The 54,756-nt window shown below is 69.5% G+C and carries 60 protein-coding genes and 1 pseudogene (1 of these 61 only partly in view); 49 read left to right on the top strand and 12 right to left on the bottom strand.

All coding sequences use genetic code 11. From position 1 onward, the window contains the following. The 13 genes from rplP to rplO all read left to right on the top strand — a co-directional run. Positions 1 to 233 carry the 3' portion of a 50S ribosomal protein L16 gene (gene rplP, locus IPZ69_RS23775; RefSeq protein ID WP_004927269.1) on the top strand. Its footprint begins 187 nt before the window's first position, so the window shows 233 of its 420 coding nt (coding positions 188-420); the start codon falls outside the window, past its left edge; it ends in the stop codon at positions 231 to 233. After that, on the top strand, positions 233 to 457 hold the full coding sequence (gene rpmC / locus IPZ69_RS23770; protein ID WP_030174543.1) for a 50S ribosomal protein L29: 225 nt from the start codon (positions 233 to 235) through the stop codon (positions 455 to 457). Before rplP ends, rpmC begins: the two co-directional genes overlap by 1 nt. Continuing rightward, entirely contained in the window at positions 457 to 738 is a 282-nt protein-coding gene (gene rpsQ, locus IPZ69_RS23765; protein WP_235456330.1) for a 30S ribosomal protein S17, read from the top strand. Before rpmC ends, rpsQ begins: the two co-directional genes overlap by 1 nt. Positions 739 to 837: 99 nt before the next feature. Beyond that, positions 838 to 1,206 carry a 50S ribosomal protein L14 gene (gene rplN, locus IPZ69_RS23760; RefSeq protein WP_003998823.1) on the top strand — a complete coding sequence of 123 codons (369 nt, stop codon included), beginning with the start codon at positions 838 to 840 and terminating at the stop codon, positions 1,204 to 1,206. A 2-nt stretch (positions 1,207 to 1,208) separates the two neighbouring features. Then, on the top strand, positions 1,209 to 1,532 hold the full coding sequence (rplX, locus tag IPZ69_RS23755; protein ID WP_003992365.1) for a 50S ribosomal protein L24: 324 nt from the start codon (positions 1,209 to 1,211) through the stop codon (positions 1,530 to 1,532). Continuing rightward, positions 1,532 to 2,089 (top strand): 50S ribosomal protein L5, encoded by a 558-nt coding sequence (rplE, locus tag IPZ69_RS23750; RefSeq protein ID WP_235456329.1) that lies wholly within the window; start codon positions 1,532 to 1,534, stop codon positions 2,087 to 2,089. Before rplX ends, rplE begins: the two co-directional genes overlap by 1 nt. A 5-nt stretch (positions 2,090 to 2,094) precedes the next feature. Beyond that, positions 2,095 to 2,280 (top strand): type Z 30S ribosomal protein S14, encoded by a 186-nt coding sequence (locus tag IPZ69_RS23745; RefSeq protein ID WP_003948630.1) that lies wholly within the window; start codon positions 2,095 to 2,097, stop codon positions 2,278 to 2,280. Positions 2,281 to 2,494: 214 nt separating this feature from the next. Then, positions 2,495 to 2,893, top strand: a complete 399-nt coding sequence (rpsH, locus tag IPZ69_RS23740) for a 30S ribosomal protein S8 (RefSeq protein WP_235456328.1) — start codon at positions 2,495 to 2,497, stop codon at positions 2,891 to 2,893. A gap of 24 nt (positions 2,894 to 2,917) precedes the next feature. Next, positions 2,918 to 3,457, top strand: a complete 540-nt coding sequence (rplF, locus tag IPZ69_RS23735) for a 50S ribosomal protein L6 (protein ID WP_235456326.1) — start codon at positions 2,918 to 2,920, stop codon at positions 3,455 to 3,457. A gap of 3 nt (positions 3,458 to 3,460) precedes the next feature. Then, positions 3,461 to 3,844, top strand: a complete 384-nt coding sequence (rplR, locus tag IPZ69_RS23730) for a 50S ribosomal protein L18 (RefSeq protein WP_073901437.1) — start codon at positions 3,461 to 3,463, stop codon at positions 3,842 to 3,844. A 39-nt stretch (positions 3,845 to 3,883) separates the two neighbouring features. After that, entirely contained in the window at positions 3,884 to 4,489 is a 606-nt protein-coding gene (rpsE, locus tag IPZ69_RS23725; RefSeq protein WP_009190144.1) for a 30S ribosomal protein S5, read from the top strand. After that, a complete protein-coding gene (rpmD, locus tag IPZ69_RS23720) occupies positions 4,489 to 4,671 on the top strand; it encodes a 50S ribosomal protein L30 (protein WP_003974250.1) in 183 nt (60 codons plus the stop codon). Before rpsE ends, rpmD begins: the two co-directional genes overlap by 1 nt. A gap of 2 nt (positions 4,672 to 4,673) precedes the next feature. Continuing rightward, positions 4,674 to 5,129 carry a 50S ribosomal protein L15 gene (rplO, locus tag IPZ69_RS23715; protein ID WP_023547373.1) on the top strand — a complete coding sequence of 152 codons (456 nt, stop codon included), beginning with the start codon at positions 4,674 to 4,676 and terminating at the stop codon, positions 5,127 to 5,129. A gap of 171 nt (positions 5,130 to 5,300) precedes the next feature. Here the strand turns inward: rplO and IPZ69_RS23710 are convergent, their stop codons facing one another. Further along, positions 5,301 to 5,576, bottom strand: a complete 276-nt coding sequence (locus IPZ69_RS23710; RefSeq protein WP_235456325.1) for a hypothetical protein — start codon at positions 5,574 to 5,576, stop codon at positions 5,301 to 5,303. A 353-nt stretch (positions 5,577 to 5,929) separates the two neighbouring features. Here IPZ69_RS23710 and secY point away from each other — a divergent pair, with 353 nt between their 5' ends. The 15 genes from secY (at position 5,930) to IPZ69_RS23635 (ending at position 20,101) form a co-directional block, all read left to right on the top strand. Beyond that, positions 5,930 to 7,243 (top strand): preprotein translocase subunit SecY, encoded by a 1,314-nt coding sequence (gene secY / locus IPZ69_RS23705; RefSeq protein WP_235456324.1) that lies wholly within the window; start codon positions 5,930 to 5,932, stop codon positions 7,241 to 7,243. Continuing rightward, positions 7,243 to 7,908 (top strand): adenylate kinase, encoded by a 666-nt coding sequence (locus IPZ69_RS23700; protein WP_235456323.1) that lies wholly within the window; start codon positions 7,243 to 7,245, stop codon positions 7,906 to 7,908. Before secY ends, IPZ69_RS23700 begins: the two co-directional genes overlap by 1 nt. 125 nt (positions 7,909 to 8,033) lie before the next feature. After that, positions 8,034 to 8,870, top strand: coding sequence for a type I methionyl aminopeptidase (map, locus tag IPZ69_RS23695; protein WP_235456322.1), 837 nt, complete (start codon positions 8,034 to 8,036; stop codon positions 8,868 to 8,870). Between the two features lie 213 nt (positions 8,871 to 9,083). Further along, positions 9,084 to 9,305 (top strand): translation initiation factor IF-1, encoded by a 222-nt coding sequence (gene infA / locus IPZ69_RS23690; protein WP_003948620.1) that lies wholly within the window; start codon positions 9,084 to 9,086, stop codon positions 9,303 to 9,305. Positions 9,306 to 9,366: 61 nt separating this feature from the next. Continuing rightward, positions 9,367 to 9,480: a 50S ribosomal protein L36 gene (gene rpmJ / locus IPZ69_RS23685; RefSeq protein WP_003998809.1), complete on the top strand. Its 114-nt coding sequence runs from the start codon at positions 9,367 to 9,369 to the stop codon at positions 9,478 to 9,480. Positions 9,481 to 9,669: 189 nt separating this feature from the next. Continuing rightward, positions 9,670 to 10,050 (top strand): 30S ribosomal protein S13, encoded by a 381-nt coding sequence (gene rpsM / locus IPZ69_RS23680; RefSeq protein WP_116148529.1) that lies wholly within the window; start codon positions 9,670 to 9,672, stop codon positions 10,048 to 10,050. A gap of 65 nt (positions 10,051 to 10,115) precedes the next feature. Continuing rightward, complete coding sequence (rpsK, locus tag IPZ69_RS23675; protein ID WP_003956432.1) at positions 10,116 to 10,520, top strand: 30S ribosomal protein S11; 405 nt, start codon at positions 10,116 to 10,118, stop codon at positions 10,518 to 10,520. 151 nt (positions 10,521 to 10,671) lie between these two features. Further along, on the top strand, positions 10,672 to 11,694 hold the full coding sequence (locus IPZ69_RS23670) for a DNA-directed RNA polymerase subunit alpha (protein WP_235456321.1): 1,023 nt from the start codon (positions 10,672 to 10,674) through the stop codon (positions 11,692 to 11,694). A gap of 125 nt (positions 11,695 to 11,819) precedes the next feature. Further along, complete coding sequence (gene rplQ / locus IPZ69_RS23665) at positions 11,820 to 12,311, top strand: 50S ribosomal protein L17 (protein WP_235456320.1); 492 nt, start codon at positions 11,820 to 11,822, stop codon at positions 12,309 to 12,311. Positions 12,312 to 12,402: 91 nt separating this feature from the next. Then, positions 12,403 to 13,266 (top strand): tRNA pseudouridine(38-40) synthase TruA, encoded by an 864-nt coding sequence (gene truA, locus IPZ69_RS23660; RefSeq protein ID WP_235456319.1) that lies wholly within the window; start codon positions 12,403 to 12,405, stop codon positions 13,264 to 13,266. 382 nt (positions 13,267 to 13,648) lie between these two features. Next, positions 13,649 to 15,064 (top strand): glycosyltransferase family 2 protein, encoded by a 1,416-nt coding sequence (locus IPZ69_RS23655; RefSeq protein ID WP_235456349.1) that lies wholly within the window; start codon positions 13,649 to 13,651, stop codon positions 15,062 to 15,064. Between the two features lie 2 nt (positions 15,065 to 15,066). Further along, positions 15,067 to 16,089 (top strand): glycoside hydrolase family 26 protein, encoded by a 1,023-nt coding sequence (locus tag IPZ69_RS23650; protein ID WP_235456348.1) that lies wholly within the window; start codon positions 15,067 to 15,069, stop codon positions 16,087 to 16,089. Then, entirely contained in the window at positions 16,086 to 17,924 is a 1,839-nt protein-coding gene (locus IPZ69_RS23645) for an ArnT family glycosyltransferase (protein ID WP_235456318.1), read from the top strand. The genes IPZ69_RS23650 and IPZ69_RS23645 overlap by 4 nt, the downstream gene beginning before the upstream one ends. 119 nt (positions 17,925 to 18,043) lie before the next feature. After that, positions 18,044 to 19,345 carry a UDP-glucose dehydrogenase family protein gene (locus IPZ69_RS23640; protein ID WP_235456317.1) on the top strand — a complete coding sequence of 434 codons (1,302 nt, stop codon included), beginning with the start codon at positions 18,044 to 18,046 and terminating at the stop codon, positions 19,343 to 19,345. A 3-nt stretch (positions 19,346 to 19,348) separates the two neighbouring features. Then, entirely contained in the window at positions 19,349 to 20,101 is a 753-nt protein-coding gene (locus tag IPZ69_RS23635) for a polyprenol monophosphomannose synthase (RefSeq protein ID WP_235456316.1), read from the top strand. An 81-nt stretch (positions 20,102 to 20,182) separates the two neighbouring features. Here the strand turns inward: IPZ69_RS23635 and IPZ69_RS23630 are convergent, their stop codons facing one another. After that, positions 20,183 to 21,067: a hypothetical protein gene (locus IPZ69_RS23630; RefSeq protein ID WP_235456315.1), complete on the bottom strand. Its 885-nt coding sequence runs from the start codon at positions 21,065 to 21,067 to the stop codon at positions 20,183 to 20,185. A 423-nt stretch (positions 21,068 to 21,490) separates the two neighbouring features. Here IPZ69_RS23630 and rplM point away from each other — a divergent pair, with 423 nt between their 5' ends. The 3 genes from rplM (at position 21,491) to glmM (ending at position 24,080) form a co-directional block, all read left to right on the top strand. Beyond that, entirely contained in the window at positions 21,491 to 21,934 is a 444-nt protein-coding gene (rplM, locus tag IPZ69_RS23625; RefSeq protein ID WP_235456314.1) for a 50S ribosomal protein L13, read from the top strand. 42 nt (positions 21,935 to 21,976) lie between these two features. Beyond that, positions 21,977 to 22,498: a 30S ribosomal protein S9 gene (rpsI, locus tag IPZ69_RS23620; RefSeq protein WP_235456313.1), complete on the top strand. Its 522-nt coding sequence runs from the start codon at positions 21,977 to 21,979 to the stop codon at positions 22,496 to 22,498. 223 nt (positions 22,499 to 22,721) lie between these two features. Next, complete coding sequence (gene glmM, locus IPZ69_RS23615) at positions 22,722 to 24,080, top strand: phosphoglucosamine mutase (protein WP_235456312.1); 1,359 nt, start codon at positions 22,722 to 22,724, stop codon at positions 24,078 to 24,080. A gap of 53 nt (positions 24,081 to 24,133) precedes the next feature. Here the strand turns inward: glmM and coaA are convergent, their stop codons facing one another. The 3 genes from coaA to IPZ69_RS23600 all read right to left on the bottom strand — a co-directional run bounded on the left by coaA (position 24,134) and on the right by IPZ69_RS23600 (position 31,619). Further along, positions 24,134 to 25,123, bottom strand: coding sequence for a type I pantothenate kinase (coaA, locus tag IPZ69_RS23610; RefSeq protein WP_235456311.1), 990 nt, complete (start codon positions 25,121 to 25,123; stop codon positions 24,134 to 24,136). Positions 25,124 to 25,195: 72 nt separating this feature from the next. Next, on the bottom strand, positions 25,196 to 26,530 hold the full coding sequence (locus tag IPZ69_RS23605) for a hypothetical protein (protein ID WP_235456310.1): 1,335 nt from the start codon (positions 26,528 to 26,530) through the stop codon (positions 25,196 to 25,198). A 121-nt stretch (positions 26,531 to 26,651) separates the two neighbouring features. After that, entirely contained in the window at positions 26,652 to 31,619 is a 4,968-nt protein-coding gene (locus tag IPZ69_RS23600; RefSeq protein WP_235456308.1) for an RICIN domain-containing protein, read from the bottom strand. A gap of 573 nt (positions 31,620 to 32,192) precedes the next feature. On the opposite strand from IPZ69_RS23600, the gene glmS reads away from it, so the two are divergent. Beyond that, on the top strand, positions 32,193 to 34,040 hold the full coding sequence (gene glmS / locus IPZ69_RS23595; RefSeq protein WP_235456306.1) for a glutamine--fructose-6-phosphate transaminase (isomerizing): 1,848 nt from the start codon (positions 32,193 to 32,195) through the stop codon (positions 34,038 to 34,040). Positions 34,041 to 34,075: 35 nt separating this feature from the next. On the opposite strand, the gene IPZ69_RS23590 is transcribed toward glmS, so the two are convergent. The 4 genes from IPZ69_RS23590 to IPZ69_RS23575 form a co-directional block, all read right to left on the bottom strand. Continuing rightward, a complete protein-coding gene (locus IPZ69_RS23590) occupies positions 34,076 to 35,848 on the bottom strand; it encodes a M16 family metallopeptidase (protein WP_235456304.1) in 1,773 nt (590 codons plus the stop codon). Further along, positions 35,845 to 36,858, bottom strand: a complete 1,014-nt coding sequence (locus IPZ69_RS23585) for a hypothetical protein (protein ID WP_235456303.1) — start codon at positions 36,856 to 36,858, stop codon at positions 35,845 to 35,847. The genes IPZ69_RS23590 and IPZ69_RS23585 overlap by 4 nt, the downstream gene beginning before the upstream one ends. A gap of 147 nt (positions 36,859 to 37,005) precedes the next feature. After that, positions 37,006 to 37,191, bottom strand: coding sequence for a DUF397 domain-containing protein (locus IPZ69_RS23580; RefSeq protein ID WP_235456302.1), 186 nt, complete (start codon positions 37,189 to 37,191; stop codon positions 37,006 to 37,008). Positions 37,192 to 37,199: 8 nt separating this feature from the next. Continuing rightward, positions 37,200 to 38,036 (bottom strand): helix-turn-helix domain-containing protein, encoded by an 837-nt coding sequence (locus tag IPZ69_RS23575; protein WP_235456301.1) that lies wholly within the window; start codon positions 38,034 to 38,036, stop codon positions 37,200 to 37,202. 207 nt (positions 38,037 to 38,243) lie between these two features. Between IPZ69_RS23575 and IPZ69_RS23570 the strand changes: the two genes are divergently transcribed. From IPZ69_RS23570 to IPZ69_RS23530, 9 genes are all read left to right on the top strand, one after another. Beyond that, positions 38,244 to 38,663 (top strand): ATP-binding protein, encoded by a 420-nt coding sequence (locus IPZ69_RS23570; protein ID WP_235456300.1) that lies wholly within the window; start codon positions 38,244 to 38,246, stop codon positions 38,661 to 38,663. A gap of 23 nt (positions 38,664 to 38,686) precedes the next feature. Beyond that, positions 38,687 to 39,160 (top strand): hypothetical protein, encoded by a 474-nt coding sequence (locus IPZ69_RS23565; RefSeq protein ID WP_235456299.1) that lies wholly within the window; start codon positions 38,687 to 38,689, stop codon positions 39,158 to 39,160. A gap of 47 nt (positions 39,161 to 39,207) precedes the next feature. Continuing rightward, positions 39,208 to 39,579: a holo-ACP synthase gene (locus tag IPZ69_RS23560; protein WP_235456298.1), complete on the top strand. Its 372-nt coding sequence runs from the start codon at positions 39,208 to 39,210 to the stop codon at positions 39,577 to 39,579. A 46-nt stretch (positions 39,580 to 39,625) separates the two neighbouring features. Beyond that, positions 39,626 to 41,056: an NAD(P)H-hydrate dehydratase gene (locus tag IPZ69_RS23555; protein ID WP_235456297.1), complete on the top strand. Its 1,431-nt coding sequence runs from the start codon at positions 39,626 to 39,628 to the stop codon at positions 41,054 to 41,056. Positions 41,057 to 41,209: 153 nt separating this feature from the next. Further along, on the top strand, positions 41,210 to 42,073 hold the full coding sequence (locus tag IPZ69_RS23550; RefSeq protein WP_374293762.1) for a L,D-transpeptidase family protein: 864 nt from the start codon (positions 41,210 to 41,212) through the stop codon (positions 42,071 to 42,073). A 48-nt stretch (positions 42,074 to 42,121) separates the two neighbouring features. Continuing rightward, positions 42,122 to 43,306 carry an alanine racemase gene (gene alr / locus IPZ69_RS23545; protein WP_235456294.1) on the top strand — a complete coding sequence of 395 codons (1,185 nt, stop codon included), beginning with the start codon at positions 42,122 to 42,124 and terminating at the stop codon, positions 43,304 to 43,306. Positions 43,307 to 43,412: 106 nt separating this feature from the next. Further along, on the top strand, positions 43,413 to 44,666 hold the full coding sequence (locus IPZ69_RS23540) for an alpha/beta fold hydrolase (RefSeq protein WP_235456293.1): 1,254 nt from the start codon (positions 43,413 to 43,415) through the stop codon (positions 44,664 to 44,666). Next, entirely contained in the window at positions 44,632 to 45,153 is a 522-nt protein-coding gene (tsaE, locus tag IPZ69_RS23535) for a tRNA (adenosine(37)-N6)-threonylcarbamoyltransferase complex ATPase subunit type 1 TsaE (protein ID WP_235456292.1), read from the top strand. Before IPZ69_RS23540 ends, tsaE begins: the two co-directional genes overlap by 35 nt. 131 nt (positions 45,154 to 45,284) lie before the next feature. Beyond that, positions 45,285 to 45,452: a hypothetical protein gene (locus IPZ69_RS23530; RefSeq protein ID WP_235456291.1), complete on the top strand. Its 168-nt coding sequence runs from the start codon at positions 45,285 to 45,287 to the stop codon at positions 45,450 to 45,452. A gap of 85 nt (positions 45,453 to 45,537) precedes the next feature. On the opposite strand, the gene IPZ69_RS23525 is transcribed toward IPZ69_RS23530, so the two are convergent. After that, complete coding sequence (locus tag IPZ69_RS23525; protein ID WP_235456290.1) at positions 45,538 to 46,095, bottom strand: hypothetical protein; 558 nt, start codon at positions 46,093 to 46,095, stop codon at positions 45,538 to 45,540. Between the two features lie 113 nt (positions 46,096 to 46,208). On the opposite strand from IPZ69_RS23525, the gene tsaB reads away from it, so the two are divergent. Genes tsaB through IPZ69_RS23505 form a run of 4 tightly spaced genes read left to right on the top strand, consistent with a single transcriptional unit; the run spans position 46,209 to position 48,721 of the window. Further along, positions 46,209 to 46,865, top strand: coding sequence for a tRNA (adenosine(37)-N6)-threonylcarbamoyltransferase complex dimerization subunit type 1 TsaB (tsaB, locus tag IPZ69_RS23520; RefSeq protein ID WP_235456289.1), 657 nt, complete (start codon positions 46,209 to 46,211; stop codon positions 46,863 to 46,865). After that, positions 46,862 to 47,374 (top strand): ribosomal protein S18-alanine N-acetyltransferase, encoded by a 513-nt coding sequence (rimI, locus tag IPZ69_RS23515; RefSeq protein ID WP_235456288.1) that lies wholly within the window; start codon positions 46,862 to 46,864, stop codon positions 47,372 to 47,374. Before tsaB ends, rimI begins: the two co-directional genes overlap by 4 nt. Beyond that, entirely contained in the window at positions 47,367 to 48,470 is a 1,104-nt protein-coding gene (gene tsaD / locus IPZ69_RS23510; protein WP_235456287.1) for a tRNA (adenosine(37)-N6)-threonylcarbamoyltransferase complex transferase subunit TsaD, read from the top strand. Before rimI ends, tsaD begins: the two co-directional genes overlap by 8 nt. After that, complete coding sequence (locus IPZ69_RS23505; protein WP_235456286.1) at positions 48,467 to 48,721, top strand: hypothetical protein; 255 nt, start codon at positions 48,467 to 48,469, stop codon at positions 48,719 to 48,721. The genes tsaD and IPZ69_RS23505 overlap by 4 nt, the downstream gene beginning before the upstream one ends. 29 nt (positions 48,722 to 48,750) lie before the next feature. On the opposite strand, the pseudogene IPZ69_RS23500 reads toward IPZ69_RS23505, so the two are convergent. Next, a pseudogene (locus IPZ69_RS23500) lies at positions 48,751 to 49,119 on the bottom strand (glycoside hydrolase family 3 N-terminal domain-containing protein); the annotation flags it as partial. A 200-nt stretch (positions 49,120 to 49,319) separates the two neighbouring features. On the opposite strand from IPZ69_RS23500, the gene IPZ69_RS23495 reads away from it, so the two are divergent. The 3 genes from IPZ69_RS23495 (at position 49,320) to IPZ69_RS23485 (ending at position 52,236) form a co-directional block, all read left to right on the top strand. After that, complete coding sequence (locus IPZ69_RS23495) at positions 49,320 to 50,381, top strand: LCP family protein (RefSeq protein WP_235456285.1); 1,062 nt, start codon at positions 49,320 to 49,322, stop codon at positions 50,379 to 50,381. 161 nt (positions 50,382 to 50,542) lie between these two features. After that, complete coding sequence (locus tag IPZ69_RS23490; RefSeq protein ID WP_235456284.1) at positions 50,543 to 50,899, top strand: YciI family protein; 357 nt, start codon at positions 50,543 to 50,545, stop codon at positions 50,897 to 50,899. 65 nt (positions 50,900 to 50,964) lie between these two features. Next, the gene (locus tag IPZ69_RS23485) at positions 50,965 to 52,236 is read left to right on the top strand and encodes an RNA polymerase sigma factor (protein ID WP_235456282.1); all 1,272 of its coding nucleotides are present in this window, start codon (positions 50,965 to 50,967) and stop codon (positions 52,234 to 52,236) included. Positions 52,237 to 52,293: 57 nt separating this feature from the next. Here the strand turns inward: IPZ69_RS23485 and IPZ69_RS23480 are convergent, their stop codons facing one another. Beyond that, positions 52,294 to 53,529 carry a class I SAM-dependent methyltransferase gene (locus IPZ69_RS23480; protein ID WP_235456280.1) on the bottom strand — a complete coding sequence of 412 codons (1,236 nt, stop codon included), beginning with the start codon at positions 53,527 to 53,529 and terminating at the stop codon, positions 52,294 to 52,296. Between the two features lie 111 nt (positions 53,530 to 53,640). On the opposite strand from IPZ69_RS23480, the gene IPZ69_RS23475 reads away from it, so the two are divergent. After that, on the top strand, positions 53,641 to 54,582 hold the full coding sequence (locus tag IPZ69_RS23475; RefSeq protein ID WP_235456278.1) for a polysaccharide deacetylase family protein: 942 nt from the start codon (positions 53,641 to 53,643) through the stop codon (positions 54,580 to 54,582). Positions 54,583 to 54,756: the final 174 nt, after the last annotated feature.

Below are 54,756 nucleotides of genomic sequence, written 5' to 3'. Positions count from 1 at the left end.
AGGTCTGGATCAACATCTACCCGGACCGTCCGCTGACCAAGAAGCCTGCCGAGACCCGCATGGGTTCCGGTAAGGGTTCGCCGGAGTGGTGGATCGCGAACGTTCACCCGGGTCGGGTGATGTTCGAGCTGTCCTACCCGAACGAGAAGATTGCGCGTGAAGCTCTGACTCGTGCGGCCCACAAGCTGCCGATGAAGTGCCGGATCGTCAAGCGCGAGGCAGGTGAAGCGTGATGTCGGCCGGTACCAAGGCGTCCGAGCTGCGCGAGCTGGGCAACGAGGAGCTTCTGGGCAAGCTCCGCGAGGCCAAGGAAGAGCTGTTCAACCTCCGCTTCCAGGCGGCGACGGGTCAGCTCGAGAACCACGGCCGTCTGAAGGCGGTCCGCAAGGACATCGCGCGGATCTACACCCTGATGCGCGAGCGTGAGCTGGGCATCGAAACGGTGGAGAGCGCCTGATGAGCGAGAAGAACGTGACTGAGCAGACCGAGCGGAACGCACGCAAGACCCGTGAGGGCCTGGTCGTCAGCGACAAGATGGACAAGACCGTCGTCGTCGCTGTCGAGGACCGCGTGAAGCACGCGCTGTACGGCAAGGTCATCCGCCGTACGAACAAGCTCAAGGCGCACGACGAGCAGAACGCTGCCGGCATCGGCGACCGCGTCCTCCTGATGGAGACCCGGAAGCTGTCGTCCAGCAAGCACTGGCGCGTCGTCGAGATCCTCGAGAAGGCCAAGTAATTCTCCTGCGGGGCATCCCTCGCAGGACAGTTCCGCCAGGCTCCGGGGGCCGCTCGCTGAGCGGCCCCCGGGGAACCGGCAGACAAACAGGAGATAGACGTGATCCAGCAGGAGTCGCGACTGCGCGTCGCCGACAACACTGGTGCGAAGGAAATCCTTTGCATCCGTGTGCTCGGTGGCTCCGGTCGCCGCTACGCGGGCATCGGTGACGTCATCGTCGCCACCGTCAAGGACGCGATCCCCGGTGGCAACGTGAAGAAGGGTGACGTCGTCAAGGCGGTCATCGTTCGCACCGTCAAGGAGCGCCGCCGTCCGGACGGCTCGTACATCCGCTTCGACGAGAACGCCGCCGTCATTCTGAAGAACGACGGCGACCCTCGCGGCACCCGTATCTTCGGCCCGGTCGGCCGTGAGCTGCGCGAGAAGAAGTTCATGAAGATCATCTCGCTCGCGCCGGAGGTGCTGTAAGCATGAAGATCAAGAAGGGCGACCTGGTCCAGGTCATCACCGGTAAGGACAAGGGCAAGCAGGGCAAGGTCATCGCGGCCTTCCCCCGCGAGGACCGCGTCCTGGTCGAGGGTGTCAACCGGGTCAAGAAGCACACCAAGGCCGGTCCGACCGCTCGCGGTTCGCAGGCCGGTGGCATCGTCACGACCGAGGCCCCGATTCACGTGAGCAACGTTCAGCTCGTCGTGGAGAAGGACGGCAACAAGGTCGTCACGCGTGTCGGTTACCGCTTCGACGACGAAGGCAACAAGATCCGCGTTGCCAAGCGGACGGGTGAGGACATCTGATGGCTACCACCACCACTCCGCGTCTGAAGCAGAAGTACCGCGAGGTGATCGCGGGCAAGCTGCGTGACGAGTTCAAGTACGAGAACGTCATGCAGGTTCCCGGCCTCGTCAAGATCGTGGTCAACATGGGTGTGGGCGACGCCGCCCGCGACTCCAAGCTGATCGATGGCGCCATCCGCGACCTCACCACGATCACCGGTCAGAAGCCGGCCGTCACCAAGGCCCGCAAGTCCATCGCGCAGTTCAAGCTGCGTGAGGGTCAGCCGATCGGTGCCCACGTCACGCTCCGTGGCGACCGCATGTGGGAGTTCCTGGACCGCACCCTGTCGCTCGCGCTGCCGCGCATCCGCGACTTCCGCGGCCTGTCCCCCAAGCAGTTCGACGGCCGTGGCAACTACACCTTCGGTCTCACGGAGCAGGTCATGTTCCACGAGATCGACCAGGACAAGATCGACCGTGTCCGGGGTATGGACATCACCGTGGTCACCACGGCGACCAACGACGCTGAGGGCCGCGCGCTCCTTCGTCACCTCGGCTTCCCGTTCAAGGAGGCGTGAGCGAGATGGCGAAGAAGGCTCTGATCGCTAAGGCTGCTCGCAAGCCCAAGTTCGGTGTGCGTGGCTACACCCGCTGCCAGCGCTGCGGCCGCCCGCACTCCGTGTACCGCAAGTTCGGCCTGTGCCGCGTGTGCCTTCGTGAGATGGCTCACCGTGGCGAGCTGCCGGGCGTGACCAAGAGCTCCTGGTAGTCCCCTCTTTTAGGGATTCCAGAGGCTCTCGGTAAGCAATGGGCGTGTCAGGTGCCCTCCTCTCCATGGCTTAGGCTTGGAGGGTTGGGCGCCTGACGGTCGCCCGTACGACTTACTACGCCGTAGGTCCACCGCACCGCACCCGTCCCGTCTCGGATCGGGGAGAGGGATGGCGCACCAGGAAACCCCGGCGAGAGAGGCCGAAGGCCAATTCATGACCATGACTGATCCGATCGCAGACATGCTTACGCGTCTGCGGAACGCGAACTCGGCATACCACGACTCCGTGACGATGCCGGCGTCCAAGATCAAGTCTCACATCGCGGAGATCCTCCAGCAGGAGGGCTTCATCACGGGCTGGAGCGTCGAGGACGCCGAGGTCGGCAAGAACCTCGTCCTCGAGCTGAAGTTCGGCCCGAACCGTGAGCGCTCCATCGCGGGCATCAAGCGGATCTCCAAGCCCGGTCTCCGGGTGTACGCGAAGTCCACCAACCTGCCGAAGGTGCTCGGCGGCCTGGGCGTGGCGATCATCTCCACGTCGCACGGGCTCCTCACCGACAAGCAGGCCGGCAAGAAGGGCGTGGGTGGGGAAGTCCTCGCCTACGTCTGGTAGCGGAAGGGAACGGAGGAAACAGCTATGTCGCGTATTGGCAAGCTCCCCATCACGGTTCCCGCCGGCGTGGACGTCACCATCGACGGCCGTACGGTCTCGGTCAAGGGCCCCAAGGGCACGCTGACCCACACCGTCGTCGCGCCGATCGACATCGTCAAGGGTGAGGACGGCGTGCTCAACGTCACCCGTCCGAACGACGAGCGTCAGAACAAGGCCCTCCACGGCCTGTCCCGCACGCTGGTGGCGAACATGATCACCGGCGTGACCCAGGGTTACGTGAAGAAGCTCGAAATCAGCGGTGTCGGTTACCGCGTGACGGCCAAGGGCTCGAACCTCGAGTTCGCGCTCGGCTACAGCCACCCGATCGTCGTCGAGGCGCCCGAGGGCATCACCTTCAAGGTGGAGAACCCGACCCGCTTCCAGGTCGAGGGCATCGACAAGCAGAAGGTCGGCGAGGTTGCGGCCAACATCCGCAAGCTGCGCAAGCCCGACCCGTACAAGGCCAAGGGCGTCAAGTACGAGGGCGAAGTCATCCGCCGCAAGGTCGGAAAGGCGGGTAAGTAAGCCATGGCATACGGGCAGAAGATCCTCAAGGGCGACGCCTACAAGCGCGCCGCGATCAAGCGCCGTCACATCCGGATCCGTAAGAACCTTTCCGGTACGGCGGAGCGTCCCCGTCTGGTCGTGACCCGCTCCAACCGCCACATCGTGGCGCAGGTGATCGACGACCTCAAGGGCCACACCCTGGCGTCCGCGTCCACCCTGGACGCGTCCGTCCGCGGTGGCGAGGGCGACAAGTCCTCGCAGGCCAAGCAGGTCGGCGCCCTGGTCGCCGAGCGTGCCAAGGCCGCCGGTGTCGAGGCTGTCGTGTTCGACCGTGGTGGCAACCAGTACGCCGGGCGCATCGCCGCCCTGGCGGACGCCGCCCGCGAAGCCGGGCTCAAGTTCTGAGCCTGCCGTAGCTAGCGGAAACAGAGAGAGGTAATTCCAATGGCTGGACCCCAGCGCCGCGGTGGCGGTGCCGGTGGCGGCGAGCGGCGGGACCGGAAGGGCCGTGACGGCGGCGCTGCTGCCGCCGAGAAGACCGCGTACGTTGAGCGCGTTGTCGCGATCAACCGCGTCGCCAAGGTTGTGAAGGGTGGTCGTCGCTTCAGCTTCACCGCGCTGGTCGTGGTGGGCGACGGTGACGGCACCGTGGGTGTCGGTTACGGCAAGGCCAAGGAGGTGCCGGCCGCCATCGCCAAGGGCGTTGAGGAGGCCAAGAAGCACTTCTTCAAGGTCCCCCGGATCCAGGGCACCATCCCGCACCCGATCCAGGGTGAGAAGGCTGCCGGCGTCGTGCTGCTCAAGCCCGCGTCCCCCGGTACCGGCGTTATCGCCGGTGGCCCGGTGCGCGCCGTGCTCGAGTGCGCCGGTATCCACGACGTGCTGTCGAAGTCGCTCGGCTCCGACAACGCGATCAACATCGTGCACGCGACCGTGGAGGCCCTGAAGGGTCTGCAGCGTCCCGAGGAGATCGCGGCCCGCCGTGGTCTGCCCCTGGAGGACGTCGCCCCCGCGGCCCTGCTGCGTGCGCGTGCCGGGGCGGGTGCGTGATGGCTCAGCTGAAGATCACGCAGGTCAAGTCCTACATCGGTAGCAAGCAGAACCACCGCGACACCCTGCGCTCCCTTGGTCTCAAGGGCATCAACACGCAGGTCGTCAAGGAGGACCGCCCCGAGTTCCGCGGCATGGTGCACACCGTCCGCCACCTCGTGACGGTCGAGGAGGTCGACTGATCATGGCGGAGCAGAACCCGCTCAAGATCCACAACCTCCGTCCCGCCCCGGGCGCCAAGACCGCCAAGACCCGTGTCGGTCGTGGTGAGGCGTCGAAGGGTAAGACGGCCGGTCGTGGTACCAAGGGCACGAAGGCCCGTTACCAGGTTCCGGAGCGCTTCGAGGGTGGCCAGATGCCCCTCCACATGCGCCTCCCGAAGCTGAAGGGCTTCAAGAACCCGTTCAAGACCGAGTTCCAGGTCGTGAACCTCGACAAGCTGGCCGCGCTCTACCCCGAGGGTGGCGAGGTCACCGTCGAGGGTCTGGTGGCCAAGGGTGCCGTTCGCAAGAACAGCCTCGTCAAGGTCCTCGGCCAGGGCGAGATCTCCGTGGCGCTGCAGGTGACGGTCGACGCCGTCTCCGGCTCCGCCAAGGAGAAGATCACCGCCGCCGGCGGTACGGTCACCGAGCTCGTCTGAGCCCGGGCGGCCCTGCCGCTCAAGCACCTGGGCCGGGCAGTTCCCTTCGGGGAGCTGCCCGGCCTTGCCGTTTGTCCGCCGGATGCCGGTGTGCGGCCGTACGGGCACACGAAAGCCGGTGTCCGACGCTGACCGCCCGGACACCGGCTTTCGGTGGTCAGATCTGCCCGCTCACGCCTTGGCGGTGGTGGACTTGCAGTACTTCAGCCGGCCGTGGGCGCCCTTCTGGAGGCACACGGTGAGCGTCACCTTCTTCTCCTCCGGGATGTTGACGTCGTCGCGCAGCTTGCACTCGCCGTCGTTCTCGCCCTTGTCGGTCACGCTGTGCTTGTGTCCGCCGTCCCAGGAGATCGTGGTCACGGTCCAGTAGCCGTCGTTGCGGTGGTCGCAGGCGTTCCAGCGCTCCTTGGAGCTGCTGGGGCTGGCGTCGCCCGCGAAGTTGCCCATGCCGGCCTTGTGGCCCTCGGTGGTGTAGACCGACGCGTTGGTCGCGGGAGATCCTCCCGCACAAGATCATTTTTTCGATCCCCGGGAAACTATTCGGGTCGTTCGAACGTTGTCGAAGGTGTTTGAGTGGCTTGAGGGAGGATCCAGCCATCCGTGAGCGCCGTCGACCGGCCTTACGGGCAGGCGAACTTCACCAGGCTGCGTACGCACTGTTAGAGTCCTTGGGGTCCACCTGTGTCCGCGCGTGATGCGTCGTAGGGCGACGGGGTGGTAGAAAACATCGTTCGGCCCGCTGGGCCATGTTGATACGACTAGTCCCTGTCGCGCGCGCCGCGGGGGTCGCAGGAGGAACCGTGCTCACCGCGTTCGCCCGGGCGTTCAGGACGCCCGACCTGCGTAAGAAGCTGCTCTTCACGCTCGGCATCATCGTGGTGTATCGGGTCGGCACCCACATTCCGATCCCGGGCGTCGACTACAAGAACGTGCAGACGTGCATCGAGCAGGCCAGTGGTAACCAGGGCCTGTTCGGTCTCGTCAACATGTTCAGTGGCGGGGCGCTGCTGCAGATCACGATCTTCGCGCTCGGCATCATGCCGTACATCACGGCGAGCATCATCCTGCAGCTGCTGACCGTGGTGATCCCGCGCCTGGAAGCCCTCAAGAAGGAGGGCCAGGCCGGCACCGCGAAGATCACGCAGTACACCCGCTATCTCACGGTGGCGCTGGCCATCCTGCAGGGCACGGGCCTGGTGGCCACCGCCCGCAGTGGTGCCCTGTTCTCCGGCTGCCCGACTGCGAGCCAGATCGTTCCGGACCAGTCGATCTTCACCACGATCACGATGGTCATCTGCATGACCGCCGGTACGGCCGTCGTCATGTGGCTCGGTGAGCTCATCACCGACCGCGGTATCGGCAACGGCATGTCGATCCTGATGTTCATCTCGATCGCCGCCACCTTCCCGACCGCGCTGTGGGCCATCAAGAAGCAGGGCACCCTGGCGGGAGGCTGGATCGAGTTCGGCTCCGTGATCGCGGTGGGCCTGGTCATGGTCGGCCTGGTGGTCTTCGTCGAGCAGGCTCAGCGCCGCATTCCGGTGCAGTACGCCAAGCGCATGATCGGCCGCCGGTCCTACGGCGGAACGTCCACGTACATCCCGCTCAAGGTGAACCAGGCGGGTGTGATTCCCGTCATCTTCGCCTCGTCGCTGCTCTACATTCCCGCACTGGTCGCCCAGTTCGCGGGGGGCAAGTCGGGCTGGAAGACCTGGGTCGAGCAGAATCTGACCAAGGGCGATCACCCGATTTACATCGCTTCGTACTTCTTGCTCATCGTTTTCTTCGCGTTCTTCTATGTGGCGATCTCCTTCAACCCCGAGGAAGTCGCCGACAACATGAAGAAGTATGGTGGCTTCATCCCGGGCATCCGGGCTGGCCGACCGACCGCTGAGTACCTGAGCTACGTGCTCAACCGGATCACCTGGCCGGGTTCGCTGTATCTGGGTCTGATTGCTCTCGTTCCAACAATGGCGTTGGTCGGGTTCGGGGCGACGAACAACTTCCCCTTCGGTGGCACCAGCATCCTCATCATCGTGGGTGTCGGTCTTGAGACGGTGAAGCAGATCGAGAGCCAGCTCCAGCAGCGCAATTACGAAGGGTTCCTCCGCTGATGCGTATCGTCCTCGTCGGGCCGCCGGGTGCCGGTAAGGGAACGCAAGCCGTTCGCCTCGCTGAGAAGCTGAAGATCCCGCACATCTCCACGGGCGACCTGTTCCGGGCCAACATCAGCCGGCAGACGGATCTCGGAAAGCTCGCGAAGTCCTACATGGACGCCGGAAACCTCGTCCCGGACGAGGTCACCATCGCCATGGCCAAGGACCGCATGGAGCAGCCGGACGCCGAGAACGGCTTCCTGCTCGACGGCTTCCCGCGCAACGTCTCGCAGGCGGAGGCGCTGGACGAGCTGCTCAGGACCGAGGGCATCAAGCTCGACGCGGTGCTCGACCTGGAGGTCCCCGAGGAAGAGGTGGTCAAGCGCATCGCCGGCCGCCGCATCTGCCGCAAGGACTCCAGCCACGTCTTCCACGTGACGTACAGCCCGGCCAAGAAGGAAGGCGTCTGCGACGTCTGCGGCGGCGAGCTGTACCAGCGCGACGACGACTCCGAGGAGACCGTCCGCAAGCGGCTGGAGGTCTACCACACGCAGACCGAGCCGATCATCGACTACTACAAGTCGCAGGGCCTGGTCGTCACCATCTCCTCGCTGGGTCCGGTGGACGAGATCACGCAGCGGGCGCTGGCGGCGCTCACGCGTGACGAGAACGACGAGAAGTAGATCTCGGGCCGTACCGGCCGCGGTGCCCTTCCCCCGGACCTGGTCCGGGGGGACCCCAGGGTGTCGCGGCCGTACTGTTGTGTAGGTAATCGGTTGACGTGAGTGACGGAGAGCGCAGGCCCCCCATGGTGCAGATCAAGACCCCCGAGCAGATCGCGAAGATGCGTGCGGCGGGACTGGTCGTCGCCGCGATCCACGCGGCCACCCGGGAGGCCGCGGTGCCCGGAGCCTCCACCAAGGACCTGGACGAGGTCGCCCGCAAGGTGATCGCGGAGCACGGCGCCAAGTCGAACTTCCTCGGCTACGGCGGTTTCCCCGCGACGATCTGCACCTCGGTGAACGACGTCGTGGTCCACGGCATCCCGTCCGACGACGTCGTCCTCAAGGACGGCGACGTCATCTCCATCGACGCCGGCGCGATCGTCGACGGCTGGCACGGCGACGCCGCCTTCACCGCCTTCGTGGGCTCCGGTCACGCTCCGGAGCTGGTCGAGCTCTCCCGGGTGACCGAGGAGTCGATGTGGGCCGGCATCGCGGCCATGAAGCAGGGCAACCGGCTCGTCGACGTCTCCCGGGCCATCGAGACGTACATCCGCCGCCAGCCGAAGCCCGGCGGCGGCCGCTACGGCATCATCGAGGACTACGGCGGCCACGGCATCGGCACCGAGATGCACATGGACCCGCACCTGCTGAACTACGTCGACCGCCGGCGCGGCAAGGGCCCCAAGCTGGTGCCCGGCATCTGCCTGGCGATCGAGCCGATGGTCTCCCTCGGCACCCCAAGGACCGAGGTCCTCGAAGACGACTGGACGGTCATCACCACCGACGGCACCTGGTCCTCCCACTGGGAGCACTCGGTGGCCCTCACCCCCGAGGGCCCGCTGGTCCTCACCGCCCCGGACTGCGGCAGGGCCAAGCTCGCCGAGTACGGCGTCACGGCGGCCCCCGACCCGCTCGCCTGACGAGGCCCCCGGGCCAAGGTTCGGGCCCGGCATCGCACCGGGCCCCTTTTCCCATGCATACCGATCTTGTACGCCGGGCAGACTTCCCCGATTCGTCTTTCAGGGTGCGCTGACGTAGACTGACTCGTCGGCTCTCGTGCATCCGCATGTCCGCATGCGCCCGCAAGGGAAAGCAGGAGAGTCGATCAAGGTAGTCGATTCGAAGGGCGAAGCGTGGCCAAGAAGCAAGGTGCCATCGAGATCGAGGGCACTGTCGTCGAGTCTCTTCCGAACGCCATGTTCAAGGTCGAGCTCCAGAACGGCCACCAGGTCCTGGCACACATCAGCGGCAAGATGCGTATGCACTACATCCGCATCCTCCCTGACGACCGGGTCGTGGTGGAGCTGTCTCCGTACGACCTGACGCGTGGCCGGATCGTCTACCGCTACAAGTAGATCTTGCCCACGTCCCGTGTGAGCGGGGCTGCTGGCAACTGACCCGGAGAACCTCAATCCCATGAAGGTCAAGCCGAGCGTCAAGAAGATCTGCGACAAGTGCAGGGTGATCCGCCGTCACGGTCGGGTCATGGTCATCTGCGAGAACCCGCGCCACAAGCAGCGCCAGGGCTGACGCACGACCGATCCCTCTGCATCCATCGCAGAGATTCGCGCGACGCAAGCTGAATTTGTTCATACGCAGGGCCCAAGCCGTCACGGCTTGACACCCCCGGTCCGGAGGCCGGGGACCCAGTTCGTACCTGGTACGGCGGCTGGGATCCGGCCCTGTGGAAGACCTCCGAAGATCACCAGGAGCCATTGAATGGCACGCGTTTCCGGTGTTGACATCCCGCGCGAAAAGCGCGTGGAGGTCGCCCTCACCTATGTGTTCGGCATCGGCCGGACGCTCTCGCAGGAGACGCTGGCTGCGACCGGCGTCGACCCGAACACCCGTGTTCGCGACCTGACCGAAGAGCAGCTGGTCGCCATCCGCGAGTACGTCGACAACAACATCAAGACCGAGGGTGACCTCCGTCGCGAGATCCAGGCCGACATCCGCCGCAAGGTCGAGATCGGTTGCTACCAGGGTCTGCGTCACCGTCGCGGTCTGCCCGTCCGCGGTCAGCGCACCAGCACCAACGCTCGTACCCGCAAGGGCCCGCGTCGCGCCATCGCCGGCAAGAAGAAGCCGGGCAAGAAGTAGTCCGCAGCGGACACCTGTCCACGGTCTTCGCTGTAGGACCGACCACCTCCCGTAGGAGTTAGTAGATGCCCCCCAAGGGACGTCAGGGCGCTGCCAAGAAGGTGCGCCGCAAGGAAAAGAAGAACGTCGCTCACGGCCACGCGCACATCAAGAGCACGTTCAACAACACGATCGTCTCGATCACGGACCCGTCCGGCAACGTGATCTCCTGGGCCTCCGCCGGCCACGTCGGCTTCAAGGGCTCCCGGAAGTCCACGCCGTTCGCCGCGCAGATGGCCGCCGAGTCGGCTGCCCGCCGCGCCCAGGAGCACGGCATGCGCAAGGTCGACGTGTTCGTCAAGGGCCCGGGCTCCGGTCGTGAGACCGCGATCCGCTCCCTGCAGGCCACGGGTCTTGAGGTCGGCTCCATCCAGGACGTCACCCCGACCCCGCACAACGGCTGCCGTCCGCCGAAGCGCCGCCGCGTCTGACGCACGGCCTTCGTCTGGCTCAGGGTACGGGCGGTACGGCTCCGTAAGGGCCGTGCCGCCCGTACCCTTGCAGTACCCGCACTTTTCACGGGTGCGATTTCCGTAGGGCGTCAAATAGCGGGCGTCCACGAAAGAAGGATCTGATCCACACATGCTGATCGCTCAGCGTCCCTCGTTGGCCGAAGAGGTCGTAGACGAGTTCCGCTCCCGGTTCGTGATCGAGCCGCTGGAGCCGGGCTTCGGCTACACCCTCGGCAACTCCCTTCGCCGTACCCTCCTGTCCTCGATCCCGGGTGCCGCTGTCACCAGCATCCGCATCGACGGTGTCCTGCACGAGTTCACCACCGTGCCGGGCGTCAAGGAGGACGTCACCGACCTGATCCTCAACATCAAGCAGCTGGTCGTCTCCTCGGAGCACGACGAGCCGGTCGTGATGTACCTGCGCAAGCAGGGCCCGGGTCTGGTCACCGCCGCCGACATCGCGCCCCCGGCCGGTGTCGAGGTGCACAACCCCGACCTGGTCCTCGCCACGCTCAACGGCAAGGGCAAGCTGGAGATGGAGCTGACCGTCGAGCGCGGTCGCGGCTACGTCTCCGCCGTGCAGAACAAGCAGCTGGGCCAGGAGATCGGCCGTATCCCGGTCGACTCCATCTACAGCCCGGTGCTCAAGGTCACGTACAAGGTCGAGGCCACGCGTGTCGAGCAGCGCACCGACTTCGACAAGCTGATCGTCGACGTCGAGACGAAGCAGGCCATGCGTCCGCGCGACGCCATGGCGTCGGCCGGTAAGACCCTGGTCGAGCTGTTCGGTCTCGCCCGCGAGCTGAACATCGACGCCGAGGGCATCGACATGGGTCCGTCCCCGACGGACGCCGCCCTGGCCGCCGACCTGGCGCTGCCGATCGAGGAGCTGGAGCTCACCGTTCGGTCGTACAACTGCCTCAAGCGTGAGGGCATCCACTCCGTGGGTGAGCTCGTCGCCCGCTCCGAGGCCGACCTCCTCGACATTCGTAACTTCGGTGCGAAGTCGATCGACGAGGTCAAGGCGAAGCTGGCCGGCATGGGCCTGGCCCTGAAGGACAGCCCGCCCGGATTCGACCCCACGGCCGCTGCCGACGCCTTCGGCGCCGACGACGACGCGGACGCGGGCTTCGTGGAGACCGAGCAGTACTGATCCGGTACTGAGCGTGTTCCACCTCCGGGGCCCGGAAGGGCCCCGGATCTCTGACAGACAACCGTCTGCTCAGATACTGACCCCGGTACCTGGTACGGCCGGGGCAGACACACAGGAGAAGAACAATGCCGAAGCCCACCAAGGGTGCCCGTCTGGGCGGCAGTGCCGCGCACGAGAAGCTGCTCCTCGCGAACCTGGCGAAGAGCCTCTTCGAGCACGGCCGTATCACCACCACCGAGGCGAAGGCCCGCCGCCTGCGCCCGTACGCCGAGCGTCTGATCACCAAGGCGAAGAAGGGTGACCTTCACAACCGCCGCCAGGTGCTCCAGGTCATCACGGACAAGGGCATCGTGCACACGCTCTTCACCGAGATCGGCCCGCGCTACGAGAACCGTCCCGGTGGTTACACCCGCATCACCAAGATCGGTAACCGTCGTGGCGACAACGCGCCCATGGCTGTCATCGAGCTGGTCGAGGCGCTGACGGTTGCCCAGCAGGCGACCGGTGAGGCCGAGGCCGCCACCAAGCGTGCGGTCAAGGAGGCCGAGGAGGCCAAGGCCGAGGAGACCCAGGTCGAGGAGACCGAGGCTCCGGCCGAGGAGTCCAAGGACGCCTGAGGCTCGGCCTGACGCGGGAAGCGGGTTCGCCCTTCGGGGCGGGCCCGCTTTCGCGTACCGGGGAGAGGCCAGAGCTTGAGAGGATCTGAAGGTGAGTGAAGTGAAGCCCGGCCACGTCCGCATCCGCCTCGACCTGTCGTACGACGGCGGCGGCTTCCACGGCTGGGCCAAGCAGGCCGGCGGCAAGCGGACCGTGCAGGGGGAGATCGAGGACGCCCTGCGTACGGTGACCCGTACCAAGGACACGACCTACGAGCTGACCGTGGCCGGACGCACCGACGCGGGTGTGCACGCCCGCGGCCAGGTCGCGCACGTCGACCTGCCCGCCGAACTGTGGGCGGAGCACCGCGAGAAGCTGCTGAAGCGGCTCGCCGGGCGGCTGTCCAAGGACGTACGGATCTGGCGCCTCAGCGAGGCCCCGGAGGGCTTCGACGCGCGCTTCTCGGCGATCTGGCGGCGCTACGCCTACCGCGTCACCGACAACCCGGGAGGCGTCGACCCCCTGCTGCGCAACCACGTCCTGTGGCACGACTGGCCGCTCGACGTGGACGCCATGAACGAGGCCGCCCGCGCCCTCCTCGGCGAGCACGACTTCGCCGCCTACTGCAAGAAGCGTGAGGGTGCCACCACCATCCGTACGCTCCAGGAGCTGAGCCTGGTGCGGGGTGAGGACGGGATCATCAGCGCGACCGTCCGGGCGGACGCCTTCTGCCACAACATGGTGCGGTCGCTGATCGGCGCGCTGCTGTTCGTGGGGGACGGGCACCGGGGACCGGAGTGGCCGGGCAAGGTGCTGGCGGCGGGCGTCCGGGACTCGGCCGTGCATGTCGTGCGACCGCACGGGCTGACGCTGGAGGAGGTCGGCTACCCGGCCGACGAGTTGCTGGCCGCGCGGAACAAGGAGGCGCGGAACAAGCGGACGCTGTCCCGTTCGTCAGGCTGCGAAACTTGTTAGTTACCCCGCATTTCGCGGCAGTTATGCCCCATGTCGGGACTTACCCGGCGTAACGGGGTCGTTGATCTCTTAACAGTTTCCTACCTCTCGGATAAAGTTGCGTGTCCTGGCCATCTGTTCGCATGGGGTGGCCGGCGTTGGCTGGGGGGTCAACGGGCCGCAACGGTCCGGGGTAGGGAAAACAATGAGTTCAGTGGGTCCCGTGGGGACCGGGGGTCGTCGTGCCGTGCGCCAGAACGGCGGGCGGCGACGAGCAGGACGCGGCCACAACGCCTCGCTGGGGCTGTTGCCGCTGCCGCCGACGGACAAGGAGAAGTACTCCTACGCGCGCCGGAATCTGTGGATCCTGACGATCAGCTCGCTCGTCAGTTTCTGCTGTCTGGTGGTGAGCCAGTTCAAGCTGGCGCAGTCCACGCCGGTGCTGTGGATCTACACGCCGCTCCTCGTCTTCACCGTCGTCTACTACCTGGTGTCGCTGCGGGTGAACGGCTTCACCCGGGACTTCGACATCGCGTACCACCGGCGGCTGGTCCAGAACTGGCGGCCCGAGGTCTACCCGACGGTCGACGTGTTCCTGCCGGTGTGCGGCGAGCCCATCGAGGTGCTGCACAACACCTGGCGGCATGTGCGGGCGATGGCCGACCGGTACCCCGGTGTCTGTGTGCCGTTCGTCCTCGACGACGGCGCCAGTCCCGAACTGGAGGCGATGGCCCGCGACTTCGGGTTCCGCTACGGCACCCGGGACAACCGCGGCTGGTTCAAGAAGGCCGGCAACCTGCACTTCGGCTTCGGCCAGTCCGACGGGGAGTTCATCCTCATCCTGGACGCCGACTTCACCCCGCGCGCCGACCTGCTCGAAGAACTCCTGCCGTACATGCAGGACGACCCGCGCATCGGCATCGTCCAGTCGCCGCAGTACTTCCGCGTGCTGGACTCGCAGAACTGGATCGAGCGCGGTGCGGGCGCGGTGCAGGAGCTGTTCTACCGGTCGGTGCAGGTCTCCCGGCAGGGCAGCGACGGCGCGATCTGCGTCGGCAGTTGCGCCATCTACCGCCGGGCGGCCCTGGAGACCAACGGCGGTACGACGCTGATCGAGCACTCCGAGGATGTGCACACCGGCTTCGACCTGCGCGGTCTCGGCTGGGACCTGCGCTATGTGCCGGTCGCCGTGTCCACCGGCGTGTGCCCGGACACCGCGGGCGCCTTCTTCAACCAGCAGTACCGCTGGTGCTCGGGTTCGATGAGCCTGCTCGGCAGCCGGAAGTTCTGGCAGCGCAAGATCAAGCTCTCCAGCCGTCTGTGCTACATGTCCGGGTTCTTCTACTACATCCACACGGCGCTGTTCACCTTCGCGGCGCCGGTGATCCCGATCGTGCTGCTGCTGATGATGCCGGAGAAGCTCAAGGTCGAGCATCTGCTCCTGGTGCTGCCCAGCATCCTCTACACCACGATCATCTTCCCGATGTGGCACAAGGCGCCGTACCGCTTGGAGGCCTGGGCGGCCCGCATGATGTACGGCTGGGCGCACGTCTTCGCCATCTGGGACATCCTGCGCAAGAACCGCATGGGCTGGCAGCCGACCGGCTCCTCCGGCGCCAAGAAGAACAAGACCCGGCGCTTCTGGCTCGGCATGTGGGTCTGGAGCGGCGGCACGGCCCTGATCTGGGTCACCGCGGCGGTGTACCGGACGTTCACCATGGACGCCCCGAACTTCGCCCTGATCCTGTCCTCCGGGCTCTTCTACGCCCTCGTCGTGGGCCGCGTCCTGGTCCAGCCCCGGTCCGAGGTGGCCGCTTGATGATGGTGAAACGTTTCTTCGGAATGCGGGCGCTGCTCGCTGTCTGCCTGCTCACCGTGCTCGCCCTCACCGGCTGCTCCCTGCTCGGCTCCGACGACGGCTCGTCCGGGACCGGGCACGGCACGTCCGGCGGGGCGCATCCCTCCGCGAGCGCGGACGCCGACCTCCCCTACGACGTCGTACCCCTGCTCAAGCCCGCCAAGAAGTACTTCGGGGCGGCCGTCGCCGGCGCGCCGACCTCCATGAAGTCCGTCGACGCGTACGCGGAGATGGTCGGCAAGCGGCCCAACCTGATCGAGTACTACGCGGGCTGGGGCGACGGCTTCGACGCCAGCGGGGTGCGCCGCGCCTGGGCCGAGGGCGCGCTGACGCTGATGTCCTGGGAGCCCTTCGACACCCCGATCGCCGACATCGCCGCCGGGAAGTCGGACGCGTACATCAAGAAGTACGCGACGGCGGTCCGGAAGCTGAACCTGCCCGTGGTGATCGACTTCGCGGACGAGTTCAACGGCCACTGGGAGAAGTGGGGGACGCAGAGCACGACCCCCGCGCAGTACGTGGCCGCCTGGCGGCACATCCACAAGACGTTCCTGGACGCCGGCGCCTCCAACGTCATCTGGGCCTGGGCGCCGAACATCGTCAACCCGGTGCCGGACGTGCGGCTGAAGCCGTACTACCCGGGCGACGCCTATGTCGACTGGATCGGTCTGGTCGGCTACTTCACGACGGGCGAGGACAACGCCTTTGACAGCGTGTTCGGGCCCACTCGGAAGCAGATCCGCACCTTCACCAAGAAGCCGATGCTCCTGCTGGAGACCGCCGCCATGCCCGGCGAGCGGCGCCGTGCCGACGTCCGCAACCTGTTCGCGGGCGTCGAGGACGACGACGACATGATCGGCTTCATCTGGTTCAACCACAGGAAGCGCGCCGACTGGCGGCTGGAGGCGAGCCCGCTGGCGCTGGAGGAGTTCAAGCGCCTGGCCGCCGACGACCGGTTCGGCTTCGACGTACGGAAGCCGGCATGAACTCGCGACCCGAGCACTACACGCCTCGGCCCTACGACCCCTACGCCGACGACGACAACGCGGCCGGCGGATGGTTCAACTCCGACGGGTACGTCCCGCGGCAGCAGCCGGGCCACGACGGTCAGGGCGTCCACGGCCACCAGGGCCATGACGTCCACCAGGGCTACCAGGGCCATGACGTGCCTGAGAGCTACGACTACGACCCCCGGGTCTACCCGTACCAGCAGCTGGACGACCAGCCGACCTTCGCGCTGAGCACGGTCGCGGAGCCGGAGCCGGAGTCGGCGGAACCGGGCTACCACATCCCCGAGACCCCGGACGCGGGCTGGGACGACACCCCGAGCCGGCGCCGGGCCTGGGTCAGCCGCGGGGTTCTGGGCATCCTCCTGATCATCCAGACACTCCTGTCGCTCAGGCTGTCCAACACGGCGTTCCAGGACGAGGCCCTGTACCTGGCGGCGGGCCACAACATCCTGGAGCACTGGTCGAGCGGCACCCCGCTGCACAGCGGCTACGAGTCGTACTTCTCCGGCTCGCCGATGCTCTACCCCGTGGCCGCGGCCTTCGTCGACGGCTGGTTCGGCCTGTCCGGGGCCCGGGCGCTCAGCCTGCTGTGCATGCTCGGCGCCACCGTGCTGCTGTACTCCTTCACCCGTCGCCTGTTCAACGAACGGGTCGCGCTGGTGGCCGCCGCGCTGTTCGCGGTCACCCAGCCGACGATCGTGCTCGGCTGGTTCGCCACCTACGACGCCCCGGCGATCTTCCTGCTGGCACTGTCCGCGTGGATCATCGTCCGCACCAACCGCGCCCCCGTGTTCGCCGTGCTGCTCGCGGCGCCGGTCATGGTGCTGGCGGTGGCGGTGAAGTACGCCTCCGCGCTCTACGTGCCCACCCTGATCGTCCTCGCGGCGCTGACCGCCTGGCACCACCGCGGGTGGCGCTGCGTCCCGCGTGCGCTCCTGCTCGGCGTCGGCACCGCCGCGCTGGCCGGGATCGGCCTCATGTACACCGACGTGCTCGCCGGTGTGCGGCAGACCACCACCAACCGCGCCCACGGCACCGACACCGCCTCGGCGCTGCTGGAGAAGTCCGCGGAGTGGGGCGGGCTGATGTTCGCCACCGCCGTCGCGGGCGCCGTCGCCTACGCGCTGCGCGGCCGGATGAACGAGTCTCCGCGCTCCTACGGTCTGAACGGCCCCGGCTGGCGCTGGCGCGCGCTGCTCGGCGTGACGCTGGCCGGGACCGCGCTGCTGGCACCGGCGTACCAGATCCATCTGCACACCGCGGTCTCGCTCTACAAGCACCTCGACTTCGGTCTGCTCTTCGCCGCCCCGATGGCGGGCGTCGGCGTGATCCGGCTGGTCGGCAAGCACTTCCGCTACCCGCAGCTCGGCATCATGATCTGGGTCGGCGCGCTGTGCCTCGGCGTCTCGCAGTCCGAGTGGCGGTTCGGGCTGTGGCCTGACTCCTCTGGGCTGGTCCAGGCGATCGAGCCGTACATGGAGCCCGGCGGCCGCTACCTCGGTGAGACCTACGAGGTGCCCGTCTACTACCTGCGGGACAAGACGAAGCACTCGCAGTGGACCTCCACCTACGGCATCGGCTACCCCGACAAGAAGGGCGTCGTCCACCACGGGAACGAGGGGTACCGCCTCGCCCTCGAGGACGGCTACTTCGATCTCGTCGTGCTGGACGGGGTGGCGACGCCGGGGCTGGACGCGTACATCGAGCGGCAGGTCACCAAGAGCGGCCACTACCGGCTGATCGGCAAGATCCCCTTCCGGCTCAGCTCGGGCGGCACCGGCGCCTACCGGGTCTGGGTGAAGACCGCCTGACGCCGCTCGCCTCCTCCTTTCTCCACCCCTGAACAGGGGTCTTCTCCACCCCTGAGCAAGGGCTTTCTCCATCCCTGGGCAATCCCTGAGCAAGGGCCTGAACACGAAAGGCCGTATCCATGCGGCTCACCGTCATCGGCACCGGCTACCTCGGTGCCACCCATGCCGCCTGCATGGCGGAGCTCGGCCACGAGGTGCTCGGCGTCGACGTCGACCCCGACAAGGTCGCCGCGCTGCGGGCAGGGCGGGTGCCCTTCCACGAGCCGGGGCTGCCCGAGCTGATCGCCGAGCACACGGCGAGCGGCCGGCTGCGCTTCACCACCTCTTACGAGGAGGCCGGGGCCTTCGGCGAGGTGCACTTCGTGTGCGTCGGCACCCCGCAGCTCAAGGACTCCGAGGGCGCGGACCTGACGTACGTGGACGCCGCCTTCGCGGCCATCGCGCGCCACGCGGCGCCGGACGCCCTGCTCGTCGGCAAGTCGACCGTGCCGGTGGGGACGGCGGCGCGGCTGGCCGCGGCGTGCGACGCCGAGGTGGCGTGGAATCCGGAGTTCCTGCGGGAGGGCTTCGCCGTCGAGGACACGCTGCGGCCGGACCGGCTGGTGTTCGGCGTGGAGTCGGACCGTGCCGAAACGATTCTGCGCAGGGTGTACGAGCCCGTCCTCGCCGCCGGGACCCCGGCCGTGACCGCCGACTTCCCGACCGCCGAGCTGGTGAAGACGGCCGCGAACGCCTTCCTCGCCACCAAGATCTCCTTCATCAACGCGATGGCCGAGGTCTGCGAGGCGGCCGGCGGGGACGTCACCCGGCTCGCCGAGGCGCTGGGCCACGACGACCGGATCGGCGGCCGCTTCCTGCGCTCCGGCGTCGGCTTCGGCGGCGGCTGCCTGCCCAAGGACATCCGCGCCTTCGCGCACCGCGCCGACGAGCTGGGGGTCTCGCTGGCCTTCCTGCGCGAGGTGGACGCGATCAACATGCGGCGCCGGGACCGGGTGGTGGAGCTGGCGCGCGAGCTGTGCGGGGGAGACGTCCTGGGCGCCCGGATCACGGTCCTCGGCGCCGCCTTCAAGCCCGACTCGGACGACATCCGCGACTCGCCCGCGCTGAACGTGGCCGCCCGGCTGCGGCTCGACGGGGCCGACGTCACGGTGTACGACCCCGCGGCGACGGACAACGCCCGCAAGGCGTTCCCGCTGCTCGGGTACGCGCTGTCGGCCGAGGAGGCGCTGCGCGGGGCCGATCTGGTCCTGCATCTGACCGAGTGGCCGCAGTTCCGGGAGATCGACCCGGAGCCGGCGCGGTCGCTGGTGCGCCGTCCGCGCATCGTGGACGGCCGGGGGGTGCTCGACGCGGACCGCTGGACCGCGGCGGGCTGGCGGTTCCGGGCGCTGGGTAGACCCGCGCCCCATGGGGAGGAATAAGGAATGGACGAGTCCTGCCGGAACGCTCGGGTCACCGTGGTGATGCCGACGTACAACGAGGCGGCGAACCTGCCGCGGATGGCCGAGGCGGTGCTGGGGCTGCCGCTGGACGGCCTGCATCTGAAGATCGTCGACGACTCCAGTCCGGACGGCACCGGCCGGATCGCCGAGGAGCTGGCCGAGAAGTACAACACCGACGGCGCGCGCCGGATGAGCGTGCTGCACCGGACCGAGAAGGACGGGCTGGGGCGGGCGTACACGGCGGGCATGAGTGCCGCGCTGGAGGAGGGCGCCGAGTACGTCGTCCAGATGGACGCCGACGGCAGCCACCCCGTGGAGGCGGTGCCGCGGATGCTCGACGCGGCGGTGACGTCCGGGGCGGGCCTGGTCGTCGGCAGCCGGTACGTCGAAGGGGGGTCGCTGGACGAGGACTGGGGGGTCCACCGCGTCCTGCTGTCCCGCTTCGCGAACGCCTACGCCCGGGCCGTCCTCGGCACCCGGATCCGGGACATCACGGCGGGCTTCAACCTGTGGTCGGCACTCACCCTGCGGGACGTGGACCTCTCGTCCCTGGACAGCGCGGGCTACAGCTTCCAGGTCGAGCTCAAGTACAAGGCGGTCCGGGCCGGACACGACGCCGTCGAGATCCCGATCCGCTTCGAGGAGCGGACCGAGGGGGTCTCGAAGATGACGCTGCGCACGCAGCTGGAGTCGGCGGTGGTGCCGCTCCGCCTGCGCTTCAAGCGCGACTCCTAGGGAGAGCTCTCCCAGACTCCGCAAGGCTCCGCCAGGCCCTGACCGGGTCTGGCGGGGTCCGGGGGCGTGCGCGCCCCCGGCTCAGCCGTTCGCCGCGGCCGACGCCTGGGCCTCGCCCCGGCGGCGGATCTGCCGGAACGTGAACTCGGCCAGGTCGTCGCCGGTCGAGAAGACCTTCGTGTCCTTGGTCGTCACGTCCTTGCCGTTGATGAAGCCGGCGACGGTGAAGTAGGCGTAGCGGCCGTAGAAATTGGTCGTCGACCGGCAGATCGCCGCGTTGCAGAAGGACTTCACGCCCTTGCCGTCGAGCGACTTCACGAAGCTCTTCCGGTCGGCCTGGCCCTTGGCCTTGGCGGCCTTGGCCTCGGTGTCGAAGACGGCGACGCCGACGGTCACCGCCACGCCGTCCTTGACGTAGCTGACCCGCAGCACGCGGGTGCAGCCGTTGGTGGTGAGGACCTTCGGGAGGCTGCCCCGCGTGGCCGAGGCGCAGTCCTTGGTGTCGGCCGTCGGGCCCTTCTTGTAGACCGTCTCGCCCATGGTCAGCTGGGTGCCCGGGAAGAGGGTCTCGGCGCTCAGCGGCGCCGTGTCCTTCTTCACGTCGGAGATGAAGTCCTTCGGGTCCAGCGGCGGCGGGGCGCTGGTCGGGTCGAAGGACGGCGCCGGATCGGAGGTGTCGCTCGGCAGCGAGGCGCTCGCGGGCAGGTTCGACGGCTGCCCCGACGCGTTGTTGTCGCCGTTCGCGGACACCATGGCCATGGCGACGGCGGTGCCTATCGCCACCGTCGCGAGCGCGCCGCCGCCGATGAACAGCACTCGGCGCCGTTTGTTGCGCGTCTCCGAGGCCTCGGCGAGCGCGGCCCAGTCCGGGGTCTGGTCGCTGCCGCTGCCGCTGCTCCAGGGCTGCTGTGACTGCGGTTTCCAGGGATCCCACTGGGACTGGGGTCCCCCCTGCCCATAACTCATGGGGCGCATCTTAGACGGGGTCCTGGGGGGACGGGTGCGCCTCTACTACGGGCGATAGGGGACTTATCGGTACTGGTCGGCGCATCTCAGCCGGCCGGCATCCGAGGTCGAGGCCGTCCAGGCCGAAGCGGGGTACTGAGGGCGGCAGCCCCCGGTGACGGCGCCCTACACTGGGTGCACGAACAGGCGGAACCCGGCACGCATCGGCATCGTTTTGACCCGGCCGAGGCACCGCAGGTATTCTGCTTCTTCGTTGTGTATTGGCTTGGCTCTTCTCACGGACCTGGCCCTTACACCGGTCCACCGGGCCGATGACCAGCGACCTGCACGCGGTTTGCGTCACCGCAGTGCGGTCAGGGCTGTCGTGATCGTCTTCGGTGACCTTGTCAGGACCATTCACTGAAGAAGCGAAGGCTACGAACCGTGCGTACGTACAGCCCCAAGCCCGGCGATGTGACGCGCCAGTGGCACGTCATCGACGCCCAGGACGTTGTCCTGGGCCGTCTCGCCACCACCGCAGCGACCCTCCTCCGGGGCAAGCACAAGCCGATCTACGCCCCCCACGTCGACACCGGTGACTTCGTCGTCATCATCAACGCCGACAAGGTGCACCTCTCCGGCAACAAGCGGACCCAGAAGATGGCGTACCGCCACTCCGGCTACCCGGGTGGTCTGCGCTCCGTCCGCTACGACGAGCTGCTTGCCAAGAACCCCGAGAAGGCCATCGAGAAGGCCGTCAAGGGCATGCTCCCCAAGAACACCCTGGGCCGTCAGATGCTCTCCAAGCTGAAGGTCTACTCGGGCGACCAGCACCCGCACGCTGCCCAGCAGCCGGTGCCGTTCGAGATCACCCAGGTCGCGCAGTAAGTCCGGCCACCCCCTAAGACCGAAGAGAATCTGAGGAGAATCGTGGCCGAGACCACTGCCGAGCAGCCGCTCGAAGAGACCGAGCTCGTCGACATCGACAGCTACACCACCGAGTCCGAGGTTCCCGTCGAGGGCGAGTACACCTCGGAGTCCCTGGCCTCCCGCTTCGGCGAGCCCCAGCCGGCCGCCGGCCTGGGCCGTCGCAAGAACGCCATTGCCCGCGTCCGGATCGTTCCGGGCACCGGCAAGTGGAAGATCAACGGTCGCACCCTCGAGGACTACTTCCCGAACAAGGTGCACCAGCAGGAAGTCAACGAGCCCTTCAAGGTGCTGGAGCTCGAAGGCCGCTACGACGTCATCGCCCGCATCGCGGGTGGCGGTGTCTCCGGTCAGGCCGGTGCGCTCCGTCTGGGTGTCGCCCGTGCGCTGAACGAGGCGGACGTCGACAACAACCGCGGCCCGCTGAAGAAGGCCGGCTTCCTCAAGCGCGACGACCGTGCGGTCGAGCGCAAGAAGGCCGGTCTGAAGAAGGCCCGCAAGGCCCCGCAGTACAGCAAGCGCTAATCTCGCTGCCTGCTCGTACTCCGAACGCCCCGGCGGCACGCCACAGTGCCGCCGGGGCGTTCGTTTATCACACATCTTTGGGTCTAATGGCACAAGACGCTCAAAGCCTAGTGTGATCGGATGTTCAGGCATGGAATGCCTGGGATGCGGAGCCGAACCGACCGGGCATCGAACCAGCGAATGCCCGACGGCTTCCGAAACTGACGCTTCCTCAGGAGGACAAGTGGGACGACTCTTCGGCACGGACGGCGTGCGCGGTGTCGCCAACGCGGACCTGACGGCCGAGATGGCGCTCGGCCTCTCTGTCGCGGCGGCCCACGTACTGGCCGAGGCGGGCACCTTCGAGGGCCACAGGCCGACGGCGGTGGTCGGACGGGACCCGCGCGCGTCCGGGGAGTTCCTGGAGGCCGCCATGGTCGCGGGCCTGGCGAGCGCGGGCGTGGACGTGCTGTGCGTCGGTGTGCTGCCGACGCCCGCGGTGGCGCATCTCACCGGCGCGCTCGGCGCGGACCTCGGCGTCATGCTCTCCGCCAGCCACAACGCCATGCCCGACAACGGGATCAAGTTCTTCGCCCGCGGCGGCCACAAGCTCGCCGACGAGCTGGAGGACAGGATCGAGGCCGTCTACGAGTCGCACCGGCACGGCGAGCCCTGGGAGCGGCCGACCGGCGCGGGCGTCGGGCGGGTGCGGACCTACGACGCGGGCTTCGAGCAGTACGTCACCCACCTCCTCGGCGTGCTCCCGAACCGTCTCGACGGCCTGAAGATCGTCCTCGACGAGGCGCACGGCGCGGCCGCCGGCGTCTCCCCGGAGGCCTTCACACGGGCCGGTGCCGAGGTCGTCACCATCGGTGCCGAGCCGGACGGCCTCAACATCAACGACGGCTGCGGCTCCACCCACCTGGACAAGCTCAAGGCCGCCGTCGTGGAGCACGGTGCCGACCTCGGCATCGCGCACGACGGCGACGCCGACCGCTGCCTGGCCGTGGACCACACCGGCGAGGCCGTGGACGGCGACCAGATCCTGGCCGTGATCGCGCTGGCGATGCGGGAGCGTTCCGCACTGCGCTCCGACACCGTCGTCGCGACCGTGATGTCGAATCTGGGCTTCAAGCTGGCCATGGAGCGCGAGGGCATCCACCTCGTGCAGACCGCCGTCGGCGACCGCTACGTCCTGGAGGAGATGAAGCGGCACGACTTCGCCCTCGGCGGCGAGCAGTCGGGCCACGTCATCATCCTCGACCACGCCACCACCGGCGACGGCACGCTCACCGGCCTGCTGCTGGCCGCCCGCGTCGCCGAGACCGGCCGTACCCTCCGGGACCTCGCCTCGGTCATGGAGCGGCTGCCGCAGGTGCTCATCAACGTCCCGGACGTCGACCGGACGCGCGTCGGCACCTCCGCCGACCTGGCGGCCGCGATCACCGAGGCCGAGCGCGAACTCGGCTCCACCGGCCGGGTGCTGCTGCGCCCGTCGGGCACGGAGCCGCTGGTGCGCGTGATGGTCGAGGCCGCGGACATCGACCAGGCCCGCACGGTCGCGGGGCGACTGGCCGACGCCGTGAAGTCGGCGCTGGGATAACCACCGGCTTTGTCGGAGAGGGGGGCGGCGCTCGTGCCGCCCCCCTCTCCGTGTCACAGCTTGCGCAGGCTCAGTCTCTGGACCTTGTGGTCCGCGCCCTTGCGCACGACGAGCGTGGCGCGGCCGCGGGTGGGGGCGATGTTCTCGACCAGGTTGGGCTTGTTGATCGTGCGCCACTGGGTGCGCGCGTAGTCGAGGGCCTCCTCCTCGGAGACCTGGGTCCACTTGCGGAAGTACGAGGACGGGTCCTGGAAGGCCGTCTGGCGCAGCTTCTTGAAGCGGTTGAGGTACCAGCTCTCGACGTCGTCGGCGTTCGCGTCGACGTACACGCTGAAGTCGAAGTAGTCGGCGAGGCCGACACGGGTGCGGCCGTCCTTGCCGGGCAGGGCGGGCTGCAGCACGTTCAGGCCCTCGACGATCAGGATGTCGGGCCGGCGTACGACCAGCTTCTCGCCCGGGACGATGTCGTAGATGAGGTGGGAGTAGACGGGGGCGGTGACCTCGTCCTTGCCCGCCTTGATGTCGGCGACGAACCGGGTCAGCGCCCGGCGGTCGTACGACTCGGGGAATCCCTTCCTCGACATCAGTCCGCGGGCCTGGAGCTCCTGGGTCGGCAGCAGGAAGCCGTCGGTCGTGACCCGCTCCACGCGCGGGTGCTCGGGCCAGCGGGACAGGAGGGCCTGGAGCAGACGGGCCACGGTCGACTTGCCGCACGCCACGGATCCGGCGATCCCTATGACGAAGGGCGTGCCCGACTGCGAGCCCCCCTCGCCCAGGAACGTGTTCAGGGCGCTTCTGAGCCCGTCCGTGGCGCCGACGTAGAGGTTGAGAAGGCGGGAGAGCGGGAGGTAGACGTCCCGCACCTCGTCGAGGTCGATGACATCGCCGAGGCCGCGGACCTTCTCGACCTCTTCGGCGGTGAGCGGCAGCGGAGTCTTGTCGCGCAGCGCGCTCCACTCGGCGCGGCTGAGGTCGACGTAGGGAGTCGCCTCCGGCCTGGGCCGGTGGGCGCTCCGGGGTATCGAGGAGACCGGAGAGATCACAGTCCATTGTTAACGGAGTTTGAACGAGCGTGCGGGGTGGGGTGCGTCACGCCTGCCGAGTCCGCCCGGCGGTCAGTCGAGCCGTACCAGCTGTTCCAGCCCCTCGGTGACATGGTGCTTGCCGTAGCCGAACCGCTTGCCGAGTGCCTGGTAGTGGCTGTACTGCTCCTGGGTGAGAGCCGGGGACACCACACCGAGCAACCGCAGCAACAGCCGGAAGCCGAGGTCGGAGTCCACGTCGGTGACGACGTCCCATACGGCGCTCAGCGTGCTCGCGCCGGGAATCGCATCCCAGTGCGGGCCGATGTCCGCATCCTCCAGGAGCGGTGTCGCATCCCGCACCGCCTGCAGCACGGCGTCCCGGAGGTCGGTCCGGACAGGCGGTGCGGCATGGCGGTACTGGGGGGCGATGTCCTTCAGGCGCTCTTCGCAAACGTCCTCGATCAGCCGGAGCCAATCCCGCGCGTCGATACCGAGGTGGTCGATGTTGTAGCCCCGGCCCGAGGCGGACAACCACAGCACAGTGATCGTCTCGGTGCGCAGAGAGGAGTCGAGCAGGCGGCGTGCGTCCGTGAGCAGCAGTGCCGCCGCCGAGCCCGGCGTCTGGGCACTGTCGTCGGCGGCCGCGGCCTGCCGGACACGTTCGCGTGCGGTGCCCTCCTGCCAGGCCCCTTCGAACCACGAAGTGAGCGCCGAGAGACCGAAGTCGTCCGAGGCGTCGCGGCGCGCTGTGTCGATGGGGGGCCACAGGACGTTGAGGCCGTCGTACACCAGCGGTCCAGGCCAGCCGAGTGCGGTGTCCAACGCCATGAGACGGTCGTACTGCTCCTTGCCTACTGGTACGCCGTACACCTTCAACACGCGCAGGAAGAGCCGGAGCCCGAGATCGCCGTCGCCTTCCCGAGCGACCGCTTCCAGCGACTCGGCAACCACGCCGGGTGGCAGGGCGGCGCGGTCGCTTTCGGCGACGGCGCGGCCGAGCGGGCCCGCCGATGCGCGGACCTCCGCGACGACGGCCTCGCGTAGTTCTTCCTCCGGGATACTCGGCCGGGCGAGCCAGTATCCAGGGGCCGGCTCACGCCTGCGCTCCGGCCGGCTCTCCGCGAGCCGACGCAGCCAGCCTCGGACGCCCGACTCGCACTCCGCCGGATCGAAGCGCCCGTGCGTGGCCGCGAGCCACGCTGTGCGGACGACTCCGTCCGGCAGGGCGGAGTTCAGGAGGCAGCGCACGTCCACGCCCAGCTCGACCGCGCCCTCGCCCTCGCAGACAGCGGCCACTTCGGACGCGAGGTGCAGTGACTGCGCCTCGTCGGCGGCCCCGGCCGTCGTGGACAGTTTTCCGGCGAGTTCGCTGAGGCCGAAGTCGCCCTCGTAGAACCTGCCGTACTGCTCACGCTGTCTCGCCATGATGGTCGCCCTGCCTCGGGAGAAAGTCGTCGGGTGGGCCCGTTCCGTTGCCGGAACGGGCCCACCCGGGGTGGATGTCAGTCGTTCACGTCACGTGTCTCGGTCTCCCCCGAGGCGCCTGTCACTTGGGCAGGGGATACGACGTGTACACGATGAAGCCCTCGTGGCCCTTCTTGCCCGGCAGCCTCTTGAGGACCACTCGGACCCCGTTCCCCGCGGCCTCCGGGGGGCCGCTCGCCTTGTACACGGTGCCCAGCGAAGGATACTCGTCCCACTTGCCCGTGATCTCGAACTCGGCCTTGTTCCGCCACTGTCCACGCTTGTTCAGGAAGTTGTCCAGCGCTTCGAAGCTGGCCGCCCTCCGCTTGCCGTTAGGGAAGAAGTACTGGGAGACGACCCGGTCGACGGCCTGCTGGGCGATGTCGGCGTTGGTCCACAACGTACTGATCGGGGGCCGGCCATTGCGCAGGTTTTCCTGAGCGTCGGCGACGGCCTGCCCGGGGGTGCGGTTGACGTGCTTCTTGAGCGTATGCGCACCCGATTCCGGGTAAGCCGTCTCGTCGCTGAGGTTCACGCAGTTGTGGACCAGCAGGTCCGCCGCGTGCCGCCCCTCGGAGCGCACGTAGAACGTGTGCAGGCCGTCAACGGTCAGGTCGTACACCTGGCGCGGCGCCGATTCCGTCAGGTCTCGCAGGGCGGTGACGGCGTGCATCCTTCCGTCGGGCGACTGCAGCCGGTCGCCCGTGCGCAGCTCGGACACGTGGGTCCAGCCGCGCCCGACCACGTAGACCCGGTGTCCTGCGGTGCTGGCGATGGTGCTGCCGCCGGCCAGGACGATCTCCACCAGGCGGTCCGTGTTGTGCGCGTAGGTGGCGCTGATCGTCTGCGGACGCTGCGCGCCGCTCTCCGGGTCTGCAGCCAGCACTCGGTCGCCGGAGCGCACCGCACTGATCGCCTTGAGACTGCCGTCCGCCATCAGTACCCGTGTGCTGCCGGGGAAACTGTTGACACGGCATGAGTTGGCGATGTCCTCGTAGAGGCTGGCCGTCTTCTCGATGCGGTTGATGGCGGCCGGATCGAGGTCCAGGGTCTTCAGGGCGTTGAACGCGTCCCGGATGCCGACGCCGGTGACGAACGCGGCGTCCACCGCGCGCAGCGCCTCCGCGATGGGCTTGAGGATCTTGCCTGCGAAGAGGCTCGCGACGTCCAGGGACGCCCAGGCGCATCCGCCCAAGCTTCCTCTTTCACCGCCGGAGGTGATCAACTGGGCGCACTTGATCCAGCTGCCGAAGATGATGTCGACCGGGTCGATGTTCTGCTGGTACTCCTCCATCGTGATGGTGTGCGTGACCTTCTTGGACAGTTCCTTGGTCCGGGTCTCGCCCAGGTACAGCGTCGCCTCGGAGGGACACATGAACTTCTGCGGGTCCAGATCCTGTGCGTTGCACAGGTACAGGTCGAGGACCGCTACGTACCGGATCTTCTCGGTGATCGTGCAGTCGCCCTTGTAGAAGAGCTTGTCGATCCAGCCGTCGCAGCCGTCCGTCTTCTTCAGGACCTCCGGATCGCCGACCTTCTCGATGTGGTCGATGACGTAGAACATCTTGCCGATGGAGCCACCGCTTCCGTCGGGGACGGTTCCGGTGTCGATCTGCTTGGCCTTCTCCGCCTTCTCGGCCCTGTCGGCTGCTTCCTGGGCTTCCTTGGCGTACTTGTCGGCGTCCTTCGCCGCCTGTTCGGCCTCGGTCGCCGCGGTGTCGGCGCGCTTGGCCGCCGCTCGGGCGTCCTTCGCGTCCTGTTCGGCCTGGGCCGCTGCGGAGCGGGCCGCCTCCGCGTCGAGTTCGGCGGCGTCCGCTGAGTCGCGGGCGTCCTTGGCGTAGCCCTCGGCGTTGCCGGCCGCCTTATCTGCGGCTGCCGCGTCGGCGGCTGCCTGCTTGTCGTACTCGATGGTGCGCGCCAGGGATGCTGCGGCCGCGGATGCGGCCTTCGCGGCGTCGGCCGCGTAGCCGAGGGCCTCCTTGGAGTAGGTGCGCGCGTCGGCCGCGTACTGGGCCGCGTTCGCCGCGTGCTGGTAGGCCTCCTTCGCGTCGCCCTTGGCCTGGTCGGCGAGGTTCTTCGCCGCCTGGGCCTCGGCCGCCGCGTTCTTGGCGTGCGCGTCGGCGACCGCCTGCTGCTGGTCGGCGATCGTCTTCGACGCCTGGCCGGTCAGCACGACCAGGCCGGCGGCCGAGTCGGTTTCGACGTAGGGCGAGCCGAGCTGGACTGCGTCGTTGGCAGGATTGGCGACCTGCTGGGCCGCCTTGGCGGCGTCCACGGCGGCCTGGGCGGTGACGTGGGCGTAGCCCGCCGCCTTCGCCGAGGCTGCGAGGGCCTTGCCGGCCTCCTCGTTCGCCTTGTTCGCCTGGGACTTGGAGTCCTCGGCATGCTGTTCGGCCTCGTTGGCGAGCTTGACCGCGGCCTTGGCCTCGGTTGCGGCATCCTGGGAGGCCTTGATGGCGTCGGCCACAGCGCTGGTCGCGGTCTTCACCGCCGCGTCCGCCTTCAACTTGTCCGCCTGAGCTGCGTCCGCGTCGGAGCGCGCCCGCTTGGCTGCCGCCTCGGCGCGGGTGGCCGCGGCGTCGGCGTCGGCCGCCGCCCTGGTCGCCGCGTCGGCCTCGGAACGGGCCTTCGTCGCAGCGGCGTCGGCGTCGTCAGCTGCCTGGTCCGCGTCGTTCGCGGCAGCACGGGCCGCGTCCGCCGCGTCCCCGGAATCCAGCTTGTCGGCATAGGCCTCCTTGGCGTCGGCCTTCGCCCGTGCCGCCTCGGCCTTCTGCTCCGCGTCCCAGGCGTCGTCCCGCATGTCCTTGGCGTGGTCGCGTGCCTTGACCGCGTCGTCCCGACGGTCCCCAGCCGTCTTCTCGGCGGCCTCCGCCTTGTCCTTGGCGTCCTTCGCCTTCGTCGCCTCGGACTGGGCGTTCTTCTTGTGCTCGGCGGCCTCGGCCTGCTTGGCGGCGGCCGTCTCCTTCTCCGCCTTGGCCGTCTTCTCCTCGGCCTCGGCGGCGAGCCGCTTGGCGTGGGCGTCGGCGGCGGCGGCCTTGGCGTCGCCCTCGGCCTTCAGCGCGTCGGTGAGCCGGGCCTCCGCGGTCTCCTTGTCTTTCTTGGCGTTGTCCCGGTGCACCTTGGCAGCGTCGGCGGCCGCCTTGGCCTGGAACTCGGCCGTCTTCGCGGCCTCCTTGCGGAACTCCGCCTTCGACTGGGCGGCCTGAGCGAGGGCGCGCTGCGCGATAGTCGCGCTGTCCTCGGCGGAGGCACGGGTGGCGGCCTCGGCACTCTCGCCGGCCTTCACGAGCGCTTGCAGCGCGGCCACCGCACCCTTGGTGACCTGTGCCTTCTGCTGGCCCACCAGCAGCCCACGACCGCGGGGCGCGCCGTTGGTGTCCGCGATGTCGTAGGCGGCCTGGATGGCCGTGTCCGATGTGGTGGCCGCCTTCTGCGCGGCGGCGAGCTGCGCCTTGAGGACGGCGAGCTGCTTCTTCGCACCGGCCTGGGCGTCCGTGACGCCCTTCTTCGCCTTGTCGAACTGGGCCTTGTCCGGGTAGTCCAGCTTGTCGTCGCCGTTGTGGCCGGACGGCTTGATGTCGAACTTCTGCGCGTCACTGCCGTTGCACGTGTACAGCTGGGCGTCGTTGCCGTTGTCGAAGGTGTGCAGGTCCAGGCACTTGCCCGTACCGGCGTTCTTCAGGGCGGTGGCGCCGCGCAGCTCGGACGCCCAGGTCTGGGACGCGGAGGTCTTGCACGACGAGATCTGGATCTTCGTGCCGTTCGCCGTGTTGTTCCCCGCCACGTCAAGGCACTTGAGGGCGTTGACGTTCTGCAGGTGAAGGCTGTCCTCGCTGCCGCTGAGCACCCACTTCTGCGCCGCGGAGCCGTTGCAGGTGTACACCTGGACCGGCGTGCCGTTGTCCTTCTTGGCGCCCTGGACGTCGAGGCACTTGCCCTTCGCGGCGTGCACCTCGATGACCGTCGGACTGTCGCCGACCCAGCCGAGGCCGCCCGGCAGCCAGTAGTCCTGCCAGCGCGTGATGTGGTCGGCGACCCAGGAGTGCCCCAGCATGTCGCTGAGGGCCTTCGCGCCCTTGGAAAGGGCGTCGACCGCGGTCTTGTTCGCTCCGAGCACCTGGTTGCGCTGGGTCGCCTGGGAGGTGACCTCCTGCTGCCACTCGTCGGCCGCGGTGGCGGTGACGTCGCCCAGAACGCTGTCCGGGTCGAGCGGGTCCCGCCAACCGCAGGCGGCGAACCGGGACTTCACATCCTCAACGGCGATGCGGTATTCCGGCGTGCCCGGCTGCGGTGCGGTGCGCGGGAAGCCGCCGGAGGACAGGAAGACACGGGCGTCGTCGGCACCCGCGTTCGTGGCGGGACCGCCGTGCATCCATTCGAAGGCGTTGTGCTCGGCGAGCGCACGGTTCCACTCCGCCTGCGTCGTGCCCGCCGGGTCGGGCTCCTTGCCGTAGAGCGGACCTCCCAGAGCGTCGACGGCCTTGAGGGTCCTCTCGTCCGCCTTCGGGGTGGCGTCGTCGTAAAAGGCGTCGTCGCTCTTCCAGAACCGGTCGGCGACCCAGGCCGACAGACCGGTCTGGTTGTAGAAGCTCTTGTCGCCGTCGGGTGGCGAGTGGAAATCGGTGACGGTGAATCCGCCGGGAGTCGCAAGGCCGTCGAGGGGCTTCTTCCACCCCTCCCGGAAAGCGGCGAGATCGTCCAGCTCTTTGTTCGCCGCGTCCCGGTCCTTCTTGTACGCGACGGCGAGCGGCGTCTGCTCCCAGTTCTTCCGGTCGGCCAGGGCGTGGAGCTTGTCGGCGGGCTGGTTGAGGCCGTCCTGGGCGGTCGTGGCCATCGACGGGCCGCCGAGCCGCAATACGTCGGCCATCAGGCACTGGTCCTGCCTCAGTTGCTCGGCGGACGTGTCCTCGTACCAGGGGTAGGAGTCACCGACCGGTTCGGCGCCCAGGTTGGTCAGTCCGGGCTGAACCGCGAGGCCCGCCAGGACGGCCAGGGCGGCGACGGAGGTGACGGCGGAGGTGAGTCTTCGTGATCTTCGTGTTCCGGGCATGCGGAACCACGGTCTGGGGTGCAAGGGAGCATCCCTCTCTGCGTTCAATGGGGGGCGTGCCGGAAGGGTGGCCGGAGAGACAGGGCGGCGATGTGGTCCTGATGGGTGATCAGGAATGCGGACTTCCGGACGACTTGACGCATGCGTAGGGCCGGTACGACGGCATGGCGGTGCAGCCTCTCCCCGTGAGCGACGGCGTTCCCCCGGTCGCTGGTTGATGTGCGCGAACGCGGAACTGGTCAGGTTCCGTCACGCGCGGCCACACCATATGCGGGCGCGACACCTGTCGTACAGGTGTTCGCGTCGTATGGGGGGATGTTGGCGCAAAACCCTCAACCGCTCGGTAACTTGCGGCTCGGCTCTCCAGTGCCCGCGATCTCAAGGAGATTCTGTGTGTTTTCTGTGTGGGTGAGTGGTGTCGTGGTGTGGATGCCTTGAATGAAGATGGCTGATATTCACCCCTGACGATCAGTGGACCGGCGCGCCCGAGTCCTTCGTACTCTGGTGGGAATTTCCGATTTCGGGCACGCGGCGGCTACTTTCACACCGGCGTCGGCCCCTAGGCTGCGGCACATGTGCGGAATCGTGGGATACGTGGGGGCGCAGTCGGCGCTCGATGTCGTGATGGCCGGGCTGAAGCGGCTGGAGTACCGGGGATACGACTCGGCGGGCGTCGCCGTGCTCGCGGACGGCGGGCTGGCCGGTGCGAAGAAGGCCGGCAAGCTGGTCAACCTGGAGAAGGAGCTGGTCGAACGGCCGCTGCCGACCGGTACGACGGGCATCGGGCACACCCGCTGGGCCACGCACGGCGGTCCGACCGACGCCAACGCCCATCCGCACCACGACAACGCGGGCCGGGTCGCGGTCGTGCACAACGGGATCATCGAGAACTTCGCGGTGCTGCGGGCCGAGCTGGCCGAGCGCGGCCACGATCTGACCTCCGAGACCGATACCGAGGTGGTCGCCCACCTGCTGGCCGAGGAGTACTCGTCCTGCGCCGACCTCGCGGAGGCGATGCGGCTGGTGTGCAAGCGGCTGGAAGGCGCGTTCACCCTGGTCGCGGTGCACGCCGACCAGCCCGACGTGGTCGTGGGCGCGCGGCGGAACTCGCCGCTGGTGGTGGGCGTTGGAGAAGACGAGGCCTTTCTCGCCTCGGACGTCGCCGCGTTCATCGCCCACACGCGCGCGGCGATCGAGCTGGGTCAGGACCAGGTGGTGGAGCTGCGCCGGGACGGCGTGAGTGTCACCGGCTTCGACGGCAGCGCCGCCGAGGTGCACTCCTACCACGTCGACTGGGACGCGTCGGCAGCGGAAAAGGGGGGTTATGACTACTTCATGCTCAAGGAGATCGCCGAGCAGCCCAAGGCGGTCGCCGATACGCTCCTGGGCCGCATCGACGCGGCGGGCTCGCTGACCCTGGACGAGGTCCGCATCAGCGCGGCCGAACTGCGCGAGGTCGACAAGGTCGTCATCGTCGCGTGCGGTACGGCCTTCCACGCCGGGCTGATCGCCAAGTACGCCATCGAGCACTGGACCCGCATCCCGTGCGAGGTGGAACTGGCCAGCGAGTTCCGCTACCGCGACCCGATTCTCGACTCCCGCAGCCTGGTCATCGCCATCTCGCAGTCCGGCGAGACCATGGACACCCTGATGGCCCTTCGGCACGCCCGCGAGCAGGGCTCCAAGGTGCTGGCGATCTGCAACACCAACGGTTCGACGATCCCGCGCGAGTCGGACGCGGTGCTGTACACGCATGCCGGGCCGGAGGTCGCGGTCGCCTCGACCAAGGCGTTCCTGACCCAACTGGTGGCCTGCTATCTGGTCGCGTTGTACCTCGGCCAGGTGCGGGGCACCAAGTGGGGCGACGAGATCCGGGCGGTGATCCGCGACCTCTCGCAGATCTCCTGCCAGGTCGAGCGCGTGCTCCAGACGATGGAGCCGGTGCGCGCGCTGGCGCGGTCCCTGGCCGGCAAGAACACGGTGCTGTTCCTCGGCCGGCACGTCGGTTACCCCGTGGCGCTGGAGGGCGCGCTCAAGCTGAAGGAGCTGGCGTACATGCACGCCGAGGGCTTCGCGGCGGGCGAGCTGAAACACGGGCCGATCGCGCTGATCGAGGAGGACATGCCGGTGGTGGTGGTCGTGCCGTCGCCGCGGGGCCGGTCCGTCCTCCACGACAAGATCGTCTCCAACATCCAGGAGATCCGGGCCCGGGGCGCACGGACGATCGTGATCGCGGAGGAGGGGGACGAGGCGGTGGTGCCGTACGCCGACCACCTGATCCGGATTCCGGCTACGCCGACGCTGCTTCAGCCGCTGGTGGCGACAGTGCCGTTGCAGGTCTTCGCGTGTGAGCTGGCTACCGCCCGGGGCAACGAGGTGGATCAGCCTCGGAACCTGGCGAAGTCGGTGACGGTGGAATAGAGCGCGCTGCCGGGAGTCAGCCGTGCTGCCAGGAGTCAGCCGTGCTCTCGGGCGTATTGGTAGGCCCGGAAGGTGAAGTAACTCGCCAGGGCGGCCGGCACGACCGCGCGGGCGAGCCAGTGCCACACCGGGTGGGCCGGGTCGGTCGCCTGGACCACGGCGAACAGGAAGCCCAGGGCGAACACCACCTCCAGGGCCACCAGGAGCAGGAACCAGACGGGCAGGCTCCGAAGGCCCGAGGGCGCCGTATCGCCGGCGTCCGCGGGCCGGGCCTGCGGCACGGGGGCCTCCGGCACGCGCGGGTGTGGGATCCGTTCCGGGGCCCGGGCCGGCAGGGGGACGACCACGGCCGCGGGAACGGCCGCGTCCAGCGCGGCGATCCGCTCGGCCCCGACGTCCCGGAACATGGTCGGCTCGACCGCCACGCGGAAGCCGTCGAGGCCGGTCAGGTCGCGGGCCCCGTCGGGGCGGGTGGTCATCGCGGCGCAGGCGTCGTACCGCACGGTGACCGGGCCGCCCGGCAGCAACAGGCTCACGCCGTCGGCTCCGATGACCAGTGTGACGTCGTCGCTCTCCAGCGAGGGGTGCCGGGTGCCGGTGACCGCGGACGGCGAATAATTCGGGGCGGGCGTGAAGCCCGCCCAGTCGGCGCCCCGGGTGGGCACCTGGAGCAGTCCGCCGTCCCACGCCTCACGGGCGACCTCGTGCAGGTCCGCGACCGTGACCGCCCGCAGCTCGGCCTTGTGCTGCTCGGGGGAGAGGATCTCGTGGCCGAGCAGCAGGTTGAGCGCGTACGACGGCAGCAGGGCGGCGCTGAGGTCGGGGGTGTCGTAGCGCTTGAGCAACTTGCCGCGTACGGAGTCCAGTTCGGCCTGTTCGATGCGGCCCGCGCGCAGCCGGGCGAGCGTGTCGACGAACCCGCCGACCACCGCGTCCTGCTTCTCTGGCAAGGCGTCGGCGTACGCGCGGAGGGTGGCGAAGTCGGCGTCGCGGGGCGTGTAGTCGGCGTCCGCCGTGTACGAGTAGCCGCCCTCCTGGCGCAGGTCCTGGAACAGGGCGCGGCCCAGGACGTCGGCGAACACGGAGGCCGCGGAGGAGCGGCGCAGTACGGCGTCGAAGACGACGTGGCCGTCGCCGCCGCGGATGTAGGCGGGGGTGACGGGAAGCGCGTCGGTCGCGGTGGGCGTCGGGTTGCGGCTGCCGGTGGGCAGGGTGAGGTCCAGGCCGTCCGGTAGGCGGTCACTGGTGATCCACAGCACGGCGTTGTCCCGGGTGAAGCGGGTCTCGGCCCAGTGCCGTACCTGATCGGCCGTCAGGCGGCGGGTGCCGAGTTCGTCGTAGCCGGCCAAGCCGAAGCCCTGGGCGCCGTAACGCCAAAGCGCCATCTGGTGGTTGGGGCCGTGCGCACGGCTCGCGGCCTCCGTGCGCAGGATCTCCTTCTCCGTTTCCAGGCGGTCCAGCGGCAGGTCGCGCAGGGCGGCGCAGACACCGTTGAGGTACGCGACGACCTCGCTCTCGTCGCCGGTGACGTGGAAGAGGGTGTACGTGTTCGCCGTCGCCCCGTTGTGGTGCACGTCGGACAGGCTCAGACGGTGCAGCGCGAGGTGTTCGACGAGGTGGGTGACACCGGAGGTGGCCAGGGTCTCGTCGGCGCGGCCCACGCGGAAGAAGAGGCCGGCGGTGATGTCGCCGGGGTGCGGGGCGTGCAGGGCGGGGATGCCTTGGACGGTGGTGTGGCTGATCAGGCCGTCGAGGGCGCTGAGGTCCGCGGTACGGCGTCCCGTGCTCGCTTCGTGCGTGGTGGTCATCTGCCGTCTCCCCCTCGGAGCGTCGCCAGCGCGGCAGTGCGGTACGTCGCGTACCTGCCCTTCCAGTCACCCAGGTAGCGCCACTGAGACTCGGAGGCCGTGTTGCCCAGGGCGGCGAAGTGCGGGGCGGCGTCCTTGAGGTGACCGCCGAGGGAGAACGCCAGGGCGAAGGTGCTGTGCCCGGCGAGCCGGTGCCAGTCCGGCCGGCTGTCCGTGTGCAGCACGGACACCTCGGCTGCGTGGCGCAGTTCGTTGCGGACGGATACGTTCCGCAGGTACTCCGTGCCGGCCACGTCGGACAGCTGCCCCCAGTGCTCGATGTGCGCCTCGGCGATCAGGATCCCGGCGGGTGAACCGTCCGACGCGGCGCTCACACACTCCTGGGCGAAGTCGTGCATGGCTTCGAAGGAACCGCTCCACTTGGGGCTCAACTGCTGCAGCAACTGCGACTGCGCGCGCAGCTGGTGCGGGTGGTGGGCCGACAGTCGGTCGTAGCGGCGCCGGGCCTCGGACTGCCCCAGTTCCAGGCCGCGCGCGGTCAGTAGCCGGGGAATCCAGGCGGGGCCGTACGCGGGTTGCTCCGCGCACACCTCGATCAGCAGGTGCTCTGCCTTGCGGAGCCAGGCGTGGAACTGGTCGAACTGGTCGCGCGAGACGTACTCGGCCCTGGCACCGCTGCGGATCTTCCAGCCGATGCGGATGTACCGCTCGGCGAGCAGCGTACGGGGCAGCGGGTCGCCGAGCAGGGTCTCGGCGGCCTTCTCCAGGTATCCCTCGGTCCCGGCGAGATCGGCGAGATCGGCGAGCGCGGCGGCGGCGAAGGAGACCTTGCCGACGGAGTCGAGGCCGCCGAAGAAGGCCTCGGTGGCCGCCCAGTCGCCGGCCTGAGCGGCGGTGCGCAGCGGAGCCAGTTCGGGCAGCGCGTCGAACGGGTCGGTCACGGGCTCCGACGGATCGGCGGGTCTGCCGCCGTGCCGGTCGCTGCCCTCACTGGTGGTGATGCTGCTCAAGCGTCCGCCCCCCTGGCGTTTCGGATGCGCTTCGACTGCGGGGCGCGCCGTCTGGTCAGGAGGCGCGCGATGTCACCCGCGAGTGCACGAATAGGCACATGTGGTCGAGCGTCGGCAGGCTAGCAGGGAGCTATGACGCGTGGGCACTCAGTTTCGGGGGGTGTTCTTGAGGGCTTCTATGAAGGTGGCGAAGGCTCCGGTCGGGAAGGTGAGGGTTGCCCTGGCCGGGGCCTTCGAGTCGCGGACGGCTATGTGGGTGGGGGAGTTCGCGATCTCCACGCACTCGTTGCCGTCGTCGGGGCCTGAGTAGGACGACTTTCGCCAGTTGTCCATGGGGTGCCTCACAGCTCTTTCGCCAGCCGGTTGATGAAGTCACGTGACCGTTCAGGGCCGAGTGATACCGCTTCCACCTTACGGAAGCGCGTTCGAAAGGCGCCGAGCTGTGCTTCGGAGTCGATGAAGGCCGAGCCGTGGGGTACGTCACGCACCACCGTGTCCAGTCTGGGGACCGCGCCGCCCACGTACGTCATGGTGCTGGCGGCTCTGGCGAAGCCGTCCAGGTCGAACGGGATGACACGCACGGTGATGTTGTCCTCTGCGGAGAGCTCCAGAAGCCTGGTGAGTTGGGCGCGGCAGTCGGCCCGGTCGCTGACCCTGATGCGTAGGGCCGACTCGTGGATCACCAACTCGTACGGGATGGAGATCTCCTGGCCCGCCAGTCGATGCCGGACGCGCAACTCAAGCTCCTCACTCGCGAGTTCGGGCACCCGGGCGGAGAACACGGCGCGGGCGTAGTTCTCCGTCTGCAGCAGGCCCGGCACGTACAGGATCGCGACATCGCGCCGGAACGAGGCGTGATGGTTCAGTTCGGAGAGGTCCAGGAACGATGTGGGCAGCAGGCCCCGGTACTCCTCCCACCAGCCGCGTGTCCGAACGGTGGCCACTGCTGCAAGGGCGTCGACGAACTCACCGTCCGTGCAGGCGTAATGGGACGCAAGGCGGCGCAGTCGCTTCTCGCTCACGCCTGCGAGCGCGGACTCGATATGGGTGATCTGCGGTGCGCTCACCCCGAGCAGCGCTGCTGCTTCCCGGGCGGTGAGGCCGGCTGCCTCGCGGAGCCTGCGTAGTTCCGTTGCCAGTCGCATTTGACGTGCTGTCGGTTCGCGCCTCAACGCCATAGGCCGCTCCCTGGTTCAACGCGCATGCGAGCGCGACTCGTTCGGGTCAGGTTACGTGACCCGCTTGCGAAACATGAATCAATAGACCTACCGTCAGTGACGAGGCGAATGCGCAGCGGAAGTGCACCGTTCTGTCTTGCCATGACGGCTGCGGCAATGCCACCGCCCGCTCTTCGCAACCCCCACCCATCGAACCGGAGCTGCCCCATGCCCGAAAACGAATCCGAACCGTGGGAGTACTCCCTGTACATCCCGAACGACCCCCGAGCCGTCACCGTCAGTCGCCGCACCCTCCGCCTGATCCTCACCATGCACGGCCTGATCGGGCTCGTGGACACCGCGGAACTCCTTGCGACGGAGCTGGTGGGCAACGCCGTGCGCCACACCAAGGGGCCCGCCGCTCTGCGTGTGCGCTGGTCACCGCCCGGCGTGCTGCGCATCGGGGCGTGGGACGCCGACCCGGAACCGCCCGAGCCCCCGCGACCGCTCGGCCGGCTCGTGGACGTGGAAGAGGGCCGGGGTCTGGCGCTGGTACGGGCCTGCTCCGACCTCTGGGGCTGGCAGCCGCTGTCCCGATTCGGCAACCGGGGCAAGTACGTGTGGTGCGAGCTGACTTCGGCGGCGTGAACGATACTTCGCCACTCGCAAGAGTGAACGCATTCCGCTCCCCGGACAGCCCGTCCCTTGATCGACTCAGGTTGCGCACAGCCGCCCTTCAGGAGATCCAGAAAACAGATCCCGAGACCGCCGACTACTTCTTCGACTTCCTGGAAATCAGCCTGGGTAGCAGCCCAGCCGGACAGAAACTGAAGGAAATCATGTCTTTCGTCAGCTACTTCCCTGGCCGGGGCACGGTCCGTGAAACCGCCTACCTGGAGGGCAAGGCCGAAGGCCAGACAGAAGGCAGGGCCGAGGGCAGGGCCGAAGGCGAGGCCAAGGGCATCCTGTTCGTGCTGGAAGTGCGTGGCATTCCCGTACCGGACCATGTGCGCGAGCGCATCACCACCTGCACCGATCTCGACCGCATGGACGCCTGGCTGGAGCGTTCCCGCACGGTCGAGCGGGCCGAGGATCTGTTCGCCGAAGACCCCGATGCTTCAGGAACCAGTCCTGAAGAGGACTGAGCGTTGGTCTGAGCCTGCGGTCGCCCGACGGATCGTAGAGTGCCCGGATGAGCATCATCGGGGTTGGTATCGACGTGGCCGAGATCGACCGGTTCCGGGCGTCGCTGGACCGTACGCCCGGGCTGGCCGGGCGGCTCTTCCTGGACAGTGAGCTGTATCTGCCGAGTGGGGAACGCCGAGGCGTCGCCTCGCTCGCGGCGCGGTTCGCGGCCAAGGAGGCCGTCGCCAAGGCGCTCGGCGCGCCGCCGGGCATGCACTGGACGGACGCCGAGGTGTTCGTCGAGGACAGCGGGCAGCCGCGGTTGCGGGTGAAGGGGACGGTCGCGGCACGGGCGGCCGAACTCGGGGTCAAGGCGTGGCACCTGTCGCTGAGCCATGACGCGGGCGTCGCCTCGGCCATGGTCGTGGCCGAGGGCTGACCGGATCGGGTGCGGCCCCCGCGTCTTTCGGGAGAGACTCGACCGCATGCGGACTGCGTACAGCGTGGAGACGGTGCGGGCGGCCGAGCGCGAGCTGATGGCCAGGCTCCCGGAGGGCGCCCTCATGCAGCGCGCCGCCGCCGGACTGGCCGCCGCGTGTGCCGACCTGCTCGGGCGGGTCTACGGCGCCCGGGTGGTCCTGCTCGTGGGCAGCGGCGACAACGGCGGCGACGCCCTGTACGCCGGGGCCCGGCTCGTCCGGCGCGGGGCCGGCGTCGCGGCGGTGCTGCTGAACCCCGAGCGCGCGCACTCCGGCGGGCTCGCCGCGCTCCGCCGGGCGGGTGGCACGGCCGTCCTCCCGGACGCGGCCGAGCGCCTGATCGCACGGGCCGATCTCGTCGTCGACGGCATCGTGGGCATCGGAGGGAAGGGCGGACTGCGCCCCGAGGCCGCCGCCCTCGCCGCACTGGCCGAGCGTTCCGCGGCCGCCGTCGTCGCCGTGGACCTGCCGAGCGGGGTCGAGGCGGACACCGGTGAGGTGCGCGGCGACGCCGTCCGGGCCGACCTCACGGTGACCTTCGGGACGCACAAGCCGGGGCTGCTGGTCGATCCGGCGCGCGAGTACGCCGGGACGGTGCGGCTCGTCGACATCGGGCTCGACCTGCCCGCCGAGGCCGAACTGGAGGCCCTGCAGCACGCGGACGTGGCCCGGCTGCTGCCGATGCCGGGGGCCGAGAGCGACAAGTACCGGCGCGGTGTCGTCGGCATCGCCGCCGGCTCGGCGCGGTATCCGGGCGCGGCGGTGCTCGCCGTCGCCGGGGCGCTGCGCGGCGGGGCGGGAGCCGTGCGGTACGTGGGGCCCGCCGGGGACGCGGTGATCGCCCGCTTCCCCGAGACGCTCGTCTCCGACCGGGGCCCGCACAAGGCGGGCCGGGTGCAGGCCTGGGTCGTGGGCCCGGGGGCCGGGGACGACGCGGCGACCGTGGCGGAGGTGCTGCGCGAGGAGGTGCCGGTGCTCGTCGACGCGGACGGGCTGCGCCTCGCGGAGCGGGACGCGGTGCGCGCACGTACGGCACCGACGCTGATGACCCCGCACGCCGGCGAGGCGGCCGCGCTGCTCGGCGTGGACCGGGCAGAGGTCGAGGCCGCGCGGCTGGCGTCGGCCCGCGAGCTGGCGGCGCGCTACCGGGCGACCGTACTGCTGAAGGGGTCGACCACCCTGGTGGCCGACGCCCGGGGCGGAGCCGTACGGGTGAACGCGACCGGCACGTCCTGGCTCGCCACGGCCGGCAGCGGCGACGTGCTCTCCGGGCTCACGGGCTCGCTGCTGGCGTCCGGGCTCGCGGCGCGGGACGCGGGCAGCGTGGGGGCGTATCTCCACGGCCTGGCCGGGCGGTACGCGGCGGACGGGGCGCCGGCCGGGGCCCATGACGTGGCGTCGATGATCCCGGAGGCCTGGCGGGACGTACGGGACTGACACGGGGTCCACCCGTCGGGTGACCTGACCGCGCGGCTCCCGGGATCCGCGGCGGCGGCACGTTTGTCTGATCGCGTGATGAATGGACACATCGCGCTCCACAGACGAATCGCCCACCGAAGCCTCGCCCGATGCGTCACCTCAAGCCTGGCCGTGCTGCTCGTCGCCGCGACCGTCCTGCCCGCGGCCGGTACCGCGACGGCCGCCACCCCGACGCCCCAGGCCCCCGGCTCCGGCCCCGAGGCCGAGTTGGTGCCCGGCGTGGCACCGGGGCCGGCGCAGCCCTGGCAGATCGACACGCCCGACCAGGTGCTGCCGCCGACGGTGTACACGCCCAGTGCCAAGGAGGACGCCGTCGAGCCGCGCGACGCACCGCGCGGGACGTACGACCTCATCGAATACGTGCCGTTGACCGACGCCGTCGCGAAGGTCGCGTGCAGCAGACAGGCCGGGCCCTACCAGCGGCAGGTCGAGCGGTGGCTGAAGCGGAAGGCGGACGGGAAGCAGTCCGCCGCCGACTGCAAGGCCATCCGGGCCTTCCAGAAGAAGCACAAGATCAAGCCCGCCACCGGCTTCGCCGGACCCGTGACCTGGGCGCAGATGATGCTTCTTTCAGCCCGGAAGAATCCCAACGCGGCCAAAAAATGCCCTATTCGGACGTATCGGGTCGCCTGCGTCGATCTCGACCGGCAGGTCACCTGGGTGCAGAAGGGCGGCAAGGTGGTCTTCGGGCCGGTGTCGATGCGCAGCGGACGCAAGGGCCACACGACCCGCGGCGGCTGGCACACCATCTACTGGCGGCACAAGAACCACTGGTCGACCCTGTACAACTCGCCCATGCCCTACGCCCAGTTCTTCGACGGCGGACAGGCCTTCCACGCCGTCTACGGCAGCATCTTCACCACCGTCGGGTCCTGGGGCTGCGTCAATCTCAAGCTGGCCGACGCGCGCAAGCTGTGGGGTGTGCTGAAGAAGGGGGACCGGGTATTCGTCTGGGGCCGCAGGTCCGGGAGCTAGGGCCTGAGCCGCGGCGCTGTCGGACCGCTCTGAGACACTGGGGGCGCGATGACTGAGAGAGCACCTGCGCCGACCGCGCCCCTGCGCGCCCGCGCCGAGATCGATCTGGCCGCCCTGCGGGCCAACGTGCGTGCCCTGCGCGCCCTCGCGCCGGACGCGGCGCTGATGGCCGTGGTGAAGTCCGACGCGTACGGCCACGGGGCGGTGAGGTGTGCCCGCGCGGCCGTCGAGGCGGGGGCCACCTGGCTCGGCACGGCCACGCCCGAGGAGGCCCTGGCGCTGCGCGCCGACCCCGGTCTGCCGTCGGACGTGCGGATCATGTGCTGGCTGTGGACGCCGGGCGGGCCCTGGCGGGAGGCGATCGAGGCCGACCTCGACGTCTCGGTCAGTGACCCGTGGGCGCTGCGCGAGGTGACGGAGGCGGCCCGGCTCGCGGGCAGGCCCGCGCGCGTGCAGCTCAAGGCCGACACCGGGCTCGGGCGCAGCGGCTGCCAGCCCGCCAACTGGCCCGAGCTGGTCGCCGGGGCGCTGCGCGCCCAGTCCGAGGGGCTGTTGCGCATCACCGGACTGTGGTCCCACTTCGCCTGCGCCGACGAGCCCGGCCATCCGTCCATCGCCGCCCAGCTCGCCCTCTTCCGGGAGTTGGTGGCGTACGCGGAGGAGCAGGGCGTACGCCCCGAGGTGCGGCACATCGCCAACTCACCCGCCACCCTGACCCTTCCCGAGTCCCATTTCGACCTGGTACGCACCGGTATCGCCCTGTACGGCATCTCGCCCAGCCCCGAACTCGGCACCCCGTCCGACTTCGGCCTGCGCCCGGTGATGACACTTTCGGCGTCGCTGGCACTGGTGAAGCACGTTCCGGGGAATCACGGCGTCAGTTATGGGCATCACTACGTCACACCGGGCGAGACGACCCTCGGTCTGGTGCCCGTCGGCTACGCGGACGGAATTCCCCGGCACGCCTCCGGGACCGGCCCGGTCCTGGTCGGCGGGAAGTGGCGGACGGTCGCGGGGCGCGTCGCGATGGACCAGTTCGTGGTCGATCTCGGGGGGGACGAACCCGAGGCCGGCTCCGAGGCGGTCCTGTTCGGGCCCGGCGACCGGGGCGAGCCCACCGCGGAGGACTGGGCGCAGGCCTCGGGCACCATCGCGTACGAAATCGTCACGCGGATCGGAATGCGCGTTCCTCGCGTCTATGTGAACGAGGAACAGGACGGGCGGGACGAGTAACCGCCCGGGGGGTCGCCTGCGGCATCGGCGGCAACACCTGTTACGACTGCACCTACACCCGCACCACCCACCCAGCGAACTGCAGTACGGCGAAGAGGAGCGGTACGTGAGCGAGAGCAGTGCGGAGGTCGTCGCGGAGGTCGCCACGTCGGCCGTCGTCGCCTCCGCCACGGGGGCGGCCGGCAACTGGCGCAGGGCGACCGGCATCGCCGGCACCGCGATAGGCGTGCTCGCCGCGGGCGCGGCCGCCGGTGTCGCGATCGAGCGGATGACCGTCGGCCGCGGGATGCGCCGCAAGGCGCGGCTCGCCCTGGACTCCACGGGGCCGTACGGCACGCTGCGCGGCACCCCGGGCAAGGCGTACGCCGACGACGGCACCGAGCTCTACTACGAGGTCGACGACGTCGAGCCCGAGGGCGGCTCGGCACCGCGCCGGCGCCGGCTCTTCGGCCGCAAGGCGCCCGCCCCGGTCACCGTCGTCTTCAGCCACGGCTACTGCCTCAGCCAGGACGCCTGGCACTTCCAGCGCGCGGCGCTGCGCGGAGTGGTGCGGACCGTGCACTGGGACCAGCGCAGCCACGGGCGCTCCGGACGGGGCGTGGCCCAGCTCCAGAACGACGTGCCGCTCACCATCGACCAGCTGGGCCGCGACCTGAAGGCGGTCATCGACGCTGCCGTGCCGGAGGGGCCGATCGTGCTCGTCGGGCACTCCATGGGCGGGATGACGATGATGGCGCTGGCCGCGCAGTTCCCCGAGCTGATCCGAGACCGGGTGGTGGCCACCGCCTTCGTCGGCACCTCCTCCGGGCGGCTCGGCGAGGTCAACTTCGGGCTGCCGCTGGCCGGCGTCAACGCGGTGCGCCGGGTGCTGCCCGGCGTACTGAAGGCGCTCGGCACGCAGGCGGCGCTGGTGGAGAAGGGGCGCCGGGCCACCGCCGACCTGTTCGCCGGGATCATCAAGCGGTACTCGTTCGCCACCCGGGACGTCGACCCGGCGGTGGAGCGGTTCGCGGAGCGGATGATCGAGTCCACGCCGATCGACGTGGTCGCCGAGTTCTATCCGGCCTTCACCGACCACGACAAGACCGAGGCCCTCGCCTCCTTCCGGGACATGCCGGTCCTGGTCCTGGCCGGGGTCAAGGATCTCGTCACGCCCAGCGAGCACAGCGAGGTCATCGCCGACCTGCTGCCGGACGCCGAACTGGTGCTGGTCCCGGACGCCGGGCACCTGGTCATGCTGGAACACCCGGAAGTGGTCACCGACCGGCTCGCCGACCTTCTCACCCGCGCGGGGGCCGTCCCGGCAGGGGCTACGGTAAGTGGCTATGGAGGCACCAGCAGCGCCGCACGACCCGGCTGACCGTACCGCCGTAGAGATCACGATCAACTCTCCCGAGCAGATGCGGGAGTTGGGCCGTAAGCTCGCCAAGCTGCTGCGCTCGGGCGATCTCGTGATGCTCAGCGGGGAGCTCGGCGCGGGCAAGACGACCCTCACCCGCGGGCTCGGCGAGGGGCTCGGAGTGCGGGGCGCGGTCACCTCGCCGACCTTCGTGATCGCCCGGGTGCACCCCTCGCTCGGCGACGGTCCGCCGCTCGTCCATGTGGACGCCTACCGGCTGTCCGGCGGTCTCGACGAGATGGAGGACCTCGACCTCGACGTCTCGCTGCCCGCGTCGGTGATCGTCGTGGAGTGGGGCGAGGGCAAGGTGGAGGAGCTGACCGACGACCGGTTGCAGGTCGTGATCCACCGCGCCGTGGGCGACACCACGGACGAGGTACGGCACGTCACGCTCTTTGGGCTGGGGGAGCGGTGGGCCGAGGTGGACCTCGGGGTACTGGCCGCCTGAGCGGACCGGTGAAGATTCCGACAAGCCGTCGGCAAGATATTGCGCCGGACCTCAAAGGCGTGGTCACATGGTATCCAGCCCGTGGTTAGGTGTGCCTAACTACGCCCGCCCCCGCTCGTCAGGAGGCGTCCATGTCCGCTTCTCAGCCCGCGGTGCCGTCCGTGCCGTATCCGGCGGCCGGGGTGTCCATGCGCGACCTGCTGGCCTCGTGCGCGGCCGCGGACGCGGTCTCCAGACCGCCGCGGGAACCGGAGCCGGAGAAGCCCGAGCCGGTACGGGAGCACCCCGAGGCGGCGTAGCGCCGGCGGATCACTTCGACGGGCGGCCGATCACGCCGTATCTCCGGCGGATCACGCCGTAGCGTCGGCGGATCACCTCGTACCGCTAGCGGATCACGACGACCCGTACCCCGATCGTCGCGAACTTCCACATCTCCTCGCCGTCCCGGCGCTCCTCCCGGATGCCGCCCGTCTTCACGGACGGATCGGGCGCCGACACCGTCTCGCCCACGGCGGCGCTGAAGCCGACGACCACGTCTCCCACGCTGGTGAACCGCACGACGTGCTCGACGGGGGTGCCGTCGGTGCCGGTGATCGCGTTCGAGCGGGACGTCACCTCGTACGTGTCCGGCAGCGGGTCGACACTGCCCGGACGCACCCGGAACGTGTGCTGGACCCTGCCGTTCGGCCCGACCAGCCACACCCGGTCGTCGTCCACCGAGTACACGACCCGTTCACCCCGGCCGGAGCCGATGGGCAGGGCGGTGGGGTTCCGCTTGTCCCGGGGAGCCTTGGTCGCCGCCACCGCGGGCGACGCGCTCGGCCCCGGCAGGCCCCTCAGGCCGGCCGGGGCGGCCGCCGAGGCCTGGTAGGCCAGGAATCCCACCGCGCCGACGGCCGCGGCGGTGAGCCCGGCCACGATTCCCGCGCTGGTCCCTGCCACGTGCGCCCACCTCTGCTTCGGGTCATATGTCGTACTTCGTACAGACGGTAGCAGTCGGTGACGGCCCGACCCGGGCGGCCGTGCTCAGCGCGCGAGAGCCGTAGGCTGTTTGCGTGCTCTTGCTCGCTCTGGATACCGCCACCCCCGCCGTCACCGTCGCCCTGCACGACGGTGAGGCCGTCATCGCCTCGTCGAGCCAGGTGGACGCGCGCCGGCACGGAGAGCTGCTGCTGCCGGCCGTCGACCGCGTCCTCACCGAGGCCGGACTCAAGCTGGACGCCGTCACCGCGCTCGTCGTCGGCATCGGCCCCGGCCCCTACACCGGTCTGCGCGTCGGCCTGATGACCGCCGACACCTTCGGGCTCGCGCTCGGCGTCCCCGTGCACGGCCTGTGCACGCTCGACGGCCTCGCGTACGCCTCCGACATCGAGAAGGGCCCCTTCGTCGTGGCGACCGACGCCCGGCGCAAGGAGGTCTACTGGGCGACGTACGCGGACTCCCGCACGCGCCTGACCGACCCGGCCGTCGACCGTCCCGCCGACATCGCCGACCGGGTGGCGGGCCTGCCCGCCGTCGGCGCGGGCGCGCTGCTCTACCCCGACACCTTCCCGAGCGCGCACGAACCCGAGCACGTCTCCGCAGCCGCCCTCGCCTCCCTGGCCGCCGAGAAGCTGGCCGCGGGCGAGGAGCTGCCCGCACCCCGGCCGCTGTACCTGCGCCGTCCCGACGCCCAGGTGCCCAAGAACTACAAGGTGGTCACCCCCAAGTGACCGAACCCGTGAAGCCCGCGCTGCGCGAGATGCGCTGGTGGGACATCGACTCCGTACTGGAGCTGGAGAAGGACCTCTTCCCCGAGGACGCCTGGTCGCGGGGGATGTTCTGGTCCGAGCTGGCCCATGCCCGGGGAGCGGAGGCCAGCCGGCGGTACGTCGTCGCCGTCGAGGGCCACCGGATCGTCGGCTACGCCGGCCTGGCCGCCCAGGGTGAGCTGGCCGACATCCAGACCATAGCGGTCGCCCGCGATCTGCAGGGCACCGGTCTGGGCGGGCTGCTGCTGACCGAGCTGCTGCGCGCGGCGACCGCCTTCGAGTGCGCCGAAGTGCTGCTGGAGTGCCGGGTCGACAACGTCCGCGCGCAGAAGCTGTACGAGCGCTTCGGCTTCGAACCCATCGGCTTCAGACGCGGTTACTACCAGCCGGGGAACGTGGACGCCCTGGTGATGCGCCTGACCGACCCCTCCACCTCCACCTCTGTGCAAGGAACCGAGATCAATGGCTGACGAACCCCTGGTTCTGGGGATCGAAACCTCCTGCGACGAGACCGGCGTGGGCATCGTCCGCGGCACCACTCTGCTCGCGGACGCCGTCGCCTCCAGCGTCGACGAGCACGCCCGCTTCGGCGGGGTCGTGCCGGAGGTGGCGTCCCGGGCCCACCTGGAGGCGATGGTCCCGACGATCGACCGCGCCCTGAAGGAGGCCGGGGTCAGCGCCAGGGACCTGGACGGCATCGCGGTCACGGCGGGCCCGGGCCTGGCGGGCGCGCTGCTCGTCGGCGTCTCGGCGGCGAAGGCGTACGCCTACGCGCTGGGCAAGCCCCTCTACGGCGTGAACCACCTGGCCTCCCACATCTGCGTGGACCAGCTGGAGCACGGCGCGCTGCCGGAGCCGACGATGGCGCTGCTGGTGAGCGGCGGCCACTCGTCCCTGCTCCTGTCCACGGACATCACCTCGGACGTACGCCCCCTGGGCGCGACGATCGACGACGCCGCGGGCGAGGCCTTCGACAAGATCGCCCGGGTGCTGAACCTGGGCTTCCCGGGCGGCCCGGTCATCGACCGCTACGCCCGCGAGGGCGACCCGGCGGCGATCGCCTTCCCGCGCGGTCTGACCGGCCCGCGGGACGCGGCCTACGACTTCTCCTTCTCCGGCCTGAAGACGGCGGTGGCCCGCTGGATCGAGGCCAGGCGGGCGGCGGGCGAGGAGGTCCCGGTGCGGGACGTCGCCGCGTCCTTCCAGGAGGCGATCGTGGACGTGCTGACCCGCAAGGCCGTACGGGCCTGCCGCGACGAGGGCGTCGACCACCTCATGATCGGCGGCGGTGTGGCGGCCAACTCCCGGCTGCGCGCCCTGGCCCAGGAGCGCTGCGAGGCGGCCGGCATCCGCCTGCGCGTCCCGCGGCCCAAGCTGTGCACGGACAACGGGGCGATGGTGGCCGCGCTGGGCGCCGAGATGGTCGCCCGCAACCGGGCCGCCTCCAGCTGGGACCTGTCGGCGGACTCCTCGCTGCCGGTGACGGACCCGCACGTGCCGGGACGTGAGCACAGCCACGACCACGACCACGTGCACGAGGTCAGCAAGGAGAACCTGTACTCGTGACGGTCGCCCTGATGTGGGAGGCGCGGGCGGTCGAGGGGCGGGGCGAGGACCTGCTGTCCTGGGCGCGGCGGCAGGAGCTCGCCGGGCCGCCGCCCCTGCGCCGGGAGACCTTCCGGGCTCCCCAGGACCGCGTCCTGGTCATCACCTGGTGGGACGCGCCCTACGACGCCGACTTGCCCGAACTGCCTGAACCCGACGCGGAGTTGGTGACGCGGCCGGTGCACCGGTGGCGGTTCGAGTCGATGGGCTGAACAACAACGCGCCTGCTGGCGTGCCGAGTTGACTCCGGCTCCCAGTCCTCGTCCAGGAGACCCAGCTCGCACTTCTGGAGCAGGACGCGGCGGGCCGCCCGGTCCACCAGCGACTCCGGGACCGTTCCGGCGCGTACGGCCGCCACCAGCGGCTCTCCGTAGCACTTCAGGGTGGGCAGCTCGACGTCGATACCCGCCTCCAGCGCCAGGTGCGCGGCCTGCGCCTCGCTCCCGGCCGCCCGGTGCAGCGTCTCCAGGAAGCCGATGCCGAAGTAGTCGGCGACCACCGTGCCCGTGAACCCCCACTCCTCCCACAGGAGTTCGGTCAGCAGGCGCGAGTCCGCCGACGCCGGGACCCCGTCCGTCTCGTTGTACGCCGCCATCACCGAGCGCGCCCCGCAGTGAGCGCGCAGCAGGTCCTCCACGCGCGGGTGGAGCCGGCGGCCAGCCTGGTGGTGCGCGCGAGTACCGAGCCGTCCGTGGCCGGCAGTTGACCGAAACTTTCGGAGCCACCCGCAACATGAGATTTTCCGAAGAAGACCGTCTCGCCCCTGTTCTCCTAACAGTCCCCTAATAATTCGGACTTACGTTCCTGTCCGTGACCGGACACGAGGAGAACGGCGACGCGGGAAGACCGACGGGCCGGCGGTCGGTGGTGCTGAGGGCCGCCGGTCTCACCCTGGCGGGCGCCCTGGTGCTCGGCGTCGCGGCGGCGGGCTGGGCCTACTGGCACCTGAACGACAACATCAGGAGCGTCGACATCGACAGCGCGCTCGGCGACGACCGGCCGGCCCGGGCGAGAGCGGTGCCGACTCCGTCGGCCGACGCCTCGGCCGTCGCGTCCCCGCTGCCGACCAAGGCCCTGAACATCCTGGTCCTGGGCTCGGACTCGCGCGGCGGCAAGGAGAACCAGCGGCTCGGCGGCGGCAGCAGCTCGGGCGCGCGCTCCGACACGGCGATGGTCGTACACCTCGACGCGGGCCGCACCGGTGCCACGGTCGTCAGCATCCCGCGCGACACCCTGGTCACCCGCCCGTCCTGCCCGCTGTCGTCCGGGGGCGCCACGTCGGTGGCCCACGACGCGATGTTCAACAGCGCCTACTCGGTGGGCGGACCGGTGTGCGCGGTGAAGACCGTCGAGTCGCTCACGAACGTCCGTATGGACCACTACATCGAGATCGACTTCTCCGGCTTCGCGAAGCTGGTGAACGCCCTCGGCGGGGTCGACGTCACCACCGACCAGGACATCGACGACGACATGAGCCACCTGCACCTCAGGGCCGGTGCCCACCACCTGGACGGCACCCGGGCCCTGGCCCTGGCCCGCACCCGCCACGGCATCGGCGACGGAAGCGACCTCGGCCGAATAGGCCTCCAGCAGAAGCTGGTCAAGGCCCTCCTGGAGCAGATGTCCGCCACCGACCTCCTCACCGACCCCACCAAGCTCTACAAGATCGCCGACGCGGTCACCTCCAGTCTCACCACCGACACCGGTCTCGACTCCCTGAACGAACTGACCCGCCTCGGCCAGAGCCTGAAGAACCTGTCCGCGGACCACGTGCGAACGGTGATGATGCCGGTGGTCCCGGCCCCGTCCGACCCCAACCGAGTGATCCCGAAGGAAGGGGCGGCGAGCGAGCTGTGGGCGTCGCTGCGCTGAGGAAACGCCGTACGACCTGCGAAAACGCCCGCGAGACCGGGGCGGGAAAAAAATCTTCGAAGAATTTTGGGGCGTGTGTCGATCCGGGTGCCCGCCGTTCGACGCATGGGTGAGAGGCGGGGACAGGCCCCGCCGCTCGGGAATGAGACCGAGGAGTCACCATGCCCCGTTACCTGTCGCTCGTGCAGATCGACGAGTCCTCCGCCCCGGCCGAGGGACCCAGCCCGGAACTGATGCAGCGCATGGGTGAGCTGATCGAGGAGGTCACCAAGGCCGGCGTCATGCTCGACACCGCCGGGCTGACCCCCTCCGCCCAGGGCACCCGGGTGCGCTGGGAGGGCGGCAGGATCTCCGTCACCGACGGGCCGTTCACCGAGGCCAAGGAGGTCGTCGGCGGCTACGCGATCATGCAGTGCAAGGACATGGCCGAGGCCCTGGAGTGGGCCAAGCGGTTCCTGAAGGTGCACGAGGAGTTCTGGACCGTGACCTGCGAGGTGCGGGAGATCGCCGAGGGCTGAGCCCGACCGCCGTACTCCCGGTGTCACTTGGCGTGGACGCGGCGCGGGGTGTTGCATGGTGGGTTGTGGAACCGCAGCCCACCGAGCAGCCCAGCGCCGAGCACGCCATCGAGACCGTCTTCCGTCTGGAGTCCCCACGCATCATCGCCGGCGTCGCCCGTATCGTCCGGGACGTCGGCATCGCGGAGGAACTCGCGCAGGACGCCCTGGTCGCGGCGCTGGAGCAGTGGCGGCGCGACGGCGTGCCGGACAACCCGGGCGCCTGGCTCATGGCCACCGCCCGCCGCCGCGCCGTCGACCTGATCCGGCGCCGGGAGAACTACGCCCGCAAGCTCGCGGAGATCGGCCGCGACCTGGAGACCACGGTCCCGCCGCAGGAGCTCGCCGACCCGGAGGACATCGACGACGACCTGCTCCGGCTGGTCTTCACCGCCTGCCACCCGGTGCTGTCCGCCGAGGCCCGCATCGCGCTCACCCTGCGCCTGCTGGGCGGTCTGACGACGCCCGAGATCGCCCGCGCGTTCCTCGTCCCCGAGCCGACGATCGCCCAGCGGATCGTGCGCGCGAAGAGAACACTGGCGACGAAGAACGTCGCCTTCGAGGTCCCGTACGGCCCCGACCGCGAGGCCCGTCTCGACTCCGTCCTGGACGTCATCTACCTGATCTTCAACGAGGGGTACGCGGCCACGGCCGGCGACGACTGGCTGCGCCCCGCCCTGTGCGAGGACGCCCTGCGCCTGGCCCGCGTCCTGTCCTCCCTCATGCCGAAGGAGCCGGAGGTCCACGCGCTGACCTCCCTGCTCGAATTCCAGGCGTCCCGCGCCGCCGCCCGCACCGGCCCCGACGGCGCGCCGGTCCTCCTCAAGGACCAGAACCGCCGCCGCTGGAACCGCATGCTCATCGCCCGTGGCATCAAGGCTCTGGGCCGCGCGGACGCCACAGCTGCCGGCGCCCCCGGCCCGTACACGCTCCAGGCCACGATCGCCGCCTGCCACGCCCACGCCTACTCCTACGAGGAGACCGACTGGAGGACCATCGCGACCCTCTACGGCCTGCTCGCCGCCCGTGCCCCGTCCCCGGTCGTCGAGCTCAACCGCGCGGTCGCCGTCTCCATGGCCGAGGGCCCGGGCCCGGCCCTGGCGATCGTCGACGCCCTCGCCGCCGAGCCCGCCCTGCGCGACTACCACCTGCTGCCCAGCGTCCGCGGTGACCTGCTGGCCCGCCTCGGCCGTACGACGGAGGCGCGCGCCGAGTTCGCCCGGGCCGCCGAACTCACCGGCAACGCACGGGAACGCGAGCTGCTGGCCGCCCGGGCGCGGGAGCTCGGCGGGCCGTGACGGTTCCGTAAGGCCGCCGAGCCGCCGAGCCGCCGAGCCGCCGAGCCGCTGAGCCGTTCAGCCGTTCGCGGGTGCCCCGATCAGCATCGTCGGGGCACCCGCGACGCGCGTGAGGAACACCGTGGCCGAGCGGGGCCCCTGCGGCTTCACCTTGCGCCGCAGCTCCTCCGGCTCCACGGCCGACCCGCGTTTCTTGACGGTCAGCGTGCCGACCTCCCGCTCTCGCAGCAGCGCCTTCAACTTCTTGACGTTGAAGTGGAGTTGGTCGGTGATCTCGTACGCTGACGCGTACGGCGTCGGCCGCAGCTCGTCCGCCGTGACATAGGCGATGGTCGGGTCGACGAGCCCGCCGTCGAGCGAGTCGGCGACCTCGGCGACCAGATGCGCCCGGATGACGGCGCCGTCCGGCTCGTACAAGTACCGCCCCACGGACCGTACTTCGGGATCCGGCAGCCCCCGGCCGAGCAGGGAGCGCGGCCCCGGCAGCAGCGTGGCCCGCACGGCGCCGGGCTCGACGCCGGCCCCGAACCACAGCACCGCCTCCTTCACGTCCCCGCCGTCGGAGATCCACTCGGCCTCGGCCTCGGCCGGGATCGCCTCGTGCGGGATGCCGGGGGCGATCTTCAGCGCGGCCACCCGAGCGGCCGTCGCCGCGTCCACCGCCCAGGACAGCGGCGGCGAGTACGACTCCGGGTCGAAGATCCGCCCGCCCGTCGCCCGGCCACCACCCCTCAACGACGCGCTTCGCGCGGCCCCTCCTGGTCTGCCGCCACGCCGCGCGGGGTCCACGAACACGGCGTCGTACGCGGCCGTGTCGACCTCCGTGACGTCCGCCTCCCGCACCTCGATCAGGTCGCCCAGCCCCAGCACGTCGGCATTGGCCCGCGCCACCTGCGCGGTCAGCGGGTCCCGGTCGACCGCCAGCACCCGGATGCCGGCCCGCGCGAGCGCGATCGCGTCCCCGCCGATGCCGCAGCACAGGTCGGCCACGGAGGTGACGCCCAGTTCGCGCAGTCGGCCCGCGCGGTACGTCGCCACGCTCGCGCGCGTCGACTGCTCGACCCCGTTCGGCGTGAAGAACATCCGCTCCGCGTCCTCGGCGCCGAACTTCGCCGCCGCCCGCTGCCGCAGCCGGGCCTGGCCGAGTGCCGCCGAGACGAGGTCGGCCGGGTGCTCCCGGCGCAGCCGGGTGGCGACGGCGAGCTCGTCGGCCGGGTCGGTGCCGCGCACCTCGTCGAGGAGGGCGTGGCCCTCGGGGGTGAGCAGTGAGCGGAAGGGGAGGACGTCGTTCACCTGGTCATTGTCGGCCAGCCACGGGGCGCTGTGGGCCAGTCGGTGGACGGTGCGCCCGCGGTGGTGGTGTCGGCCGGGGTTCGAGGCGGGGGCCTGCGAGGATCCAGCACCATGCGAGTAGTCGTACAAACTGATAAAAATAGGACACGTTCGGCACTTGGCAGGGCGGGTGTGCGCGGTGGTGCGGCCGCGCTCGCCGTCGCCGCCGTCCTCTCCGGCTGTACGGCGCCGGACACGGACTCGGGCGTACGACCGGCCCCCGGTCAGCAGCGCCTCCAGGCGCCCCCCGCCCGCGCCCTGGACTCCTACGCCGGCCGCCTCCGCGCCGACCGCGCCGCCCTGGCGGCCGCCGCCCGGCACTGGGGCCTGGACCAGGTTCCGCTGATGCCCCCGCGGCCCCCGGCCCACAAGCCGAAGATCACCGCTCGCGCCGGCTTCGAGGTCGACGGGCAGGAGGAAGAGCACCTGCCGCCTGTCTTCACCACGATCCCCACCCGGCAGAAGGTCGTCTTCCTCACCATCGACGACGGCTCCGAGAAGGACCCGGCGTTCCTGCGCATGATGAGCGACCTGAAGGTCCCGTACACCGCCTTCCTCAGCAACTACCTGATCCAGGACAACTACGGGTACTTCCGGCAGATGCAGGCCGAGGGCGTCACCCTCAACAACCACACCCTCCACCACCCGTATCTGCCGGGTCTGTCCTACGAGGAGCAGAAGAACGAGATCTGCGGCATGCAGGGCGTGATGGAGAAGTGGTTCGGCAAGGCCCCCACCGTCTTCCGCCCGCCCTACGGCAACTACAACGGGGACACCCTGCGTGCCGCCAAGTCCTGCGGCATCAAGTACGCGCCGATCTGGGACGAGGAGGTCTTCGTCGACCACTGGGAGTACCGCGAGGACGACGAGAGCCTGCACCCCGGCGACATCGTGCTCACCCACTTCCGGGGCCGCAGCGACTGGGACGGCACGATGGTCGACGACATGCGCCGGTTCCTGAACAAGGTCACCCGTGAGGGGTACGCGGTGGCCCGCCTGGAGGACTACCTGTGAGGCGGCCGAGGGGGCCGAAACGGAGGGGGACGGCGACCTCCGCCGTCCTCCTCGTGGCCCTCCTGCTGCCCTTCCTCCCCGGCTGCGCCCAGTCCGTCGACCCGATCGAGCGACTGGGCAAGAAGGCGGCCCAGCGGGTGAGGACGCACGCCCCGGTGGTGCGGCAGGCCTACC

Origin of the sequence: Streptomyces olivochromogenes (genome assembly GCF_021538895.1) — a bacterium.
In the GTDB taxonomy this organism is placed as follows: domain Bacteria; phylum Actinomycetota; class Actinomycetes; order Streptomycetales; family Streptomycetaceae; genus Streptomyces; species Streptomyces olivochromogenes_A.
Note: the sequence above shows the minus strand (reverse complement) of the source record. Positions and strands in the feature narration are given on the sequence as shown.

What these genes read in the sequence shown, in the direction of transcription:
- IPZ69_RS23575 (WP_235456301.1), bottom strand. Translation starts at nt 38,036, where the DNA reads ATGGCGTTGAGGCGCGAACCGACAGCACGTCAAATGCGACTGGCAACG.
- IPZ69_RS23670 (WP_235456321.1), top strand. Translation starts at nt 10,672, where the DNA reads ATGCTGATCGCTCAGCGTCCCTCGTTGGCCGAAGAGGTCGTAGACGAG.
- rplX (WP_003992365.1), top strand. Translation starts at nt 1,209, where the DNA reads ATGAAGATCAAGAAGGGCGACCTGGTCCAGGTCATCACCGGTAAGGAC.
- IPZ69_RS23630 (WP_235456315.1), bottom strand. Translation starts at nt 21,067, where the DNA reads ATGAGTTATGGGCAGGGGGGACCCCAGTCCCAGTGGGATCCCTGGAAA.
- rpmC (WP_030174543.1), top strand. Translation starts at nt 233, where the DNA reads ATGTCGGCCGGTACCAAGGCGTCCGAGCTGCGCGAGCTGGGCAACGAG.
- alr (WP_235456294.1), top strand. Translation starts at nt 42,122, where the DNA reads ATGACTGAGAGAGCACCTGCGCCGACCGCGCCCCTGCGCGCCCGCGCC.
- IPZ69_RS23650 (WP_235456348.1), top strand. Translation starts at nt 15,067, where the DNA reads ATGGTGAAACGTTTCTTCGGAATGCGGGCGCTGCTCGCTGTCTGCCTG.
- IPZ69_RS23700 (WP_235456323.1), top strand. Translation starts at nt 7,243, where the DNA reads ATGCGTATCGTCCTCGTCGGGCCGCCGGGTGCCGGTAAGGGAACGCAA.
- IPZ69_RS23710 (WP_235456325.1), bottom strand. Translation starts at nt 5,576, where the DNA reads ATGGGCAACTTCGCGGGCGACGCCAGCCCCAGCAGCTCCAAGGAGCGC.
- IPZ69_RS23580 (WP_235456302.1), bottom strand. Translation starts at nt 37,191, where the DNA reads ATGGACAACTGGCGAAAGTCGTCCTACTCAGGCCCCGACGACGGCAAC.
- IPZ69_RS23560 (WP_235456298.1), top strand. Translation starts at nt 39,208, where the DNA reads ATGAGCATCATCGGGGTTGGTATCGACGTGGCCGAGATCGACCGGTTC.
- map (WP_235456322.1), top strand. Translation starts at nt 8,034, where the DNA reads ATGGTGCAGATCAAGACCCCCGAGCAGATCGCGAAGATGCGTGCGGCG.
- IPZ69_RS23590 (WP_235456304.1), bottom strand. Translation starts at nt 35,848, where the DNA reads ATGACCACCACGCACGAAGCGAGCACGGGACGCCGTACCGCGGACCTC.
- IPZ69_RS23555 (WP_235456297.1), top strand. Translation starts at nt 39,626, where the DNA reads ATGCGGACTGCGTACAGCGTGGAGACGGTGCGGGCGGCCGAGCGCGAG.
- IPZ69_RS23640 (WP_235456317.1), top strand. Translation starts at nt 18,044, where the DNA reads ATGCGGCTCACCGTCATCGGCACCGGCTACCTCGGTGCCACCCATGCC.
- IPZ69_RS23570 (WP_235456300.1), top strand. Translation starts at nt 38,244, where the DNA reads ATGCCCGAAAACGAATCCGAACCGTGGGAGTACTCCCTGTACATCCCG.
- IPZ69_RS23635 (WP_235456316.1), top strand. Translation starts at nt 19,349, where the DNA reads ATGGACGAGTCCTGCCGGAACGCTCGGGTCACCGTGGTGATGCCGACG.
- glmS (WP_235456306.1), top strand. Translation starts at nt 32,193, where the DNA reads ATGTGCGGAATCGTGGGATACGTGGGGGCGCAGTCGGCGCTCGATGTC.
- rplR (WP_073901437.1), top strand. Translation starts at nt 3,461, where the DNA reads ATGGCATACGGGCAGAAGATCCTCAAGGGCGACGCCTACAAGCGCGCC.
- rpsE (WP_009190144.1), top strand. Translation starts at nt 3,884, where the DNA reads ATGGCTGGACCCCAGCGCCGCGGTGGCGGTGCCGGTGGCGGCGAGCGG.
- IPZ69_RS23645 (WP_235456318.1), top strand. Translation starts at nt 16,086, where the DNA reads ATGAACTCGCGACCCGAGCACTACACGCCTCGGCCCTACGACCCCTAC.
- IPZ69_RS23490 (WP_235456284.1), top strand. Translation starts at nt 50,543, where the DNA reads ATGCCCCGTTACCTGTCGCTCGTGCAGATCGACGAGTCCTCCGCCCCG.
- rplF (WP_235456326.1), top strand. Translation starts at nt 2,918, where the DNA reads ATGTCGCGTATTGGCAAGCTCCCCATCACGGTTCCCGCCGGCGTGGAC.
- rpsH (WP_235456328.1), top strand. Translation starts at nt 2,495, where the DNA reads ATGACCATGACTGATCCGATCGCAGACATGCTTACGCGTCTGCGGAAC.
- rpsQ (WP_235456330.1), top strand. Translation starts at nt 457, where the DNA reads ATGAGCGAGAAGAACGTGACTGAGCAGACCGAGCGGAACGCACGCAAG.
- rplO (WP_023547373.1), top strand. Translation starts at nt 4,674, where the DNA reads ATGGCGGAGCAGAACCCGCTCAAGATCCACAACCTCCGTCCCGCCCCG.
- IPZ69_RS23605 (WP_235456310.1), bottom strand. Translation starts at nt 26,530, where the DNA reads ATGGCGAGACAGCGTGAGCAGTACGGCAGGTTCTACGAGGGCGACTTC.
- rpsK (WP_003956432.1), top strand. Translation starts at nt 10,116, where the DNA reads ATGCCCCCCAAGGGACGTCAGGGCGCTGCCAAGAAGGTGCGCCGCAAG.
- tsaD (WP_235456287.1), top strand. Translation starts at nt 47,367, where the DNA reads ATGGCTGACGAACCCCTGGTTCTGGGGATCGAAACCTCCTGCGACGAG.
- IPZ69_RS23600 (WP_235456308.1), bottom strand. Translation starts at nt 31,619, where the DNA reads ATGCCCGGAACACGAAGATCACGAAGACTCACCTCCGCCGTCACCTCC.
- rpmJ (WP_003998809.1), top strand. Translation starts at nt 9,367, where the DNA reads ATGAAGGTCAAGCCGAGCGTCAAGAAGATCTGCGACAAGTGCAGGGTG.
- rpmD (WP_003974250.1), top strand. Translation starts at nt 4,489, where the DNA reads ATGGCTCAGCTGAAGATCACGCAGGTCAAGTCCTACATCGGTAGCAAG.
- rplQ (WP_235456320.1), top strand. Translation starts at nt 11,820, where the DNA reads ATGCCGAAGCCCACCAAGGGTGCCCGTCTGGGCGGCAGTGCCGCGCAC.
- tsaE (WP_235456292.1), top strand. Translation starts at nt 44,632, where the DNA reads ATGGAGGCACCAGCAGCGCCGCACGACCCGGCTGACCGTACCGCCGTA.
- IPZ69_RS23530 (WP_235456291.1), top strand. Translation starts at nt 45,285, where the DNA reads ATGTCCGCTTCTCAGCCCGCGGTGCCGTCCGTGCCGTATCCGGCGGCC.
- IPZ69_RS23745 (WP_003948630.1), top strand. Translation starts at nt 2,095, where the DNA reads ATGGCGAAGAAGGCTCTGATCGCTAAGGCTGCTCGCAAGCCCAAGTTC.
- IPZ69_RS23475 (WP_235456278.1), top strand. Translation starts at nt 53,641, where the DNA reads ATGCGAGTAGTCGTACAAACTGATAAAAATAGGACACGTTCGGCACTT.
- rpsM (WP_116148529.1), top strand. Translation starts at nt 9,670, where the DNA reads ATGGCACGCGTTTCCGGTGTTGACATCCCGCGCGAAAAGCGCGTGGAG.
- rplE (WP_235456329.1), top strand. Translation starts at nt 1,532, where the DNA reads ATGGCTACCACCACCACTCCGCGTCTGAAGCAGAAGTACCGCGAGGTG.